Genomic DNA, 55,541 nt, shown 5'->3' on the forward strand with positions numbered 1-55,541 from the left:
CCCTTTGAAATCACTGCTTCTTGCGGAACGAGTCGAGCGAGACGACGGAGCCAGGTTTTTTCTCTTCGCCGTCGGCCGGTTTTGCGCCGGCGGCTTCATCGGGCTTTCCTGCCGCGTCGACGGGATAGGCGGTGATCTCACCGGACGGCAGTTCCTCGCCGTCGGCGAGCGGCACGTCGAATTCGAGCTCGAAATTGACCGAGGGATCATAGAAGCCGCGGATCGCATTGAACGGTATGACCAGCTTCTCCGGAACGTCGGAGAAGGAAAGGCCAATTTCGAAATGCGTTTCGGTGATCTTGAGATCCCAGAACTGATGCTGGATGACGATAGTCATCTGCTCGGGATATTTGGACTTCAGGTGCTGGGAGATGCGCACGCCGGCGGCGCCCGTGAGGAAGGTGATGAAGAAGTGGTGGTCGCCGGGCAGACGACCCGTTGTTGCTACCTCCGCCAAAACCTTGCGGATGACGCCGCGAAGTGCATCCTGCGCCAGAATGTCGTAGCGGATATGATCCTGCCCCATGCTTTTCCTGTCTTTCGTCGGTTCTGAAGTCTTTTTCACAAGGTTTATGGCACGTTCAGGCGCCTTGGGAAAGTCCGGAGCCGAGTCACGCATAGATCAGCATACATGATTTCAGTCTGAGGGAGAAGGTGAAGGCTTCTGTTGCCAGGTGCCTTCGGACCCCGCCTAGAGGTGCGAACCACTAGGACTTTGATTGAAGTGTCACACCGCGATTAAGCAGCGAGACGAGCTTCCGCATAGTTGTCGTTTGCAACTACAATTTTAGCCCGATAACGGCGGTACAATGCCGAGCAAAAAGTCGATCTTTACACCCTTGTCGATCCTATTTCGCCCCCATCAAAAGCCGGCCTTGATACCGCCGGTTTTTGGTGGAGGCGCCGGGTACCGCCCCCGGGTCCAATAGGTTTATTACACCGCTCATTTATTGCCATAGCCGGCCCGAGAGCCGGCAGGGCTGATATAGTGATTTCCTTCGACCAAGGAAAGAGCAAACGTCATAAAAGCTTTATGTCGGGCGGCAGAAAGAACGGGAAAATATCCGCCTGCGATTGGTTTCCTCAAAGCGAAGGCTTAAATTGGAGAAAACGGAATCAGCGCGACATGCAGCAATATCTCGATCTCCTCTCCCATGTGATGGAAAAAGGCTCCGACCGGGGCGACCGCACCGGCACCGGCACGCGTTCGGTCTTCGGCTACCAGATGCGCTTCGATCTCGAGGAAGGCTTTCCCGTCCTGACGACGAAGAAGCTGCATCTGCGCTCGATCATCCACGAGCTTTTATGGTTCCTGAAGGGCGAGACGAATATCCGCTATCTCAAGGAGAACGGCGTCTCGATCTGGGATGAGTGGGCCGACGAGAACGGCGATCTCGGGCCGGTCTACGGCGCCCAGTGGCGCTCCTGGCCGGCACCGGACGGTGGCCATATCGATCAGATCGCCAATCTCGTCAAAGGTATCGTCAACAATCCGAACTCACGCCGCCACATCGTCTCAGCCTGGAATCCGGCCGAGGTCGACCAGATGGCGCTGCCGCCCTGCCATTGCCTGTTTCAGTTCTACGTGGCCGACGGCAAACTCTCCTGCCAGTTGTACCAGCGCTCCGCCGATATTTTCCTTGGCGTGCCCTTCAACATCGCCTCCTATGCGCTTTTGACGATGATGGTGGCCCAGGTGACGGGACTCAAAGGGGGCGATTTCGTCCACACCCTCGGCGACGCGCATCTCTATCACAATCATTTCGACCAGGCGAAGCTGCAGCTGACACGTCGGCCAAAGCCGCTGCCCTTCATGCGGATCAATCCTGAAGTGAAGGATATCTTCGGGTTCAGGTTCGAGGATTTCGAGCTGATCGGCTATGAGGCCGATGCCAATATCAAGGCGCCGATCGCCGTCTGAGCCGGGACTTTTCATGGCCGAAATCCGCAGGACCATCATCGCCGCCGTCGCACGCAACGGGACCATCGGCCGGCAAGGCGACATGCCGTGGCGGCTATCGAGCGATCTCAAGCGCTTTAAGGCGCTGACGCTCGGCAAGCCTGTCGTGATGGGCCGCAAGACTTATGACTCGATCGGCAAGCCGCTGCCGGGGCGGCCGAACGTGGTCATTTCGCGACGAGCAGCGATCGAACACTCCGATGTCAGCATGGCCCATTCGCTGAATGAGGCGATGGACGCTGCCGACAGATTGGCGCTGCAAACCGGGGCCGGCGAAATCTGCATCATCGGCGGCGGGCAGATCTATGCTCAGGCCATCGATCTTGCCGATCGGCTGTGCATTACGCATGTCGAGGCCAATCTTGACGGCGACGCGTTTTTTCCGGCGATCGATCCGGGCGTCTGGCAGGCGGGGGAGGTAGTCGCCGTGCCCGCTGGCGAGAAGGACAGCTACCCCACGCGCTACGTCGTCTATGAACGCCGTCGCGCCTGAAAACGAACTATTTTCCAATTAAATTGACCAAGTTTCTCACGCTGCGTTGAAAGCCGGTGCGGCGATACCTATAACGGTCACCAACGCATCGGCCGGTCAGCCCCCACGGTCCCGAATGCGTGGAAGACTTAACGAACAACGAGGTTTTGATGCCCTGGAGCAATCAGAATGGCGGCGGCGGCCCTTGGGGCGGCGGCGGTAACAATCAGGGACCATGGGGCCAAGGGCCGAACCGCCCACGTGGCGGCAAGGGCGGACCGCCTGATCTGGAAGACATCATCCGGCGCGGTCAGGATCAGCTTCGCAATATCGTTCCCGGCGGTTTCAATGGTGGCGTGGCGGCGATCGTCGTGGCGATCGTTGCTGTTTTCTGGCTGATCCAGTGCGTCTACACTGTCCAGCCGGACGAACGCGGCGTCGAGCTGCGCTTCGGCAAGCCGAGAGAAGAGATTTCCATGCCCGGCCTGCATTTCCGCATCTGGCCGATGGACGCGGTCGAGATCGTGAAGGTGACCGAGCAGCAGCAGAATATCGGCGGACGCAACAACAGCAATTCGACGGCTGGACTGATGCTTTCCGGCGACCAGAACATCGTCAACGTGCAGTTCTCCGTGCTCTACACGATCAATGACCCGAAATCCTATCTTTTCCGTCTCGAAAATCCGGCTGAAACGCTGCAGCAGGTTTCAGAAAGCGCCATGCGCGAAATCGTCGGCCGGCGCCCGGCACAAGATGCCTTCCGTGACAATCGCGGACCGATCGAAACCGAAGTGCGCAATATCATCCAGGATACGATGGATCGCTATGGCGCCGGCATTGCGATCAACCGCGTGACGATCGAGGACGTCGCACCGCCGCGCGACGTGGCCGATGCCTTCGAGGAAGTGCAGCGTGCCGATCAGGACAAGCAGCGCCTCGTGGAGGAAGCGAACCAGTACGCCAACCAGAAGCTCGGCCAGGCCCGCGGTGACGCGGCCCGCATCCGCGAAGCCGCAGCGGCCTATAAGGACCGGATCGTCAAGGAGGCTGAAGGTGAAGCGCAACGCTTCGTTTCGATCTACGACGAATATTCCAAGGCTCCTGACGTGACGCGGGAGCGGCTGTTCCTGGAAACGATGGAACAGGTGCTGAAGGGTTCCAAGAAAGTGATCATAGACCAAAAGGCGGGCGCCGTGCCTTATCTGCCTCTCAATGAGGTCGGCAGGCCGACGCAGCAACAACAGCAGCAGGGAGGCTGAGACCCATGTCGAACAGACTTCCGGTAATTCTGATCCTCCTGGCGGTCGTGCTGGTCGGGATCTATTCCTCGGTCTTCGTGGTGAGTGCCCGCGAACAGGCCATCGTCGTTCGCTTCGGTGAAATCCAGTCGGTCAAGACTGACCCTGGCATCTATTTCAAGCTGCCTTTCGCTTTTGCCGATGCCGACAGGGTGCAATACGTGCCGAAGCAGGAACTGCGCTTCGATCTCGACAATATCCGTGTCCAGGTTTCCGGCGGCGCGTTTTATGAGGTAAATGCCTTCCTCATCTACCGTATCAACGACGCGCGCCGCTTCCGCGAAACCGTTTCGGGCGACAGGGAGGCGGCAGAGGCGCGGCTTCGTACCCGCCTCGATTCCGCTTTGCGCAGGGTCTACGGCGTGCGCAGCATCGAAGCCGCGCTCTCCCGGGAACGCGTGGCGATGATGCTCGAGGTTCGCAACGAACTGCAAGCCGATGCGGAGACGCTCGGAATCACGCTCGACGACGTGCGCATCAGCCGGACGGACCTCACTCAGGATGTTTCCGAGCGCACCTACAACCGCATGCGGGCCGAGCGACTGGCGGAGGCCGAACTGCTGCGGGCGCAGGGCACTGAGGAAGGCCAGCGCCGCCGCGCCATCGCCGACCGCCAGGTCGTTGAGCTGACTGCCGGCGCACAACGCGACTCCGAGATCCTGCGTGGCCAGGGCGATGCCGAACGCAACCGCGTCTTCGCCGAGGCATTCTCAAGGGACCCGGGTTTCTTCGAGTTTTACCGCTCGATGGCGGCCTATGCGGCGACGCTTTCGTCGCAGGACACAACGCTGGTTCTGTCGCCGGATTCGGAATTCTTCCGCTATTTCAACAACGCCGCCGGCGCCGCGCCGGCGAGCCCGGCTGCGTCGGCTCCCGCAACGCCCGGAACAACCGCTCCGGCGCCAGCCCAGCCGGCGAACTGAAAGCACCGGGATCTGTTTCCCTCCAAGATCGAGAAAGGGTCGGCCCAGCGCCGGCCCTTTCGATTTCAAGAGGTAAGGCCGGGCTTTTGTGATGGTCCGTCAGATTGCACGGGGATTTCGCGAAAAGGTGATTTCACCCTCCATCATTCCGCCTTATGCTGGTGCTGAATATGCGCATTTACGCCTTATGAGGAAGCTTGATGGCCCCGACGATTCGCTTGCCCTTCAGACGAACGCTCGCGCTTCTGGCCAGCGCCACCATCCTGGCGCAAGCCGGCGTGAGCGGGGTTGCTTTTGCGCAAACCACGCCTGAAACAGCAGCGCCCGGGGTTGCCGCGCCTGTTCCGGCTGCTCCCACGCCACCTGCATCTACCACGCCGCAGCAGACGCCGCCGGTTCAGACCGTCGTGCCGACCAACGGTCCGGCTTCCGTTGCCGATCTCGCAGAAGGGTTGCTCGATGCTGTGGTCAATATCTCGACCTCGCAGAATGTGAAGGATGACGAAGGGGTCGGCCCGGCGCCGCGTGCCCCTGACGGGTCACCATTCCAGGAATTCTTCAACGACTTCTTCAACAAACAGCAGGGCAACAAGGGCCCCAACCATAATGTCAGCTCGCTTGGATCCGGTTTCGTCATCGATCCGGCCGGCTATATCGTGACCAACAACCATGTGATCGAGGGCGCCGACGACATCGAGGTCAATTTCGCCAACGGCTCGAAGCTCAAGGCGAAGCTGATCGGCACGGATACGAAGACCGATCTTTCCGTGTTGAAGGTCGAGCCGAAGACACCGCTGAAATCGGTGAAATTCGGCGACTCCAGCGAGATGCGCATCGGCGACTGGGTCATGGCGATCGGCAATCCGTTCGGCTTCGGCGGTTCGGTGACGGTCGGCATCATTTCCGGGCGCGGCCGCAACATCAATGCCGGCCCCTACGACAACTTCATCCAGACGGATGCGGCGATCAACAAGGGCAATTCCGGGGGGCCGCTCTTCAACATGAAGGGTGAAGTGATCGGCATCAACACGGCGATCATCTCGCCGAGCGGCGGCTCGATCGGCATCGGCTTCTCGGTACCGTCCGAACTTGCTTCCGGCGTCGTCGAGCAGTTGCGCCAGTATGGCGAGACGCGGCGCGGCTGGCTCGGCGTGCGCATCCAGCCGGTGACCGACGACATCGCCGACAGTCTCGGGCTCGACACCGCCAAGGGCGCGCTGGTCGCCGGCGTCATCAAGGGCGGTCCCGTCGACGACGGTTCGATCAAGGCGGGCGACGTTATTCTGAAATTCGACGGCAAGGCGGTCAATGAAATGCGCGACCTGCCGCGCGTCGTGGCGGAAAGCACGGTCGGAAAAGAAGTCGACGTCGTGGTGCTGCGCGACGGCAAGGAGCAGACCGTCAAGGTGAAGCTCGGCCGGCTCGAAGACAGCGATCAGGCGGCATCCGGCGATGCAGCGCCGGATGGCGTGATCACCCCTGATCCCGACGAAAACGACGATATGGATCAGCCGGATACTGGCGATCAGGCAGCGCCCGCACCGGGCACACCGGCGCCGGACCAGCACCAACAGGGCCAGGTATCGCCGGATGCGGCCATGCCGAAGAACGTGCTCGGATTGTCGCTGTCGCTCCTCAGTCCCGAAACACGCAAGGCTTTCGGCATCGCCGAAAGCGTCGACGGCGTCGTCGTGACGGAGGTGGAGGCCGGCTCCGCCTCGGCCGAAAAGGGGTTGAAGCCAGGGGACGTTATCGTCGAGGTGGCACAGGAGTTCATGAAATCCCCGGATGCGGTCGCGGCCAAGGTGAAATCGCTGAAACAGGAAGGGCGCCGCAACGCCCAGCTGATGATCGCATCGGCAAACGGCGATCTGCGGTTCGTTGCGGTGCCGATGGAATAGGAGAACTGCAGCGGTGGCGACTAGGTGCCGCCTTCCTGTTCTCGCGCCTCTCCACCCGTATTCCAGTGACATTCCTCGGGCAAAGCCCTGAGGCCACAGGAATGCGGGAGGAGGGGCGCGTTTCGGCCTTCTTAGCCCATCACGAAATCGGTCTTCCGATAACCCTGGATATAAAGAAGTGCCGTAAGGTCGGCGTGATTGATGCGCATCTGCGCCTGAGCGGCGACAGTGGGCTTGGCGTGGAGGGCGACGCCGGAGCCGGCGAGCTGCAGCATGCCGAGATCATTGGCGCCGTCGCCGACGGCGATTGCCTCCTGTGGCGAAATGCCGAGGCTTGCTGAAATCTCGTTCAGCGCATCCACCTTTGCCTGCTTGCCGAGGATAGGTTCGGCGACGAAGCCGGAGAGAATGCCATCCTCGTCCAGCAGCGTATTGGCGCGGTTTTCGTCGAAGCCAAGAGTGGCGGCGATGCGGCTGGTAAAGACGGTGAAGCCGCCGGAGACGAGGGCGGTGTAATGACCTTTCGATTTCATGGTGGCGATCAGCTCCGGCCCTCCCGGCGTCAACGTGATGCGCTTGGCGATGACCTCGTCGACAACCGAGATCGGCAGTCCTTTCAAGAGGGCGACGCGCTCGCGCAGGGCGGGCTCAAAGGCGATCTCGCCATTCATGGCGCGGGCGGTGATGTCGGCGACCTTCTCCTTCAGGCCGACTTCTGCGGCGAGTTCGTCGATGCATTCCTGGCCGATCATCGTCGAATCCATGTCGGCGATCAGTAGCTTCTTGCGGCGGCTGTCCTGCTCCTGGATGACGAGGTCAATGGGGGCGCTCGCAATGACGGCGAGAAGATTGGCCTCGGCCGCTTGCGCATCCGCGCCGTCGCGCAGTGCGATGTCGCAGGCAACGCCGTCGGCCAGCCAGTAGAGGCCGGAAGCGGTTACTGCCTCGGCCGCTTGTTCGGCAATGCCGGGAGTAAGCACAGGATTTGACGGATTGGCAACAAGCGTGGCAACGAGGGCCATGATGAAAAACCTTCTGAGCGTAGAGAACGCGATCCTGATAACCGGGCCGACCGCCAGCGGCAAGTCCGCCCTTGCCGTGGAATTGGCCAAGCGCCATGACGGCGCGGTCGTCAATGCCGACAGCATGCAGGTCTACGATACGCTGCGGGTGCTGACCGCGCGTCCGTCGGAAGAGGAGATGCAAGGCGTGCCGCATCATCTCTACGGTCACGTGCCGGCGGGGGCCGGCTATTCCACAGGCGCCTGGCTGCGCGATGTCTCGGCGCTTTTGCCGGCCCTCAGGGCCGCCGGGCAGCTACCGGTTTTCGTCGGCGGCACCGGGCTTTACTTCAAGGCGCTGACCGGCGGTCTCTCCGAGATGCCTGATATACCGGAAGTACTGCGGGAAGACTTGCGCACGCGACTCGTGGAGGAGGGGCCGGATGCGCTTTACGTTGAGCTTTGCGAGGCCGATCCCGCCATGGCGGCAAGCCTCAACCGCCAGGACGGTCAGCGCATCGTCCGGGCGCTGGAGGTAATCAAAGCGACGGGACGCTCGATCGCCGATTTCCAGGTCCGGTCGGGGCCTGTGGTGATCGATGCCGACGAGGCCCGCAAGATAGTCGTTCTGCCGGACCGGGCGGTGCTGCATGCTCGCATCAATGGCCGTTTCGAAAAGATGCTGCAACAGGGTGCGGAAGACGAGGTGAAGGCGCTGCTTGCACTCGGCCTGCCGGCCGAGGCGCCCGTCATGAAGGCCATCGGTGTGTCGCAGATCGCGGCGATGCTGAAGGGCGAGATGACGCGCGATGAGGTGCTGGAGAAGGGGGCTGCGGCGACACGGCAATATGCCAAGCGGCAAATGACCTGGTTCCGCAATCAGATGGACGAAAGTTGGGAGCGATTGACGCTTTAGCATGAGGCGATATCGTCTGGCTCGTTGCCAATCAACTGCCTTTCAGGATCGCATCATGCCTGCCATTTCTACGTTCCATGGCCTCTCGGCCTTTCCGCCGACGCCTGCCGATCCCGATGGCCGGGTCGACCTTGAGGGGCTCTGCCGCTTGCTGGCCCCCCTGTGCGAGTCAGGTGTGGCCTCCATCGGCCTTCTCGGCAGCACCGGGATTTACGCCTATCTCACGCGCGAGGAGCGGCTGCGGGCCGTCAAAGCGGCGGTCGAATGCGTCAACGGCCGTGTTCCACTCCTCGTCGGCGCCGGCGCCCTGAGGACGGATCATGCCGTGGATCTCGCCAGGGACGCCGAGGCTGCCGGCGCGGATGCGCTTCTGCTTGCGCCTGTTTCCTACACGCCGATGACCCAGGAAGAGGCCTACCAGCACTTCCTCGCTGTGGCCAAGGCAACCAGACTGCCGCTCTGCATCTACAACAATCCCGGCACGACGCACTTCATCTTCAGCCGCGAGCTTCTGCAGCGCCTCTCCGATGTCGAGACGATCAAGGCGGTAAAAATGCCGCTGCCGGCAGACGGCGATTTGCTTGGGGAGCTTGCGACGTTGCGGGAAAAGACCGATCTCGCGATCGGCTACAGCGGCGATTGGGGTGCGGCGGAGGCACTGCTTGCAGGCGCAGACGCTTGGTACAGCGTTATCGGCGGGCTTCTTCCCCGCGTAGCGCTCGCGCTGACCAAGGCCGCGATCGCCGGCAATGACGGCGAGGCGCGCCGGCTCGATGGTCTTCTGCAGCCGCTCTGGGACGTGTTCAAGGCGTATGGAAGCATTCGCGTGGTCTATATGCTGGCCGAGCATCTCCTTGGCGTTCGGGCGGAACTTCCCCGGCCGCTCCTGCCGCTCGGGCCGGCGGATCGCCGGCGTGTGCTCGATGCTGCCCGGCCGTTGATCGCGCTGGAGCATCAATCCTTGTTGTAAAGGCTGCTCAGCGGCTTTTTCAGGATGCTTTCACGCAGAGACGGGCCGGGTTCCCGGCGGGTGATCTGCGGCTGGTCGGTCGGCGGCGCCGGCCGAGGAAAGACCGGCTCCTCGCGACGCAGTTCGCGGCGCAGCGCGTCCAGCCGCGGATCGATCGGGGCCGGTTCGGCCGGGTCCAGCCGCGGCGCCTGCGGCAGCAATTCGCGCCGGTAGGATTGGAGTGGCGCCGACGCCGGTGCCGACGGGGTAACGGGTTTGGCATCGAAAGCGTCGTCGGTTTCCTGCGCCTCGTCGAAATCTGGCATGGATGCCGCAACGCTCTGCTGAAAATTCGAAATGTCAGGCCCGACGGTCACCGCCCGCATGCGGGTGACGATCTTGCGCAAATCGACCGTATCGGGATCTTCCTCGCTATGCTTGCTGTTGGCGCTGGCGGCCTTCGGCAGGAGGTTCTCTTCAACACGGGAGAAGCGCATCCGCATCGGCACGCTGATCGCCTCACCGAAGGCGATCGCCTCGCCATTGCCGATCGAGGAGATGAAGCTCGTCGTCGAGATCGATGAATTCGGGATGGCTGAACGAATGATTTCCTGGTCACGGTCATTGGCAAGGCGCATGGCAAAGAGCGTCGAGCACTGTGACAGGATCGTCTGGTCGAGCTCGCCTGGCCGCTGGGTGATGATGCCCAGCGAGACACCGTATTTACGGCCCTCCTTGGCGATGCGGGCGATCGCCTGGCGCGTAGGAATGAAGCCGAGGTTCGGATCGGACGGGATGTAGCGGTGGGCTTCCTCGCAGACGACGAGCATATGGATGGCGCCGTCACTCCACAACGCCACTTCGAAAGCCATGCGGCAAAGCACTGAGGCGACCGAATTAACGACTTCGGAGGGAATGCCGGCAAGCTGGAAAGTGCAGATTGGTCTGTTATCTCCGGGGATGCGGAATATCTGCGCGATGGTATCGGTGATCGTGTCGCTGATCGTGTTGTTGGAGAACATGAAATGATAGCGCGGATCGTTGATCGCGGCGATGAGGCGCATCTTCAGCGACCGCAGGGAGGGCTTTTCCGCCCGGCCTTCCAGGCGGCCGATGCGCTCGTCGATCAGCGCCAGCAGATCGGCCATGCGGTAGGGAACGGGTGTATCGGCGGTGATCGAGCTCTTTTCCGTCGTGCGGCGCACCAGCGAGTTGTCGCTGCCGCGGAAGGCGCGTTTGGCCTCCGGCATGATGTCGCGCAGCATGTCGAGCTCTTCGGGCACGGGTGGGCGGCCGCGAAAGACGACTTCGGCAAATTCCTCCAGCCGCATCAGCCAGAAGGGCAGGTCGAGCGTATCCGTATCGATGGTGACGGCGTGCTTGGGAAAGGCGGCGGCGAATTCATTGTGCGGATCGAGGATCAGCACGCGCAGCTTCGGATCGGCCGCGATTGCCTTGTGCAAAAGTAGCGATACGGCGGTCGACTTGCCGACGCCGGTCGAGCCGACGACGGCGAAATGCTTGGAGAGCATTGACGGGATGTGGATCGCCGCATCGATGCTTTCATCCTGCGTCAGCTTGCCGATGATGGCGGTCGTCCCCGTTCCGGCATCGTAGATGCGCATAAGGTCGGCGGCGCGGATGCGATGGGCGATGGCGCCGAGATAGGGATAACGTGAGATGCCGGTCGAAAATTCCTCGCGCCCGTCCTCATCGACTCGGACTTCGCCGAGAAGCTCGGTCTCGATCCTGAACTTATTGTCCTCGCCTTCGCCCCAGGCATGGCTGCCGGTGTTCATTTGATAGACTAGGGCGACGACACGGTTGCGGCCGACGCTGATCGAAATCAGCCGGCCGACGGACCAGAGTTCTGTAAGATCGGTGCCGCCCTCAACGGCGACAGCGGCAATCGTGGCCCTGGAGCCGCTGCATGCAACGACGCGGCCGAGAAAGCGATTTCCCGGCGTATGGCCGTCGCGTCGATCGTGCTCGCTTGCCTTGCCAGACATGCGCAAGTCGTTGTTGAGCAAAGGCTACTCCCTGCGGTAGCGTTAAAGGATAAAGTCGATCCTTTAACAAATCCTTCATCCTATCGATTTTGGGAGGCGGGGGCCCAGGGCAGTTTTTTGTTGCGGCATGCGTTGACGCTGCGAAATTTTCTGTCTATCACTGCCGGCCATGAAAATCGCAACGGCTCTTATCGTGGTGGGAAGGCGCATGGGCAGGATGGTGTAACCATCCGGCGACAGCCACCCATGCGCTAGATGACAGGCTCCTCCGGGGCCTTTTTTTGTGCCCGAAATCGGGCTCCCGGCCACAAACGCAAATCCAGCATCAAACGGAACAGACACAGATGAGCACGGACAATCAGGCGGCAGGCAATCGGATGACGGGGGCGGAGATCGTTCTCAAGGCGCTGAAGGACAACGGCGTCGAACATATCTTCGGCTATCCCGGCGGCGCGGTTCTGCCGATCTATGACGAGATCTTCCAGCAGGACGAGATCAAGCACATTCTCGTCCGCCACGAGCAGGGGGCCGGCCATGCGGCCGAAGGCTACGCCCGCTCCACAGGCAAGGTCGGCGTCATGCTGGTGACCTCTGGTCCTGGCGCCACCAATGCGGTCACGCCGCTGCAGGATGCGCTGATGGATTCGATCCCGCTCGTCTGCCTGACCGGCCAGGTTCCGACTCCACTGATCGGCTCCGACGCCTTCCAGGAATGCGACACGGTCGGCATCACCCGGCCCTGCACCAAGCACAACTGGCTGGTCAAGGACGTCAACCAGCTCGCCGCCATCATTCATGAGGCCTTCCGCATCGCCCAGTCCGGCCGTCCAGGCCCCGTCGTCGTCGATATTCCGAAGGACGTGCAGTTTGCGACCGGCACCTACACGCCGCCCGCCGATTACGCGATCCAGAAGAGCTACCAGCCGAAGATCCAGGGCGACCTCAACCAGATCCATGCGGCGATCGAGATGATGGCGAATGCGCGCCGTCCGATCATCTATTCCGGCGGCGGCGTCGTCAATTCCGGTCCCGAGGCCTCCAAGCTGCTGCGCGAGCTGGTCGAGCTCACCGATTTCCCGATCACTTCGACGCTGATGGGCCTCGGCGCCTATCCGGCTTCGGGCAAAAACTGGCTGAAGATGCTCGGCATGCACGGCTCCTACGAAGCAAACATGGCGATGCATGATTGCGATGTCATGGTCTGCATCGGCGCCCGCTTCGACGACCGCATCACCGGCCGTCTCAACGCCTTCTCGCCGAATTCGAAGAAGATCCATATCGATATCGATCCGTCCTCGATCAACAAGAACGTCCGCGTCGACATCGGCATCCGCGGAGATGTCGGCCATGTCCTCGAAGACATGGTCCGCCTGTGGCGGGCGCTGCCGAAGAGGCCGGAGAAGGGCCGCCTCGAGGATTGGTGGAGCGATATCGCCCGCTGGCGGGCGCGCAATTCCTTTGCTTATACCAAGAGCAATGATGTGATCATGCCGCAATATGCGCTGGAGCGGCTCTATGCGCATACCAAGGACCGCGACACCTACATCACGACCGAAGTCGGCCAGCACCAGATGTGGGCGGCGCAGTTCTTCGGCTTCGAACAGCCGAACCGCTGGATGACCTCAGGAGGCCTCGGCACGATGGGCTACGGCCTGCCGGCGGCCCTCGGCGTGCAGATCGCCCATCCCGAAAGCCTCGTCATCGATATCGCCGGCGATGCCTCGATCCAGATGTGCATTCAGGAAATGTCGACGGCGATCCAGTACGACGCGCCGATCAAGATCTTCATCATGAACAACCAGTATATGGGCATGGTGCGACAGTGGCAGCAACTGCTGCACGGCAACCGCCTGTCGCACTCCTATACGGAAGCGATGCCCGATTTCGTCAAGCTTGCGGAAGCCTATGGCGCGGTCGGACTGCGCTGCGAAAAGCCGGACGAGCTCGACGACGCCATTATAGAGATGATCGAGGTCAAGAAGCCGGTCATCTTCGATTGCCGCGTCGCCAATCTCGCCAACTGCTTCCCGATGATCCCCTCGGGCAAGGCGCATAATGAAATGCTGCTGCCCGACGAAGCCACCGACGAAGCCGTCGCCAACGCGATCGACGCCAAGGGCCGTCAGCTCGTATAACGATAAGGTAGGAACCCAGGACCATGAACGCACATCTTCAGCCCACGGGCTCTGCCTATTTCATCTCTCCGGAAACGACCGCGGTTGAGAGCCACACGCTCTCGGTTCTCGTCGACAACGAGCCCGGCGTGCTTGCCCGCGTCATCGGCCTGTTCTCCGGTCGCGGCTACAATATCGAGAGCCTCACGGTTTCCGAGACGGAACACCAGGCGCATCTGTCCCGCATCACCATCGTCACCCGCGGCACGCCGCATGTGCTGGAGCAGATCAAGGCGCAGCTCGAACGCATCGTGCCCGTGCACCGCGTCGTCGATCTGACGGTGCGGGCCCGCGAACTCGGACAGGACCGGCCGATCGAGCGGGAAGTTGCGTTGGTCAAGGTGATCGGCGAGGGCGAAACGCGCGCCGAGACGCTGCGGCTTGCCGATGCCTTCCACGCCAAGGTGGTGGACGCGACGATCGATCACTTCATTCTGGAGATAACCGGCAAGTCCTCCAAGATCGACCAGTTCATCGCGATCATGAAGCCGCTCGGCCTGATCGAAGTATGCCGTACCGGCATTGCTGCGATGAACCGTGGTGCGCAGGGGATGTGAGCCTGCTACCGCTGTTAGGTCCGTGCCGATTAGCTGCCCCTCACCCCTAAACCTTCTCCCGTAAACGGGGCGAGGGGACGTGCGAAACGCAACGTCGAGGTGGATGAAGCCGACTCGGCATATCCCCTTCGCCCCGCACGCGGGGAGAAGGTGCCGGCAGCCGGATGAGGGGTTTTTTAGCTGCCAGCCGCTGTAGATCACAGCATCTCCAGCGGCTTTTTCCCGGCTGGCGGCGGGAAGGCAGCGTCGAGCGCTTCCCAATCCTCGTCGGTGATATCGAGCGACACACAGTCGCGGTTTTCGCGAACACGTTCGGCATTCGAGGTCTTCGGGATGGCGATGACGCCGTCGCGTTTCAGCAGGAAGGCGAGCGCCAGTTGGGCGGGTGTCGCCTGGTAGGCCTTGGCGATGTGGATCAGTTCCGGATGATGGAGGATGTGGCCCTGCTCGATCGGCGAATAGGCCATGACGGGAATGCCGCGGCTTCGGCACCATGGCAGGAGGTCGAATTCGATGCCGCGGCGAGAGAGATTGTAGAGCACCTGGTTGGCGGCGACATTGACGCCATCCGGCACGCCAAGCAGTTCCTCCATGTCGTCGGTATCGAAGTTGGAGACGCCCCAGGCGCCGATCTTGCCGGACGCCTTCAGCATCTCGAAGGCGGCGACGGTCTCGGCGAGCGGATAGTTGCCGCGCCAATGCAGGAGATAGAGATCGATGCGGTCCGTGCCGAGGCGTTCGAGGCTGTGTTCGCAAGCCTCGATCGTGCCTTTCAGGCTGGCATTCCAAGGATAGACCTTGCTGACGATGAAGACCTCGTCGCGCCGTCCCCTGACCGCCTGGCCGACGATTTCCTCGGCGCCACCATCGCCATACATTTCGGCGGTATCGATCAGCGTCATGCCGAGATCGATACCGGCTCTGAGGCTTTCGATCTCGGCCTTGGCATGGCCGGCATCCTCGCCCATGGCCCAGGTTCCCTGGCCGAGCACCGGCACTTCCGCGCCGTTCGGGATTGTGATCGATGGGATAGGGTCGTCCTGCATGGTCTTGATCCTGGTCAGGAGATTGGGCTGCGCCGCTATCTTTCAAGTAATCCTGTCACCATGACAATGATGTATTGGTATCGGTGATTTAGGACAGTTATGCTGACCTAAATAAAGCGGGCTGCTGGAAAAGCCGGCTTCGGGAGGTTTCATGCCACTGGATACGTTTCTCGCTCTCGTTCTCTTCGCCTTTACGACGTCGATCACGCCGGGGCCGAACAATATGATGCTTTTCGCTTCGGGCGTGAATTTCGGCTTCCGCAGGACTGTCCCGCATATGTTCGGCATCGGCGCCGGCTTCTTCTCGCTACTCATTGCCGTTGGTCTCGGGCTCGGCGCGCTGCTGCACACGATGCCCATGCTCTATACCGCGCTGAAATTCGCCGGCGGCGCCTATCTCCTCTGGATCGCCTGGAAAATCGCTTCGTCGCGTTCGCTCAGCGAAGGCAAGAGCGGTGCGGCGCCAATGTCCTTTGTCTCGGCGGCGGCTTTCCAGTGGATCAATCCGAAAGCCTGGGTAATGGCGGTCACCGCAATGGCGACCTATACGAATCCGGAGCTTTATCTCGTCAGCGTGTTGATCGTCGGCCTGGCTTTCGCGGTGGTGAACGTGCCGAGCGTCTCGAGCTGGGCAGGCTTCGGCTCGGCGCTCAGGGAATGGCTTTCCGATCCGGTGCGGCTGAAGTGGTTCAATATCAGCATGGCCGTGCTTCTGGTGGCGAGCCTCTGGCCGATGCTAAAATAGAGCGATCGACGGTTTCGTCAGCATCAGCCAGAAAATGCCGAAGACGGCCGAGAAAGCCGGAAAGCCGAAAACGAACCAGATGCGGTAGAGGCTGTAATAGTGGGGCGGCAGGGCGCTTCCCGAGCTTGCCGCGGCGCGGGCGAGGTCGCGCAGTCGGATCTGGATCCAGACGACCGGCAGCCAGAACAGACCGGTGACGACATAAAGCAGCAGTGACAGCGCAATCCAGCCCTCCGACAGGTCCCAACCGATCGACCGCGCCAGGAGATAGCCACTCAGCGGTTGGAGAAGAGCGGCGGTCGCCGTGAAGACGGTGTCGGCAATGACGACGGTCGCGGCGACATGGGCGATCAGCGCGGGCTCGCGTGTGCGGTGCGCCATCACCATGAAAAAGGCGATGCCGGCGCCGGTGCCGAAGAGCACGGTTGCGCCGATCACATGGGCAAGCAGCAGCCATTGCTCGAGCATCAGCGTTCATCCAGGGTGGCAAGCGCCGTGAGCGTCAGCAGGATCGACGGCAGTACCTTGACAAGCGGACCGAGCGGATCGAGCCAGAGCGCCGGTTCGAGAAGTGTGCCGCCGGTGAGATAGGCCAACGAGACGGCCAGCATGCCGAGGAGGGCGCGTTTGGCGAGCGGGCGGATAAGGACGGCGGCGCCGAGCGCGATATCGATGAGACAGGTGACAAGCGTCAGCATCGCCGCTGCCGCTTCGGGCATGAAGGGCGGGAAATGCGCGGATGCCTTCTGCACCGCCAGCAGCGGGATCAGGCCGGAGAGCAGCCAAAAGGCCGACAGGCCCGAAATGACGAGCGGCTTCAGCAGATAGAGCCTGGCGAACCAGAGATCCTGTACGCCGGAGGGATTGGCAGCGAGCGTTGCCGCGGCTGATGTCGCGGCAAGGCCGCTCTCCGCCTTCGCGCTTTTTAAGCCTTCCGACATGACGGTCATTGCCGTCGAGCGCAACGGCGAGCGCCAGCCGAGCAGGCCGGAGAGGTCGGCGAGCCATGTCACGGGCTGCGCCAGCCAAGGCGCAAGCGAAAACACGCGGGCGGGCGGCAGGCCCAGCCATTGCCGATGAAGGCGCACGAGATCGGCGAGCGTCAGCACCTCGTCGGCGGCAAGAACGATATCCCCGCGCAGATCGCCTGAAACCGCCCGCGACGCGGCTTCCGCCACGTCGTCCACCGACAGGGTTTCGACCCCGCTTTCGGCGTGGATGAGCGGCAGCGCCAAGGGGAAGGCGGCAAGCGCCCGGATGAGCGACGAGCCGCCATGGGCATTGCGGCCGAGAACGAGGGCAGGGCGCAGGATGAGCTGAGGCAGGCCGCTTGCCGCCAGCGCCTCGTCGGCGCGTCGCTTGGTGGCGAGGAAAGGCAGATCGCTGGCGGCGCCCGCCGTCCTTGCCGATATCTGGATGATCAAAGGCTGAGAGCGTTTCGCTGCGGCATAGAGCGCCAGCATCGCATCTTCCTGTGTGGCCGCCAGATCATCCGACAGGCCGTCCTGCAGCGCGCCGGCGCAATTGACGACGGCATGCTGGTCGTTCAGGAGCTTCTCCCAGTCCTCGGCCTTCGTCATGCGGGATAGATCGGCCCGCCGCCAATTTATCGCAGGCTGCTTCAAACGCGCCCGCGCGGGATCGCGGCCGAGCCCGGTCACGGCATGCCCATCGGCCGCGAGCCGGGCCGCGACGACGGAGCCTATGAAGCCGGTTGCGCCGAGAATCAGGATGTTCATGGCTGGAGATTAGCGGAAAAGTTTGAGGGGGATAGGAGGGGTTGGCGGGTGCGTAGGGTGTGATAGAAAAGGGGATGTTTGCGTTGCTTCCCACGGGCGATACTTTGAGAAGGGCGGGGCCTTGCAACGATTCCCCTTCTCCCCAGCGGGGAGAAGATGCCGGCAGGCAGATGAGGGGGCGAGCGGCGAAGCCGCGGGTGCGCGAAGCGTAAGCGAAGCGCAATGACGGGTCGCCGTATGGCCCCCTCATCCGACCCTTCGGGCCACCTTCTCCCCGTGGGGTAGAAGGGGTGCCCGGGCCGCCGCCGAGAGAAGAAGCGGACACTACCTATCTGTCGTTTGGGAGAACATCGCATTGCACGACCATGATCACGACGACCATCACAACTACGACCATCACCACGACAACCGCTACTCCGACATGCAGGCGCGCGTCAAAGCGCTGGAGACGCTGCTAACGGAGAAGGGGTTGATCGATCCGGGGGCAATCGATGCGATCGTCGAGACTTATGAGAGGAAGGTGGGGCCGCGCAACGGTGCGCGTGTCGTCGCGAAAGCATGGAGCAATCCCGAATTCGCGGACTGGCTGAAACGCGATGCGACGGCGGCGATTGCGAGCCTTGGGTTTACCGGCCGGCAGGGCGAGCATATGCGCGCCGTCTTCAATACGCCCGACACTCATAACCTGATCGTCTGCACGCTCTGCTCCTGTTATCCCTGGTCGGTGCTCGGCCTGCCCCCGGTCTGGTACAAGGCTCCGGCCTATCGCTCGCGCGCCGTAATCGATCCGCGCGGCGTACTGGCCGAATTTGGGCTGGTGCTGCCTGCGCAGAAAAAGGTCCGCGTCTGGGATTCGACGGCGGAGCTGCGTTATCTCGTAATCCCCGAGCGGCCGGCGGGCACGGAAGGGTTGGATGAGACCTCATTGGCCGATCTCGTCAGCCGCGATGCGATGATCGGGACGGCGATCGCGGGCAGCTCGAAAATTTCAGCTGCCGGCAGTCCGGAGGCTCTGCCATGAACGGACCCCACGATCTCGGCGGGCAGATGGGTTTCGGGCCTATCGCCCCTGAAAAGGATGAGCCCTCTTTCCATGCCGACTGGGAGAAGCGGGCTCTCGGCATCACGCTTTCCTGCGGCGCTTTCGGCGCCTGGACGATCGATGAGAGCCGGCATGCCCGCGAAAATATTCCGCCGGCCGATTATCTTGCCGCCAGCTATTACGAAATCTGGATCCGCGGCGTCGAAACGCTGCTCGAACGGCACGGTTTTGCGACGCGCGAGGAGTTGCTGTCTGGGCGCAAGCTGCAGGAGGGCGCGACGCCGAAACGGGTGCTGAAGGCCGAGATGGTACAGGCGGTTCTCGCGAAAGGCGGGCCATGCGATCGTCCTGTCGAGGCGGCGCCGATATTTGCGGTCGGCGAGACAGTGCGGACGAGGAATTTCAATCCGGCCACCCATACGCGCTTGCCGCGTTATGCCAGGGCCAAGACCGGCATCGTCGAAGCGGTGCAGGGTTCCTTCGTCTTTCCCGATGACAATGCGCATGGCAAGGGCGAGAACCCGCAATGGCTCTATACCGTCATCTTTGATGGCACGGAGCTCTGGGGTGAGGGTGCCGACCCGTCGCTGACGGTCTCGATCGATGCATGGGAGAGCTATCTTGAGCGTGTGTGAAATACCCTCTCAGCTCTCGCAATCGCCGGGTTTACCGAAGTCGCCGGAGGGTGATCCTGTTTTCCCTGAACCTTGGGCGGCTGAAGCCTTCGCCATAACCGTGCATCTGCATGAGAAGGGGCTGTTTTCCTGGACCGAGTGGGCCGAAACCCTTTCGCGGGAATTGCATCAGCCAGGCCGAGCCGAGGACGGCAGCGATTATTTCGACTGCTGGGTGGCGGCGCTCTCGGACCTGCTGGTCAGTCGCGGCGTGGCGGATGCATCCCTACTCCTCGACCTGCAGAAGAGCTGGCAGCGGGCGGCCGAAGCGACGCCGCATGGCAAGCCGATCGAGCTTGCCAACGATCCGCTGCGCTAAACGTCATGACGGGAACTGCCGATAGCACTCCTCGGCCACCGCGCGCAGCGCTTCGCGCGAGATTTCGCCGGTGACGGCATAACCGAGTTCGCCGTCGATCCAGTAGAAGGTTTCGAGATTGCCCGATGAGGCGAAGCGGAAGCTCGTCGTGCGGTTTTCCCTGTTGCGGCCGACCATGACGGTCAGGCGCTCGCCGGCCTGGTTCTCGTACATGAACATCGCGCCCGGCCGGCCGTCGACCGGCAGCAGGCGGCCGCCGACCAGCTTGAAGCCGAGGGGCTGCAGGTTCGGGATCTTGAGGTTCTCGATCGCCAGGCGCTTGCCGAGCCAGGTGGCGAGATGGGCTTCCTCGTCGGCGAAGACCTCGACGGGATGACGGACCTCGGCGGCATAGACGGTAAAGGCGGTCTCGGCCTGTTTCGGGAAGGTTTCTGAGCCGGTAAGCTGCAGCTCCGGCTTTTCTAGAAGAGCCGGGCCATAATGCCCGCTGACGGCGCCGAGCGCAAAGACGAGGAGGGCCGCGGCGGCGAGTGCCCAGCGCTTCCGCGCGGGCGCCACCGCGCGTGAGGGCGCAACGAGCAGAGGATCAGTGTCCCTGGCCTTCTCGTACCCGGCAAAGAGGGAACGGATGCCTGCGTTCTGCGCCTGCCATTCGGCGATCATCGCCGCGTCGTCCGGGTTGTCCGCGAGGTAGGTCTCGATGCGGGCGCGCGAGCTTTGCGGCAACTGGCCGTCGGCATAGGCGTGGAGATCGGCTTCGGTGACGATCGGGTTGGTCTCGTTCATTTCGGTCTCCGAAGCGTAATGACGTTATCGGCCTTCAGATGCTCGGCGACGCGCCGGCGGGCGCGCGACAGGCGCGACATGACGGTGCCGATCGGGATATCGAGAGCGGCGGCGACCTCGCTGTAGCTATAGCCCTCGATGACGACGAGCATCAGCACGGCGCGGTGCTCCTCCGAAAGGCTGTTCAGCGCATCGTTGAGCCGGGCGCGCTCCAGCGGATCGGCCGGCGGTTCAGGCGCTGCCATATCCTCCGCAGCATTGAGCTCGACCAGGCCGTCGCGCGCCTTGCCGCGCCGGCCGTTGCGATAGAGATTGGTCATGATGGTCAGGACCCAGCCGCGCAGGTTGAGGCCGCGCCATTGGCCGCGGCGCGCCAGGACCTTCTCGACACAGTCCTGGAGCAGGTCCTCGCCATCGGCATCCGAGCGCGTCAGGCTGCGCGAATAGCGCCTGAGCGAGGGCAGGAGGGCCAGGATCTGGCCCTCGAACGTTTCGGGTGCGGGTATCTTCACGCCGGTTCCCTTGGCGTCAAGGTTTTGCGAGGTCCCAGTTGCCGCCGACACCGTCGCCGGTGATGTCGCCGGCCTTCTTGTCCTTGACCCAGTAATAAAGCGGCATGCCGTCCTTGGCCCATTGCTTCTTACCATCCTTGCGTTCAATGATCGAATATGCACCATCGGCCTTGGCATCGGAAGCGGCCATCAGCGGCGGCCAGTTCTTGGCGCAATCGCCGTTGCAGTTGGAAACGCCCTTGGCGTCTTTCTTGAAGGTGTAGAGGGTCATGCCATTTTCGCCGGCAAGCACCTTGCCCTTGGCGGTTTCGACTTCCTTGACGGGAGGGGCTGCGAAAGCAGCTGTCGCGGCAAGCGCGGCTGCCGCCGCGACGGACAGGAATTTCACGGATGTCATGATGTCTCTCCTCAGGTTGGGCACGCAATGCTGCGATACCTGATATGAGACACGGGGCGAGGCGGTTTTATTCCCGGCTGAGCGAAAGTTTTTCGCGGGCTCAGGGTGAGGCTGGAGAGAGGCCGCGGAGAGCACGATACAAGCGAGGGACGATCTGCTCGGCGAAGGTGGACATCTTCGCTGTCGCTGCCGGTCATTTACATCATGACGCTTTGCGGATATCCTGTATCCTTAATTTGGTTCGCAGAACCAGCCATTATGAGTTGCTGAATGATCCTGAAAAGCCAGGTTGAGTGGGCGCTGCATTGCTGCGCCATTCTCGCGGGCCTGCCCGAGGGCAGGTATCTCTCCACCAAGGCGCTCGCCGAGCTTCACGGTCTGCCGAAGGAATATCTCTCCAAGGCGCTGCAAAGCCTTTCGCAGGCCTCCCTGGTCGATACCACGCTCGGCCCGAGCGGGGGCTACAGGCTTGCGAGATCCCCATCCGAGATCAACTTCCTTGATATTGTCGAGGCGGTGGAGGGAAAGGCGCGCAGCTTCACCTGCACGAATATCCGCGAGAACAATCCGTGCCGGCCGGCAGGCTATTGCGACAGCAAGCCTTGCGCGGTTGCGCGCGTCATGTGGGAAGCCGACGAGGCTTGGCGAAATACGTTGAGAGCCGTCCGGCTCTCCGATCTTGTCGGCACCTTATCCGAGGAGGTGCCGGCGGACATCTGGCAAAGCACGTTCCAATGGGTGCTCCAGCGCGCCGGCTGATCATGCCCTGAAGATAGTTCTGATGGTGTTCAGGATGGCATGCGCGTTGCGGACCTGTTCCGGAGGCAGGCCAGCGCTGTCGCGGAAGCGTTCGGCGCGGCCGGCGAGGGCTTCGGCGATTTCTTCGGCCAAACCGGGGCGTTGGGTGAGCAGCGGCGCGAAGGCTTCCTGGTCGATTTCATAGACCGTCGCCGGGGTCAGGGCCTCCAAGGCGCAGACTTCCTGCATGCCGGCGAGCAATCCTGTCTCGCCGAAAAAATCGCCCGGTGCGAAGCGCCCGCGCTCTTCGCCTTCGCGCCGCGCCACGATGATGCCGGCGCGCACCATCATCAGCGAGGGCAGCATTTCGCGCTCCCGCACGATCACATCGCCCTGGCGGAACTGCCGGACAGTCGTGGTTTCGGCGAGTTTCTGCTTTTCATCTGACGTCAGTGTCGCAAAGACCGGAATGGCTTCGATCAGCGCAAGCGGCGTGACGCTCGGCGGCCTGGCGTTTTCTTCGGTCGGCAGATCGGCGGTCAGCACCTGGGCCGCGGGCGGAACGGCGAGAAGCAGGCCGGCGGATTTGCAATGACGATAGACGAGATCTAGGACTTCATTTCGCGCCGTCACGCGCTGGCTTGGGCTCGTCACCCGAAACAGCAGCTCGACCTCGAGTGCGGTGGCATCCAGCCCTTTCAAAGCGACGACCGGCGCAGGCTCCCGCACGATCGAATTGCAGCTCGTGAGCGCGGCGATCATGATCTGCCGGATCGATGCCGGCATCCGGGTCGGGGCGATGCGGACGGTGAGGATCAGCAGATGGGTCTCGTCCGGCCGGCTGACATTGGTCAGGCCGAGTTTCGCCAGGAAGCTGTTGGGCAGGACGACGACATTGTTGGCGCCGGTCAGGATGTGTGTCGCGCGCCAGTTGCTTTCGACGATGCGCCCTTCCGTGCCGTCGCTCAAGAGAATCCAGTCGCCGATGACATAGGGCCGGCCGAGCGTCAGCGCGATGCCGGAAAAGACGTCGGCAAGCGTGTTCTGAAGCGCCAGGCCGAGAATGATGGCGACCACGCCTGATGTCGCGACGAGGGTGCCGATCGGCACGCCGAAGACGTAGGCGAGGATCGAGAGCGCGATGCCGATATAGACGATGCCGACGACGAGATCCTGGAGCAGGCGGGCCTCACGCGGGCTGCCCTCCAGCACCAAATAGAGCCTGATGAAGCCGATGACTGCCCATGCCAGATGGACCCACCAGAGCGATTTCGCCAGGATGACGAGTAGGGCTCGCGGGTCCTCGGATTGATACCCCCCGAAATGATGCGGTTCGATGCCGCTGCCGACGAGGATCAGCGTCATCACCGCAAAGAAGAGGATCTGCACCACCAGCCGCGTCGTCGGCCGCTGACTGGAGAGGAAATACCAGACAATGATGCCGGCAAAACCGACCACGATCAGGGACATCAGCGGCCTACCGAAGAGCACGTCGTAGATCATCTCTTTCTGTCTCCGGAAGGGGCGCCGGCACATGATTCAGCGTGTCGGCCACCCGCGAAAGCGGCCGGCTCTCCGCGGGTGGCCGTCAGGCGAATACTCACTTTTTCAGCGGGAAAGTCAGTTCTTTCTGATCGGTGTCGACGACGAAGACGGCGAGCAGGCGGGCGGGCTCGGTCTCGCTGCCATTGGCGCTGACGCCATGGCGGTCGCCCGGCATTTCCGAGAAGCTTTCCCCGGCCTGATAGACCTTGACCGGGCCGTCATTGACCTGGCTGCGGATCGATCCTTCTAGCACGGTGGCGTAGATGAAGGCCGAGTCCGGGTGGGTATGGCCCTCGGAGAGGCCGCCCGGCCCATATTCAACCAGCACGCCCTTGATGCTCTTGCCCGGCACGTCCGGCAGTTCGTGCTCATAGACGAGCGTCACCTTCGCGGATTTGCTGCTGTCGTCGGCGGCAGCGCCGGTGGCTGTGAGAAAGGCGAGGGCCGCGGCGAGCATTGATGTCCTGATCATGGGAATCTCCTGTGTTGCTGGGATGGAGAGGACGCGCCCAAGCGACCGCGTCCTGAGGCAAGTCAATCACTTCGACTGGCTGATTTTGCGAACCACTCTTCGAAGGTGATCGTACCGAGCCGCGGATTGTCGTTGGAGACGAGCGACTGATCGTTCAGCCTGGCGCCGAAATATCTTGCCTCTGCATCGGCTTCGACAGTCCTCGGGTCCTTCATCGCTTTCAGATAGCGGGCGACGAGATCGCTGAGGCGAGCGCGTTCGGGACCCGAGATCTCGATTGTCTTGTTGGCGGGGGCGGAGAGCGCCACGTCGGCCATGGCGTCGGCAACGTCATCGGAGGCGATCGGCTGCACATAGGCCGGCGACAGGCGGACCGTCTGGCCGACGGTGCCGGACTGGGCGATGCCGTTCAGGAATTCCATGAACTGCGTCGAATGCACGATGGTATAGGGAATACCCGAGGTCCTGATCAGCTTTTCCTGAGCGAGCTTACCGCGGAAATAGCCGCTTTCCTGCAGGCGCTCAGTGCCGACGACCGACAGCGCGACATGATGCTTGACGCCAGCGACCTTTTCGGCGGCGAGAAGATTGCGTCCCGAGGTCTCGAAGAATTCGAGCACGGCCTTGTCCTCGAAGGAAGGTGAATTGGCAAGATCGAGCACGACCTGAGCGCCCGCAAGCGCTTCCGCCAAGCCTTCTCCGGTGATCGTGTTGACGCCTGAGTTCGGCGAGGCGGCAATCACCTCATGGCCGCGCTTACGCAGGCGCTCGACGGTTTTCGAACCGACGAGACCGGTTCCGCCAATGACAACGATTTTCATAACGGATCTCCTTTCGCTGCCGGGGTGCGGCAGCGTCAAAATGAAGCTTCTAATGAATTGCGAGGGTTAGTTCAGGCCTGCCTTATCGAGGCCGTAGGCCTTGTCGGCCGTGCCGGGCACAGTCTTGAAGCCGACATTGACGCGGTTCCAGGCATTGATTGCCATGACCACGAAGGTCAGGTCGGAGATTTCCTTTTCGGAAAGCTGGCCGCGAACCCGCTCATAGATCTCGTCGGGAACGCCGCCCTCCGGCAGTTTCGTCAGGGCTTCGGTCCAGGCCAGCGCGGCGCGCTCGCGGGGAATGAACAGGTTCGATTCCCGCCAAATAGCGACGTGATAGATCCTGAGCTCACTCTCGCCGAGGATTTTAGCCTGCTTCACATGCATGTCGAGGCAGAAGCCGCATCCGTTCATCTGCGAAGCGCGGATCTCGACCAGGGCCTGCAGCTTCTCGTCGATCACGCTGCTGCGGAGCGCCATGCTGAATTCCATGAACTTCTTGAAGAGCTCGGGTGACTGCTGGGCGTAGTTCAATCGCTGGGTCATGTCTTTCTCCTCTAATTAAGGATATTTAATGTCCTTATGGATAAATGATATCCTTAATTGCTGGACTGTAAAGTCATTCTCGCTTAGTCTGGCAGCATAAAGCCTATGCGCAAAAGTATGAGGAGGAGGGGATGGATATCGTTTCGGCATTACGGACCTTTCAGCGCGTCGTGGAGACGGGCTCGTTTTCAGCCGCGGCGCATGATCTCAATGTGACCCAGCCCGCTGTCTCCCGGCAGGTTGCGGCACTCGAGGGCCATTTCAACACGCGCCTGCTGCATCGCACGACGAGCGGCCTGTCGCTGACGGCGGAGGGGGAGAGGATGCTGCCGATGGCGCTCCGGATTCTCGAGGCGGTGGAAGAGCTCGGCGATGCCGCCGGATCGGATGGAGCGATCGCTTCGGGCAAGGTCAGGCTCAGCGTTCCGGCACCGCTCGGCCTCTATCTCAGCGAGCGGTTGGGCGATCTTCTCGCCGCTCATCCCAAACTCTCGGTCGAACTGCTTTTCAGGGAGCAGAGCTCCGATATGATCGAGGAGCGCCTCGATCTCGAAGTGCGCCTTGGCCCGGTCGCCGAAAGCAGCCTCGTCTGCCGGCGGATCGGCTGGACGATGGCCTTCCTCGTCGCGTCTCCCGCCTATCTCTCGCGCAGGGCGGCTCCACGCGCCCCGAAGGACATCAAGGATCATGAATGCCTGTGCTACGCGAGGGCAGGCGAGGCCAATACATGGTCCTTTTCGAACGGCTCGGAAGATATATCGGTCAGGATCTCGCCGCGGCTGACCGCCTGCAACGCCGTCGCCATTCACAGAGCCGCCCTTGCCGGCGCGGGACTGGCGGTGCTCTCCCACATTATCGCCTTGTCCGATATCGCCGCCGGCCGGTTGATCCAGGTGATGAAGGATTTCCAGCCGAGCCGGCTGCCGGTCACCGTCGTCTATCCCTCGCGACGCAACATGCCGCTGCGCGTCAAGACCGTTCTGGATTTTCTGATGGATGCGATGGGGCAGGACCCGTCCATGTGTGCAGGCGCCGCGGACCGGGCCTGGAACGGATGAGCGCCGGGATCTGCCGTCGTCGGCCATGCCGCGTCAGTTTCCGCCTTGCCTAAGTCAGGCGAATCCTGCCAAGTCGTCTGATCATGCAATTTGCGCCGCAACAAGACGAAGCCCTGAAGGCTGTTTCGAAATGGCTGAACGAAGGGCGCTCGCCGCTCTTTCGCCTGTTCGGCTACGCCGGAACGGGCAAGACGACGCTTGCCCGGCATTTTGCCGAGAATGTCGATGGCGATGTCCTGTTTGCCGCTTTTACCGGCAAAGCCGCGCAGGTGCTGCGTTCGCGCGGCGCCTCCAACGCCAAGACCATTCATTCGTTGATCTACCGCCCGCGCGGCGAGGAAGCGGTGGAGGACGAGGAAACCGGCAAGACCTCGATTGCGCCAATGTTTGCGATCAACCGGCAAAGCCCGGTGGCGAAAGCGGCGCTGATCATCGTCGACGAATGCTCGATGGTGGACGAGGCGCTCGGCAGGGACCTGATGAGCTTCGGCACGCCGATCCTGGTGCTCGGCGATCCCGGCCAGCTGCCGCCGGTTTCGGGCGGCGGCTACTTCACCAACCAGGAGCCGGATTATCTCCTCACCGATATCCACCGGCAGGCGCGCGACAATCCGATCATCAAGCTCGCCATGCAGGTGCGCGAAGGCAACGAGATCATGTATGGCGACTACGGCACGGCCAAGGTGATCTCGAAGAACGAGGTGACGCAGCAGCTCGTGCTCGATGCCGATCAGGTGCTGGTCGGCACCAACAGGACGCGGCGGCGCTATAATCAGCGCCTGCGCGAACTGAAGGGTTTCAGCGCCGATTATCCGCAGACCGGCGACAAGCTGGTCTGTCTTCGGAACGATCCGGCCAAGGGCCTGCTCAACGGCTCGCTGTGGCAGGTGATGACTTCGTCCAAGGAAACGACGAAGCCCGGCATCAATCTCCTCGTCCGCCCGGAGGATGACGACATGGATCGCGGGGCGGCCAAGATCAAGCTGCTCAAGCAGGCCTTCGAGGATGTCGAAGGCGAGATCCCCTGGAACACCCGCAAGCGCTACGACGAGTTCGACTATGGTTATGCCCTGACCGTCCACAAGGCGCAGGGCTCGCAATGGAACGACGTCGTGCTCTTCGACGAGAGCTGGGCCTTTCGCGACACGCGGGAACGCTGGCTCTACACCGCGATCACACGCGCGGCGGAGACGCTGACGATCGTTCGCTGATCCCGATCGGGGCCGGCCCCTCATCTGCGTTCATCGCTGCGAACCGGACAGTTATGGTTTAAAGGGGAAGGAGACAGTGGCGCTCGTCAGGGGAATTAAGCCTGCACGATGCCCAGCAGCACGGCCTTGGCGATCGCCTGAAAGCGGTTGTTGGCGCGGAATTTCAGGATGATTCCGGCCTCGAGATCCCTGGTCTCATCATGCTTCAGATCGAGTGCCCGGGCGATGCGCTGGGTGGAATAGCCCTCTGCCATCAGTTCCAGGCAACGCAGTTCCTGCGCGGTCAGGCTGGAACTGTCCTGATTGTCGTTGAGCGGCTGCGTCTCCATGCCGTCGTCGAAATCCAGGAGATCGCCGACCTGCTGGAGCTGGCGGTGCAGCGTCGACATTTCGGCCGTCAACTCGCGCTTGCGCACCTGCAAGACCTCGCGGAACATCGCCTCGGCCGATTCCTGCGAATCGGCGTTGCGAAGCTCGTCCATCAGTTCCTGGATGACTGCAATCGGCATGCCTGTCTCGCGGCAGACGGTGATGACGGCCATGCGCATCACGTCGTCCTGGCCATAAACGCGCATCAGGCCGATGCGATTGGCCGAGATCAATCCCTTTTCTTCGTAGAAATGCAGTGTCCTGTGCGTAACGCCGAATGCGTTGGCCATATCTGCGATAGGCACCGGACCTTCCGGCAGATCCGGCGGCAGCGCGGCCAAAGGCAGGAACCGGTATTTCGACCGGGCCTCCGAAGCGACACCGGCGGCAGCAAACAGGCGTTTGGAACCGTCTGGCATGAACCCTCCTAGGGCATCTTGTTGCACCTCATGCGGTTTTGCCAGTTGCTTCCCGGTCGCGGCGAGTGGGGTTTCCTCTGAGCGTCTTCTATGGGAAAGAAGCAGTACGCGGCCTACGTTTACGCGACACAATGTCCACGTTATGCGTGAACGATCTTTTTTATAAGTGCTAAAAATAATCTCTTTTAAATGGGATAGCAACGCGACGGGGCGCTCTACAGGTTTTGCGCGAAGGTTCCAGCAAAACACGCGCTGCGCCCGCCGCATCTTCGCAGCCGGCGGGAACCGCTATTCCTGGTACGCCCCTCACTGTTGTAATGCCGATCCATCAATATCGGCGTCGCATTCATCTGCGATTCTCGTTGGCCATCGCCGGGCACTTGGCTTAAAAAGCGTGGCCTCCCGTTTCCGAGACCGATGGATAATCCGCCATGCCAGCCAAGCTCTCCGTGAACCTCAACGCCATCGCCATGCTGCGCAACCGGCGCGATCTGCCCTGGCCGAGCGTCGAAGCCCTCGGGCGCATAGCCCTTGCATCAGGCGCCAGCGGTCTGACGGTGCATCCGCGCCCCGACCAGCGCCATATAAGATTTTCCGACTTACCCGTCATCCGCAACCTGATCGACGACGAATTCCCGAAGGCCGAGTTCAACATCGAGGGTTATCCCACAGAGGAATTCCTCGAACTCTGCGCCGGCGCTGCACCCGAGCAGGTGACGCTGGTGCCCGACGACCCGTCGCAGGCGACCTCCGATCACGGCTGGGACTTCCGCAAACACCAGGCGTTCCTCACCGATGTCGTGGCGCGGCTGAAGAAGATGGGATGCCGGGTCTCGCTCTTTGCCGACGGCGATGGCGATGCGGAAGCGGTCAAGATCGCCAAGGCGCTCGGCGCCGACCGGATCGAACTTTACACCGGACCGTATGGCGGTTGCTACGATGCGCCCGAACGGGCGGCTCCCATCCTCGAAGCGCTGGGAAAGACTGCAGACGCGGCACTGGCGATCGGCCTTGCCGTCAATGCCGGGCATGATCTGACGGTCGCAAACCTGCCTGATCTGGTGAAGCGCATTCCTGATCTTGCCGAAGTTTCCATCGGCCATGGGCTGACCGCCGATGCGCTGGAATATGGCATGGCGGAAACGGTGCGGCGGTTTTGCAGGGCTTGTGGGCAGAAGGTTTGACGATGGCGTCCAGCGACGACACGGCGGTATCAACTGGTTTTGCCGTCGCATCGGTAGCGCCCTGGGGTTACCGCCTCTGTCCTGCCGGACATATCCCCCACAAGTGGGGAGATCGGCTGGGCGAGATGGCTTCTCCAAACCACTACCCTATAGCTGCCGCGCTACGGTAGCGAGGGAGCGATGGTCTAGCCTCCTGCCACTCTCCCCACTTGTGGGGGAGATGCCGAAGGGCAGAGGGGGTGTCACACGGCACTCCCTCCTCCTCGGTCATTCGTGTCCTCAGGGCTTTACCGCGCGATGTTACAGGAATTCACGCACGGCGCGTCCGCGCCGTGCGTAATTCATTCGACGTGAAGCTTTCTCACTCGCGCTGCATCCTTGCGACGTTGCGCAGGGATGCATATCGGCTCAATGCCCCCCGGCGCTGCCAGCCGCCGTCAGTGCAGCCTTATGCGCCACGAAGAAATCCTTCAGCGGCAGCGGCTGTCTACCCGTTAGTTTGGTGAAGTCTCCGGTCACGATCTCGAATTTGCCGGCGCGGATGTTGGCGTCGGCGGAGACCAGCATGTCGGCGATGAAGCCGGGGAGGCCGGCGCCGCGGATGCCCTGGCCGAGCTGTTCGTCCGTGACGTCGACCACATCGAGCGGCTTGCCGGCGGCTTCGGAGACGGTGGCGGCGACCTGCCGATTGGTCAGCAGTTCAGTGCCGGTCAGCGTGTAGGTGGCGCTTTCGGCGGTGCCGGAGGCAAGGGCTGCGGCGATCGCCAGAGCGCAGTCGTCGCGCGATATCGTCGAGATTTTGCCATCGCCCGTGGCGCTGAACCATTTGCCGCCCTGTAGATTGTGGGGCATGCCATGCAGATAGTTGTCGTGATACCAGGCGTCGCGGATGATTGTGTAGGCGAGGCCGCTCGCCTTGATAGCATTTTCGGTGCCGAGATGGTCGGGCGCGAAAGTGACGAGCGAATCGTCGGGGGCCGGCATCGAGGTGTAGGCAATGTGCTTGACTCCTGCCTTGGCGGCGGCAGCGACGGCGGCCTTGTGCTGGGCCAGACGCTTGCCTGGGGTGTCGAGCGCGTCGGTGCTGATGATCAGCAGCCGGTCGACGCCGGCGAAAGCCTTTTCCAACCCTGCCGCGTCATCGAAATCGGCCTTGCGGGTGACGACGCCCTTATTTGCGAGCTCGGCGAGCTTCTCGGGGCTGCGCGTTGCCGCGACGATGTTGCCGGGGGCAACCCTGTAGGTTTCAATGAGGTGGTGGATGACACGCTGGCCGAGCTGTCCGGCGGCGCCGGTGACCAGGATGGTTTCGCTCATGGGTCGTTCCTTTTGCGTTGGGCGAGGTAGTCTCAAAAAGAGACTAACTCTAGAATAGGAATTGACTTCGCGGTGTAAAGGAGGCAGTTTTTCGGCTCTACGTTACCAAAAGGGAACCAGCAGATGAGCGGCGCGGTCCTCAGTCTGAAGAACAAAATGGCGGGGGCGCGGCGCGAGATCGACCTTGCCGACCTCGATTTTTCCAATTGCCCGGTTCGGGACATGATGCAGCAGATCGGCGGCAAATGGTCGACGCTGCTGCTCGAGGTGCTGGCGGCCGAGCCCCGTCGGTTCGGCGAACTCAGGCGGATGCTGCCCGACATCTCGCAGCGTATGCTGACGCAGACGCTGCGCGATCTGCAGAGGGATGGTTACATCGCCCGCGAGGTCTTCCCGACCAAGCCGCCGAGCGTCGAATATTCTATGACCGATCTCGGCCGCTCGCTCTATCAGCCGCTGTCGCAGCTTCTGAACTGGGCGGAAGCGAATCACGATGCCGTTCGCGCCGCCCGTTCGCGTTTCGATTCCGCAGAGAGCTAAGCTTTGCCGCGGCGGCCTTCCGTCAGGAACAGCAGGAAGGCGAGTGCCGGGAAGGCGAAACCGATCCAAGCCGTCATCGTCCAACCGCCGGTCGCATAGGCCCAGCCGCCGAGCGCCGAGCCGAGCGCGCCGCCGGCAAAGAAGGTGGCCATGAAGAGGCCGTTCAGCCGGCTGCGATGTTCCGGGTTCAGTCCGTAGATGGCGCGCTGGCCGCAGACGAGATTGGTCGTTACCCCGAAATCGAGCATGATCGCCGCCACCGTCAGAAGGATCAGGGCGGTGAGCGAGCCGTCGCCTGCGAAATGACTGATCACGAAGGAAACCATGCCGAGCAGCATGGCGATCGTCGTGGCGATCTTCGTCATGCCGCGGTCGGCAAGCCGGCCGGCGATCGGCGAGGCGATGGCGCCGGCCGCACCTGCCAGCGCGAAGAGGGCAATGCCATTCTGCGTCAGGCCGAAGGCCGGGCTCGCGAGCAGCAAGGGCGTCGTCGTCCAGAACAGGCTGAAGGCGCCGAACATGCCGGCCTGATAGAGGGCGCGGCGCTGCAGCACGCGCGAGGTCATCGCCAGATGGGCCATGGAGGCGAGCAACTCGCCATAACGCAGCTTCGTCTTCGGAAGGCGCACTGGCAGGTTGGCGCGCAGGACGATGGCGAGCGCGATCATCAGCCCGGCGGTGAGGTAATAGACGACGTGCCAGGAGGAAGCTTCGGCGACGAAACTTGCGAAGGGCCGCGCCAGCATGATGCCGGCGAGCAGGCCGCTCATGACATTGCCGACGACCTGGCCGCGTGTGGCATCCGGCGCCATGTTTGCGGCAAAGGGTACGAGTACCTGGACGGCGACCGAGGCGAGGCCAATGGAGAGCGAAGCGGTGAGGAACATCGCAGGCGTCGTCGACAGTGCGGCGCCAATCAGTGCCGCGGCAGAGACTGATATCAGCAGCAGCACCAGGCGGCGGTTTTCCGTGAGATCGCCAAGCGGCACGATCAGCAGCAGGCCGAGTCCGTAGCCGATCTGCGTCAGCGTGACGATCAGGCCGGTGGCGGCGGGCGTGAAACCGAGATCGGCGCTGATCGGGCCGGCAAGCGGCTGGCCGTAATAGAGATTGGCGGCCACCAGCCCGCAGGCGGCGGCGAAAAGGAAGGTGAGCCAGGGTGACAGCGTTCGTGGAATGGCCTTCTCAGGCGTCGTGGCTGAAATGCTCATCGGAAACTCCGGTATCCAAGGATTTGCGAGGATTGAATGCAAAAATGCTGGCTGCGGCCACCCGATCCTTGATCGGATGCCGTTATTTTCGATCGTCTCGGGCCCGACCTCAGGTCACGAGCTTCATCGACGCTTCAGCCGCGGCGAGCATCTCCTGCCTGCCGCGTCCTGTTTTGCCGATGACGCGCAAGCCCTTGGTGAAGCAAAGAAAGGCGAGGGCGGCGGCATCGGGGTCCACGGTCTGCGGAATGGTGCCGTCGGCCTGGCCGAGGCGGATGAGATCGGCCATCAGCTTCTCGTCGGCGGCAAAGGCGGTCGCGACGTTGGCGGCGGCTTCCTCGTCGAGCAGGGAGAAATCGTTGGCACCGCCGACGACGAGGCAGCCTTTGCGGCCGGCATCGCCATAGGAGAGCTCGGTATAATACATCACCATCTGGAAGACTTTTTCGCGGCCCGTCTGCACAGACGCGATCATCGCTTCCAGACGCCGGCGGCCGAGCTGGCGGTAGCGCGCAAAGGCGGCAAGAAAGACGCCGCGCTTATCCTTGAACGCCTTGTAGATGCTGCCCGAAGCGAGATCCATCGCCTCGGTCAGATCGCTGATCGAGGTGGCGTGGTAGCCGCGTTCGGAAAAGACCCGCAGGGCGGCATCCAGAGCGGCGTCCATATCGAACTCGCGCGGACGGCCACGACTGCGAGCTTTTCCATCTGAGGTGAGGTTGTCAACGGTCATGATCCCTAATTAGGGAATGATTGTTTCCAAATCAAGCGAAATTTTTGCGACGCAACATTCGGGGCCGACATCAGAGGGTAAGAACCCAGTTCTGGCCGTTCGCCTCAGGGCCGAACATGCGATGTCTCTCCTCGGAGACAAGTCGGAAGCCTGCTTTGACGTAGATGGCGCGGGCGGTTTCCAGCATGTCGTTGGTCCAGAGGGAAAGCTCGCGATAGCCCTTCTGCCTGGCGAAACGGATGCATTCGTCGGCCAGCAGCTTGCCGAGCCCAAGACCGCGGGCCGATTTGTCGACATAGAGCAGGCGTAGCTTGGCGACGCCGTCGCCGCCATTGGTGACGAGGACGGAGCCGACATTGATGCCGCCGCGTTCGGCGATCCAGCAATATTCGAGCGCTGGATCGAAATTGGCGAGGAATTTTCCGGCGACCTCGGCGACCAGCGCCTCGAAGCGCAGATCCCAGCCATATTCCTCGGCGTAAAAGCGGCCCTGGCTCTGAACGATCCAGCCAATATCACCGGCGCGGTGGGAGCGGAGGATGGCCGGCGCCGGTTTGACGGCCGGATCGAGCAGAGCGCGGATCGTGCCCATAGCCGAGACGACAGCCTGCGGTTCGCCGTCGGCCAGCGTGTCGAAACGGGCTGCAATCTGCGCATTGGCGCGCCGGCCGAGTTTCTCGAACTGCTCTCGTCCCTGATCGGTGACAGTGATGACCTGGCTGCGTAGATCGGCCGGGTCGGGGCTGGTCTCGATCAGCCCCTCGTCGCGGAAACGCTTGAGGATGCGGCTGAGATAGGCCGGGTCGAGATGCAGGTCGCGCACGAGGCCGGCGGCGCTCACGCCGTCATGCGAGCCGATCTCAAACAGGATGCGGGCATCGGTCAGCGTAAACGGCGAGTCGAGATAGGCCTTGTTCAAGAGGCCGAGGAAGTTCGTGTAGAAGCGATTGAATTCGCGGGCGGTTTCGATGAGCGGGATATTGGACATGGCGAAGGTCTCCAGGTGGAGACACCGCGGTTGCCGACAAGACCCGCGACTTCTCTTTCGACATGCTCTGGCATCCCCGAGCATCTGCCGTCAGTCGATAGGCAGCAGATCCTCGGCACAAGGCCGAGATGACGCCGGGTGAGATGAGGCGCGTCAACAACTGACAAAAGTCTCCGTATGAAGACTTTTGTCACGCATTTAGTGGACTGAGTCAACTAAATTGTCGCTGCGGTTCAGGCGGCTTCTTCTTCCGTTTTTTCCTCAGCCCCAAAAGCGAACTCGACTGCCGCGCGCGCATGGATCGTCGTCGTGTCGAAGCCCGGCAGCGGCAGGCGGTCAGGATCGAGGATCAGGCAGATCTCGGTGCAGCCGAGGATGATGCTATCGGCACCTCTTTCCATGGCGCGGTCGATGATCGCGATCAGCTTTTCGCGTGAACTATTGCGCACCCTGCCGGCGCAGAGCTCGTTGAAGATGATGTCGTGCACGGTGGTGCGGTCGGCAGCATCCGGCACCATAATGTCGAGACCGAGGCTCTTCATGCGGTCGGCGTAAAAACCGTGCTCCATCGTGTAGCGGGTGGCGAGCAGCAGCGGGCGTTTGCGGCCGGCGGCATGCAGCGATTTCGCCGTCTCGTCGATAATATGGATCAGCGGCACGGAGATCTTCTTCGCAACCTCGTCAGCGATCAAATGCATGGTGTTGGTGCAGATGAGGACGCAGCCGGCGCCGCCTACCTGCAGGCGCAGAGCCACATCGGCGAGGCGGCGGGCGGCCATGTCCCAGTCGCCGGCCTTCTGAAGCGCGACGATTTCCTCGAAATTGACCGAATGCAGGATGAGCTCCGCCGAAGCGAGGCCGCCTTTGCGGGCGCGCACCATCTCGTTGATGAGACGATAATAGACCGCCGAACTTTCGAAACTCATGCCGCCGATCAGGCCGATCGTTTCCATCACTTTACGCTCCCAGGCTTCAACTTCGAAAATCATGCCGCAATCTCGGCGCGGCGTGTTTGCGTTATTTGTCCTTCACGCTTAATGTGTGCTATAAAATTGCGCGATTTTGAAGAATCGCGCAAAACGAAGGCGCAAGGTTGACTTCACACACATGCTGGACGATCGCGACAGACGTATTCTAGACATGCTGCAGACGGATGCAGGCATATCTGTCACCGACCTCGCGGAGCGCGTGGCGCTTTCCGTCTCGGCTTGTTCGCGGCGCATTCAACGGCTGGAGGAGACCGGCTATATCGCCAGGCGCATCGTCGTGCTCGACCGCGAAAGGATGGGCGTGCCGACCACGGTCTTCGCGCTGGTCAAGACGGCGCATCATTCGGACGAATGGACGGAGAGTTTTCGCAGAATCATCAGAGATATTCCCGAGATCGTCGAGGCGCACCGGTTGACCGGCAATCACGATTACATCCTCAAGATCGTGCTGCCGCGCGTCGAGCATTACGATGTCATCTATAAGCAGATCGTCCGTAGGCTGGAACTTTTCGACGTGTCGGCTTCGATTTCGATGGAAAAGTTGAAGCATGGGATGGCGATACCCGTGGGTTACGCTCGGTGAACAGCGGTATGCTGAAAAGCAGGGTTGGGTCGCCCGAGGAGCCGTTACCCTGACTGCCATCGATAGGAATTGATTTTTCTCGATACGGAACATTTTTCGATGTATTATGTTCACCTTTGGTTCAGGAGGAGGGGAGGATATTTCCTCCTCTTGAAGGAGGAGGAGAACAATCATGAGAAAGCTGACTGTCGTTACGTTATGCTTGATCATGGGTGCCCCCGGCATCACGCCGGCACAGGCGTTTCCGGCTATCAATCCACCCAGGATCGAAGCGCAGCAGCAAATCGAGCATGTGCGATGGCGCGGCCACGGCGGCCACTGGGGTGGCGGCTATTACGGAGGCGGCTATCACGGCCATCATCACCATGGATCGGATTGGGGCTGGGCCTTAGGCGGTCTGGCCGTCGGCACCATCATCGGCGGCGCCTTGGCGCAGCCCTATTACGGCTCGTACTACGGTTCACCCTACGGCTATTACGGCTCGCCCTACCGCTATTACGGCTCGCCCTACGGCTATTACGGCTCGCCGTACCGCTATGGCGGCTATTATGGCCGGCCCTATCGGGCCTATGCATATGGAGGGGGCAGCAGTCACGTGAGCTGGTGCTACGCCCGGTATCGTTCGTACCGGGCGTATGACAATACCTACCAGCCCTATTATGGCCCCCGACGTCAGTGCGTCGGTCCCTATTGATTGGCACTGACGCCGTCTGCATTATGAACTGTTTTCAGGCCGCCCAACTTCTTCCGATCCGTTGGGCGGCCTTCTTCGACTGCGATCGGCGCAGGGGAGACATGCCGAAACGGCGATTGCAACCTTTGCGGCGAAGGCCACATTGGCTCTCAGCGAAATGACGCAGAAGGGCAGGTCATGGGCGATCATCATGTGGTTGTTGTCGGCGGCGGTTTCGGCGGACTGCAGCTCGTCAACGGGTTGAAGGGCGCAGGGGTGAGGATCACGCTCGTCGACCGGCGCAACCATCATCTCTTCCAGCCGCTGCTCTATCAGGTGGCGACGACCATTCTCTCCACCTCGGAAATCGCCTGGCCGATCCGCCGCCTCTATGCCGACCGGCCCGACGTGACCGTGCTGCTCGGCGAAGTCGCCGATGTCGACAGCGGCGCGAAGACGGTTTCGTTACGCAACGGCATGACTCTCGGATACGACACGCTGGTGCTGGCGACCGGCGCGACACATGCCTATTTCGGTCATGACGAATGGGAGCCGGTAGCGCCCGGCCTGAAGACCCTGGAGGACGCGACGACGATCCGCCGGCGTGTGCTGCTTGCGTTCGAGAAGGCGGAGTTGGAGGCCGATCCGCTCGTGCGCGACGCGCTGCTCACCTTCGCCATTGTCGGCGCTGGGCCGACCGGCGTCGAGCTTGCCGGCATCATAGCCGAACTCGCGCATTTCACGCTGCCGAACGAATTCCGCAACATCGATACGCGCAAGACCCGTGTCGTGCTGGTCGAGGCCGGCCCGCGGGTGCTGCCGACCTTCGCCCAGGAGCTTTCGGCCTATGCCCAGAAGGCGCTGGAGAAACTGGGGGTCGAGGTCCTCCTCGGCAAGCCGGTGACGGAGTGCGGCGCCGACGGCGTGCAGATCGGCGAGACCTTCATCCCGAGCCGGACGATCGTCTGGGCCGCCGGCGTCACAGCTTCGCCGGCAGCTCGCTGGCTCGGCGTGCCGGCCGACCGGGCAGGGCGTGTGGTCGTCGAAGAGGATCTGAGCGCGCCCGGCCTGCCCGATGTCTTCGTCATCGGCGACACCGCCTTGGTGATGCGCGAGGACGGCAAGCCGGTGCCGGGTATCGCACCCGCAGCAAAGCAGCAGGGCGCTTATGTCGCCAAGGTCATCCGCGCGCGTCTTTCGGGCAAGCCGGCGCCGGCGCCCTTCCGTTACCGGCACCAGGGGAGTCTCGCGACGATCGGCCAGAGTGCGGCGATCATCGATTTCGGCCGGATCAAGCTGAAAGGCTGGATTGCTTGGTGGATTTGGGGCCTCGCCCATATCTACTTCCTGATCGGCACCCGCTCGCGCTTCGCTGTCGCCTGGAGCTGGCTGTGGATCTATCTCAGCGGTCAGCACAGCGCCCGGCTGATCACGCAGCGGGAGACGATGCGAGAGGAGGCGTAGGTTTTCTTCTTTTCGTCAGCTGAAGGACGGCGGGAGAGGGCGCGCCGTGTGGCACCCCCCTCTGCCCTGCCGGGCATCTCCCCACAGGTGGGGAGATCGGCTGGGCGTGATTGTTCCCCAAACAACTACCGCATCGTTATTCGATACAGCAGAGAGGGACCGACGATCCAACCGCTTGTCGATCTCCACCCTTGTGGGGGAGATGCCCGGCAGGGCAGAGGGGGGCGCCTCACGGCACGCCGACACAGCAAACCACCCGGCGCACCCGCAGCGTAAATGCAATACACCCAAGCTTGACATATCTCTGCACCCAGCCTTAGCATCCCGCCCGCGTCTTTCCACCACCTGGGTGTCGCATCCAGCCGTAACAACGGACAGAGGTTCCAATGCGCCGAGCCACTTCTCACGAAAATCACATCCGGATTTCTGAGAAATTGGTGGTTCATGCGCACTTTGAATCTGGGCATCCTCGCCCATGTGGATGCAGGCAAGACTAGCCTTACCGAAAGACTGCTTTTCCACGCTGGCGTCATCGACAAGCTCGGTAGCGTCGATAGCGGCGATACGCAGACGGACAATCTCGAACTCGAGCGGCAACGCGGCATCACGATCAGAGCCGCGGTGGTGTCGTTTAAGATCGGCGACAGGACCGTCAATCTGATCGATACGCCAGGCCATCCCGATTTCATCGCCGAAGTCGAGCGCGTGCTGGGATTGCTGGATGCCGCGGTCGTCGTCGTCTCGGCGGTCGAAGGCGTGCAGGCGCAGACGCGCGTGCTGGTGCGGGCGCTGCGGCGGCTCGGCGTTCCCTTCATCTTCTTCGTCAACAAGGTAGATCGCCTTGGCGCCCGCCATCAAGAGGTGCTGGAGGCGCTTGCCGCGCAGCTCTCGGTCCGGCCGGTCGCCATGTCTTCGGTCATTAATGCCGGCACCAAGCTCGCCTCGGTCGAGGCGTTGGCAATAGGTCGTGAGCCGCTTTTTTCCGCGCTTTGCGAGGCGCTCGGGGAAAACGACGAGGCATTGCTCGATGACTATGTGCTCGCTCCCGATCGGCTGACCGAGGAAAGGCTCGGGACGTCCCTGGCAGATCAGGTGGCGCGGGGCCTGATACATCCCGTCTTCGCAGGCGCTGCGATGACCGGCGCCGGCATCTCAGCCCTGGCATCGGCCATCCCAACGATCTTGCCCGGGCGACGCCCCGACCCGGATGGTCCGGTCGCCGGAAAGATCTTCAAGATCGAGCGCGGTTGGGGCGGCGAAAAGCTCGCTTATCTCTACTTGAGCTCCGGCACGGTGCGGCTGCGGCAATATCTGGATCTGCCGAAAGGCCCGGAGAGAGTGACCGCGATCCGGCTCTTCGAGGAAGGCCGTAGCCACGGCGTCGAGAGCTTCCGCGCCGGGCAGATCGCATGTGTCAGCGGCCTAATCGGCGGTCGGATCGGCGATGCGTTAGGCGACGATCCGGGCGCCGGCGGAAGGGCTCACTTCGCGCCACCGACGCTCGAAACCCGCGTCCTTGCCCGCCGGCCATCTGAGAAGGCGGCGCTGTGGCTGGCGCTGAACCAGATGGCCGAACAGGATCCCCTGATCAATCTGCGCCGGAACGAAGACACCGACGAGGTCTTCGTATCGCTCTATGGTGAGGTACAGAAAGAGGTTGTCCAGTCGACCATGCTGGCGGATTACGGCATCGAGGCCAGCTTCGAGGAAAGCACAGTCATTCTGGTCGAGAGGCCTGTGGGAATTGGGACCGGTCTGCAGGCTCTTTTCAAGGAGCCCAATCCGTTTCTCGCCACCGTTGGCCTGCGGGTCGAGCCGCGTTCTCCGGGGGCGGGCAACAGCTTTGCGCTCGAAGTGGATGTCGGCCAGATGCCCGCCGCCTTTTACCGGGCGGTCGAGGAAACCGTGTTCGAAACGCTGAAGCAGGGTATATCAGGCTGGCAGGTCGTCGATTGCCACGTGGCGATGACGGCGGCCCGGCACAGCTCGCCGGCAAGCACTGCCGCAGATTTCCGGCAGCTGACGCCCTGGGTGCTGGCAACGGCGCTTTCGAACGCGCAGACGGTGCTTTGCGAACCGGTCGACCGCTTTCATCTCGAAACGCCGGCTGAGAGCTTGAGCGCCGTGCTCACCCTGCTTGCGAGATCAGCCGCGACAACGTCGGGTTCGGTGATCGCCGAGGGCGTTGCGCGGTCCGAAGGCACCATGACGTCTCAGATGGTAAGAAGCGTCCAGCAGCAGTTGCCGGGGTTGACGGGCGGGACGGGGGTGATGGAAACCGCTTTCGATCACTATGCGCCGACCGCTGGCCCGCCGCGCTTGCGCCGGCGCTCGGGGCCTGATCCATTCAACCCTGTCGAATATCTGTTGCGCCTGCGCGGGAATGTCTAAGTCGCGCTCGATTGGGGAACATGGCCCTTCCCCGCCTATTATTATCTCAGAGTCCGGAGGCTTCCATGCCCGATATCAATACGTTTCTCACCTTTTATGTTGCCGTTCTGGCCATTCAGCTGTCGCCGGGGCCGGACATGATGCTTGTCATCGGGCGAGGTGTCGGGCAGGGCCGGCGCACCGCTCTTCTGAACGCGGTCGGCATCACGCTCCTTGCCGGGGCGATCCAGATCTTGTTGCTGATACTGGGCGTAGCCTCGCTGCTTCAAGCCTCGCCGCTTGCTTTCGACATTCTGCGCTGGGCGGGAGCCGTCTATCTGGTCTGGCTGGGCGTCAAGCTGCTTTGCGGAGCGGGGCGGCATGGCGACGGCGCACGGGCTGCGGCGCAGTCCGGGTCGACCGCGGCGGCGCTTCGCGAGGGCACGATCAACAATCTGACCAATCCGAAGGCGCTCGTCTTTCTCTTCGCCTTCCTTCCGCAATTCGTGAACCCTGAGAGTTCCTGGCCGGTGGCGGTGCAGCTTCTTGTTCTCGGGGCGGTGACCAAGCTTTCGAACTTCGTCATCCTCGGCGCCGTCGCATTCGGCGCGGGTGCGTTCGGCGGCTGGCTCTCGCGCCGGCCGATGCTGATCGTTTGGCAGGAGCGGTTCGCCGGTATCGTTATGATCCTCCTCGGTCTTCGCCTTGCCTTTTCAGGGGATGCCCGCCCCGTCCGATAACTGCCATCTTCCATAAAGACAGCCGTCGAAGTCGAGCTTTCCACGACTTCGGCGGCTGCGGCATTTCACATCAGGGCGGCTGCCTGAGCAGCCGCCTTCCATTATCCTCAGGCCGCCAGCGAGGCGATGTCGATGACGAAGCGGTAGCGGACGTCGCTTTTCAGGACGCGTTCATAGGCTTCGTTGACCTGGTCGATGTTGATCTTCTCGATCTCGGAGACGATGTTGTGCTTGCCGCAGAAATCGAGCATTTCCTGGGTTTCCTTGATCGAGCCGATCATCGAACCGGAGATGCTCTTGCGGCCGGGAATGATCGAGAAGGCGTGCACAGGGATCGGCTTTTCGGGCGCGCCGACGACGACGAAGGAGCCGTCCACCTTCAGAAGGCCGAGATAGGCGTTCCAGTCGATCTCGGCGCTTACAGTGCAGATGATCAGGTCGAAGGTACCGGCGAGCTTGGTGAAGGTTTCCGGGTCGTTGGTGGCGTAATATTCCTTGGCGCCGAGCTTCAGACCGTCTTCCTTCTTGGAAAGGGTCTGGGAGAGAACGGTGATGTCGGCGCCCATCGCCGAACCCAGCTTGACGCCCATGTGACCGAGGCCGCCCATGCCGACGATCGCGACCTTCTTGCCGGGGCCGGCGTTCCAGTGGCGCAGCGGTGAGTAGAGGGTGATGCCGGCGCAGAGCAGCGGTGCGGAGGCGTCGAGCGGAAGGTTGTCCGGGATGGACATGACGTAGCCTTCCTTGACGACGATCGAGTCGGAATAGCCGCCCTGGGTGCGCGTCTTGCCGTCGGCTTCGAAGTCATTGTAGGTGCCGCTGAGACCAGGCATGTACTGTTCGCGGTCGAGGTCGCGCTCGGCGCAGCCGATGCAGGAATCGACGAAGCAGCCGACGCCGACTCGGTCGCCGACCTTGAACTTGGTGACGGCGGAGCCGACGGCCGAGACGATGCCGGCGATCTCATGGCCCGGTACGATCGGATAGACGGCGTTCTTCCACTCGTTGCGGACGGTGTGGATATCAGAATGGCAGATGCCGGCGAACTTGATGTCGATGACGACGTCGTCGGGTCTGGGGTCGCGGCGCTCGAAGGTAAAAGGGGTCAGCGGTTTGGAAGCATCGGTCGCGGCATAGCCTCTTGCGATAGGCATGGGAACCATCCTTTTTCGGTTGTGGGGTGGGGTTGAGCGGGATGGCGCACTATTGCCCGGAACGCGGCGAGGGCGTTAGAGTGATCCTCTCAGCTTTTTGCACGATCCTGCAAAAGTGGGGTGCCTGCCTGTTTGAGAAATGGTCCAGGCACTCTAGATAAGGGCAATGCCGATGGCGTCGAATAGTTGACAGAAAGAGTTGCCGCATGACCTTGCCTTTCAGCCCCTATCAGGAGATCGTCGACCTCGCGATGCGCTTTGCGCCCTGCGACGGCGAGTTCTCGACCGCTATCGGCAATCTTCATATCAGCCGCAGGTCGAAGCCCAGCGATCCCTTGCACAGCAGCTACCGACCCTGCTTCGCCTTCGTGCTGCAGGGGGCCAAAAGCCTGCAGCTCGGCACGGAAATGATCAGCTACGGCACCGGCGATTATCTCTTGACCTCGCTCGATCTGCCGGTCGCCTGGCGGGTTACGGAGGCAAGTCCCGAGGTGCCGCATCTCTGTCTCGGGATGGCGATTGATTCCGAAAAGCTGCTGGAGCTGCTCAGCCGCATCGATGTTCCGCGCCCGGCCTCCCATACCGACGGGCAGCGCGGAATGGTGGTGAGCGTCGCGCCGCCGGAACTCATGGATGCCGCCGTCCGCCTGCTGCGCTTGCTCGATCGTCCAGACGACATTCCCGCCATGGCGCCGCTGATCGAGCAGGAAATTCTCTACCGGGTGCTGACCGGGCCGCATGGAGCCCGGCTGATCAACATCGCCACGGCAGACAGCCACAGCAACCGGATTGCGCGCGCCGTCGCATGGCTGAAGGAGAATTTCGCGCGGCCGCTGCGCATCGAGGATCTGGCCGAACGCGTCAATATGAGCGTGTCGTCCTTCCATCACCACTTCAAGTCGGTGACGGCGATGACACCGGTGCAGTATCAAAAGCAACTTCGCCTGCACGAGGCGCGCCGGCTAATGCTTATCGAGCGGCTCGACGCTGGCACGGCCGGCCATCGCGTCGGCTATCAAAGTCCCTCGCAATTCAGCCGCGAATACAGCCGCCTCTACGGCGCTTCGCCGGCCCGCGATATCGACGGCGTGCGCGAAATGGTGGCAGCGGAATAGACGCCGGCGGCTGCAAAGCGCGGTATTAAAGGATGCTTGACGTTTCCCGGCTAGGCTGGCGCCATCAATCAAGCAGGCACCGCCGTTCGCATGACGCAAGCACCGTTTCTTTCCATCGTCGCGCCTTGTCACAACGAGGAAGAGGGCCTGCGTGAATTCTGCCGCCGTGCGGCCGCTGCTGCTCGGAGCGTCGCCGGCGATGCATTCGAGATTATCCTCGTCGATGACGGCTCGTCCGACGGCACCTGGGAGATCATTTCGGATCTCGCGGCAAAAGTTCCGCAGGTGCTCGGCGTTCGCCTCCTGCGCAACCACGGCCACCAGCTGGCGTCGACGGCGGGCCTCTCCGCTTCGCGGGGCGAGCGCGTTCTCCTGATCGACGCCGATCTTCAGGATCCGCCCGAGCTGCTTTTGATGATGATGCCGATCATGGAGCGCGGCGCCGACGTCGTCTACGGCCAGCGCACGCGCCGCGAAGGCGAAACCTGGTTCAAGCTCGCGACTGCTTCGCTGTTCTATCGCGCGCTTTCCAGGCTCGCTTCCGTGACCATTCCGCGCGACACCGGTGATTTCCGGCTGATGCGCCGGCGCGTCGTCGATATCCTGCTGGCGATGCCGGAGCGCGATCGCTTTATTCGCGGCATGGTGAGCTGGATCGGCGGCCGGCAGGTGGCTCTGCCTTATGAGCGGGACGCGCGTTTTGCCGGCTCGACGAAATATCCGCTGCGCAAGATGATCAATTTCGCGCTGGATGCGATCACCAGCTTTTCGACGACGCCGCTACGCATCGCCACATGGCTCGGCATGATCAGCGCCGGCATCGCGATGGCGCTGCTCGTCTATACTTTCGTTCGCTGGCTGCAGGGCGAGACGGTCACCGGCTGGTCGTCCATCATGGCCGCCGTGAGCGCGTTCAGCGCCATCCAGCTGATCTGCATCGGCATCATCGGCGAATATCTCGGCCGTCTCGTGCAGGAGAGCAAGAAGCGGCCGATGTTCATGATCGAAACGATCCTGCGGGGCAGCGAACACGCCGAGCTGCCGACGGTCTTTTCGGAGATGGGAGCCGGCGACAAGCGCGCCGCCCTGGATGCGGCCTTCGGATTCGAAGAGTTGGCATCGTCGCAAAAGAGTAATCGGATCGGATAATGGACCAGATTTCCACATCTGCTGTAGCCGCAGCCGGTTTTGATGAATTGGCAGCCCGGCAGGATTCCACCATTGCGATCGCCGTTTTCGTAGCGTTTGTCGCCATCCTGGTCGTGTTGTTCCGCTTTCCGCCAGTTCTTGATTACGCCAATCACTATGCCCGTATCTGGCTTCTATCCGGAGGCATCGGCGAGCAGCCGTTTCCCGAGATCTATGCGGTCGATTGGAACCGCACCTTCACCAATGTCGGCATCGATCTTCTGGCGATCTGGATAGGGCCTCTTGTCGGCGCGGACAGGCTGGCGCGCGCCTTGCTTTTCCTGGCGATCGTGCTGCCGCCGCTTGGCGCGATCGCGCTGCACCGAACGCTTTTCGGCAGCCGGTCCTACTGGCAGATCGCCATGCTGTCGCTTGGTTGGTGCGCCACCGTGATTGGTGGCTTCATCAATTTCCAGATCGGTCTCGGCATGGCCTTGTTCTTCGCATGCGCCGATCTTCGGCTGCAGCGCCGCAACTTCGCCCTGCTGTTTGCCTGGCGGCTTGCCGCCGCGCTGCTGCTGACGGTGATGCACATCTTCTCGCTCGGCTTCTATATGGCGATCATCTGCGGCCTCGAATTTTCCTGGCGTTTCGACATCTTGCGATCGAAGTCCCGCCTGGTGAGGCTCGCCAGTCGGTTAACACAGGCGCTGGGCGCCTGCGTTTTGCCGCCGATCGCACTCTATCTCCGTTCGCCAGCTTTGCCCAACGCCGGTGATAACGGCCTTGCCCTTGCCTGGAATGACAGCGTCGTCCTGATTGTCATGAATGTGCTCTCCGCGATCACCACATACATTCCGGTGGTAGACGTGGTGATGGTTCTGCCATTGATCCTCATCTGCACACGTGCTTCACGCGCGGGCGATATCCGCGTGCATGCGGGGCTTGCCGTGGCCGCCAGCGGACTGCTGCTGCTCTCTTGTGTTTCGCCTCGCCATATGCTCGGAACCGGATGGATCAGTTGGCGCTTTCCGATCATGACGGCGCTCGTCGCCATGGCGATGGTGTGTCCTTTCGCCAGTCTGACGCGCCGCAAGGCGCTGTTGCTGGCGCTTGTCGTCAATCTCGCGGTTTTCGGCCGGTCGGGCTGGATCGGTTGGAACTGGTGGCTTGCACAAAAGGACGTCGCTGCCGTAGAGACCGTACTCAAAAAGGTGCCGGTCGGCGCGGCCGTTCTGCCCCTGGGGCATGACCCCAGGATGGTGAGCGGCCTTGCGCACTCCAGCCGGTATTTTTTCTTCAGAGAGGAGACTTTCTGGCACCTGCCGACGCTTGCCACGCCTTTCGCGCATGCGTTCGTGCCGACGCTCTTCACCGCGAACGGCAAGCAGCCGCTATCGGTTCTGACACCATGGTCTGAGATCGCGGTCCCCGAAGGCAATCTGCTGTCGATCGGCGTGCTTTCGTGCCCGGCGATGATGCAGGTCTATGAAAACTTCACACCCTATCTGTCGGACTGGCGCGGACGTTTCGATTTCATCCTCGTCGCCAATGCCGATATTCCAGACCGCTATGTCGGCACCGAGATGCCGGCTGGTCTGACGCTGATTGAGGATGCCGGTTTCGCCAAGCTCTACGCGATCGACAAGGCGGCGCCGGCAGAACCGCTTTCGATTCCCGACGGCTGCGCGGCGGCTCTATGACCCGCTGCCTCCCCTGAGATCGAGCGCAAGCTCTCGCGCTTGCCTGGCCGTGTCTTCGTCGCAGATCAGCACGTTGCCGAGGCCGGACAGCAATACGGCCGCGATCGCCTGCGCCTTGTTCAGGCCGCCTGACGCGAAGACGACATTGGGAATGGCGCGCAGGGCTTCCAGCTCGGGAGCAATCGCGCACCTGTTTATCGCATGGTCGATCGGCTGCCCCTTCTTATCGACGAACTGGCCGAGCACGTCACCACAGGCACCGGCTGCGAGCAATTCCTCAATGTCGATGTTGCGTGGCAAGCCGTAGCGCATCAGCAGCGAACGCTCGGTCATGTCGCCGATGCTGAGCACGATGACGTCATTGGTCTCGATCTGTCGAAAGGCCGATTCAAAAACATCCTGCCGGATGATTGCCGTCCGCGATTCCGGGCTGCCGGCATAGATCGGTGCAGCAAGATAGGAGCATTCCGCATTGAGCTGGCGGGCAAGGTCGCTTGCAATGTCAAAGGTATTGATTTCGATGCCGTGCGTCAGCCCGCCCATGACCGAATTGACGCAGATATCAGGCCGTCTGAGCGAAGGCATATGCCGCACCATTTCGCGGAGGGTCGCTCCCCACCCGACGCCAACGCCGCGGATATTGCCGGCGTTCAGCAACTGGACGAGATAATCGGCGGCCGCCTGGCCGAGCAGGACGGGAATGAGCTCCTCGTCCTCCGGTGTCGGTACGATGATCGCGCGATTTAGAGAGAATTCCGCCGCCAGCTGCTGCTCCAGGGCGACGCAGGAGGTCAGCCGGGAATTGAGGGTGATCGTCACAAGGCCGGATCGGCGTGCCTCGGCGATGATCTTGTTGACGCGAAGCCTGTTGGTCGAAAGCGCTTCTGCGATTTCGCCCTGCGTGCGTCCCTCCATGTAATAGAGCCAGACCACGCGCACCTGCATCTGCTCGTCCGAGAGCGCTACGGGCGCGGAAGAAGCACTTCGGTTCTGTGACATGCGATAATCTGCGCCTCCGCTTCGACGCCATGGATCTCAAATCCCGGGAGCTTGTCAATCACAGGCGCCGTCGTCAGCCGCTTCACCCGTTAGTCGGTTCTCCGGCCGGTCGACTTGTTGAATGGATGCAAACCTTTCATGCCTACATGACACGAAATGCGGTCGTTTTCCCGCAGATGTCGATCGGTAGGCACGCTCGCGACGATGCGCTTCCGGCTGTCGTCGATGCGCAGATGCACGTTGTTCTCATCGCCGACGGTTTCGATCAATTCGACATGGGCATCGAACCGGAGCTCATGCGCCGATCCGGCGCCGAGGTTGATCGAACCGGGTCTGATGCCGATGAGATCCGTACCCCTGGGCAGGGCGATTTCGCAGGGGCCGAGTTCATCCAGTTCGATCAGGTTCATCGGCGGAGAACCGATGAAGCCGGCGACGAAGACGGTTTCGGGACGGCGATACACCTCGATCGGTGTCCCGATCTGCTCAATTCGGCCGCCGTTCATGACGACAAGCCTGTCGGCGAGCGTCATCGCCTCGAGCTGGTCGTGCGTCACATAGAGGCTGGTCGTCTTGAGCTGCCGCTGCAACCTCCGAATTTCGACGCGCATTTGCACGCGAAGCTTCGCATCCAGATTGGACAAGGGTTCGTCGAAGAGGAAGGCGGCGGGATCGCGGACAATAGCGCGGCCCATGGCGACGCGTTGGCGCTGTCCGCCTGAGAGCTGACGGGGGCGTCGCTTGAGAAATTCGCCAATTTCCAGAATGTCGGCGGCGTCAGCGATCCGCCGGTCGATCTCGTGGCGAGGAACGCGGCGGTTCTTGAGTCCGTATTCGAGATTCTGCCGAACGGTCATGTGAGGATAGAGCGCGTAGTTCTGGAAGACCATCGCGATGTTGCGGTCGGCCGGATCGACATGGCCAACGTCGTTGCCTGATATCCTAAGGTGCCCGGAGCTTATGGCTTCGAGGCCCGCAATCATCCGCAGCAAGGTCGATTTTCCGCATCCTGATGGGCCGACCAGCACAATCATTTCGCCGTCCGCGACAGTCAGATTGATGCCTTTCACCGCGGGAACCGGTCCGTAGTTCTTCTTCAGGTCGATCAGTTCGATAGCCGCCATGGCATCCTTCCTCCGAGGTCGTCATACATTTGTAACATGCTATTGACATTTGTAACAAGTGACCCCAACCTTGTTTTATCGCCGCTCTGGGAGGGGTTGACCGACGCTCCACGCACCGGTCGGCGAACAAAGGCAATGGAGAGGAAAACGAAATGACGGCAATGTCTTTGATAGGATCCCGTTTCGGACGGACAATCCGGTCATTCGCGGCGGGCGCTGCATTGGTGGCGCTCGGGTTGACGAATGCAGGCCACGCCAGCGCCGCCGATCGCGTCAAGATCGAATGGTGGAATGCGGCAGGCGGCCGCCTGGCCGAAATCACCACCCAGCTGATTAAGGACTTCAACGCCTCGCAGGACAAATACGAGGTCGTCGGCATCGGCAAAGGCAATTACGAGGAAACCATGGCGGCGATGGTGGCCGCCTACCGCGTCCATCAGCAGCCGGTGCTGATCCAGGCCGCCGAGCGCGGGTTCCTCACCATGTACAATTCCGGCGCCATCATTCCGGTGCCGCAGCTGATGGAGAAGGAAGGCTACAAGGTCGACTGGAATGATTTCGTCGCGCCGGTCGCCGGCTTCTATCTGGTCGACGGCAAGCCGGCGGCGATGCCCTTCAACAGCTCAACGCCGATCTTCTGGTACAATGCCGATCACTTCAAGGCAGCCGGCTTCGACAAGCCGGGCGAGACCTGGCAGGAGCTCGACAAGCAACTGCGCGCTATCAAGGAGAAAGGTGTCTCGAAGTGCCAGATGGCGCTTGCGAACGACTTCTACTGGAGCCTGATCGAGAACTACGCGGCGATCCAGGACCAGCCTTACGGTACCAAGGCGAATGGCTTCGGCGGCCTCGACACCGAATTCATCTTCAACAAGAGCCCATTGGTGGTCGGTCAGGTGACACGCCTCAAGACGTGGATGGACGCCGGCATCCTGCAGATCGCCGGGCAGGGGCTCTCGCCAGACCAGCTGTTCACCTCTGGAACCTGCTCGACTTATGTGGCCTCCACCGCGGCGCACGCCGCCGTCGAGAGCGGAGCGAAATTCAATTGGAGCGCAACGTTCCTGCCGCATGAGGAAGGCATCGAGCCGAAAAACAGCACCATTGGCGGCGGGGCCCTCTGGGTTCTCAAAGGCAAGTCGGAAGAAGAATATGCCGGCGCGGCGGCCTTCCTGAACTTCGTCGCCTCACCGAAGACGCAGGTCTGGTGGAGCAAGCAGACAGGCTATGTCCCGGTGACGAACACAGCCTATGAGCAGGCCAAGTCCGAGGGCTACTTCAAGGACCACCCGACCCGCGAGATCGCCATTCTCCAGCTCACGCGCGGTACCCCGACAGACAATTCGCGCGGCTTCCGCTTCGGCAATCATAACCAGTCGATGGCGCTTCTGGTGGAAGAGATCCAGGGCGTTTGGACCGGCCAGAAGACCCCGCAGCAGGCACTGGATGCGGCGGCGGCGCGCGGAAACCAGATCCTTCGCCAGTATGAGCAGCTTCATGCAGCAAAGTAGAACCTTGGGAAAGATGGAAGGCGCCGCGCGGCGCCTTCGCATCCCCGATCTTCTGTCGACGGGCCGCTCGGTCGCGCAGCCGTCGGAGGCCGGGTTGAAGTCCGCCCACTTCAACAGACCGTGGCTTGCCTTCGGCCTTGTCGCGCCGCAGCTGCTGATCCTGCTGTTCTTCTTTTTCATTCCCTCTTACAAGGCGCTGTCGCTGGCCTTCGTTCAGGTCGATCCCTTCGGCGGCACCGAGATTTTCGTCGGACTGACAAATTTCTACAATCTCTTCGCCAGCCCGGAATATCGCGGCAGCGCGCTGTTCACGCTCTGGTTCACCGTTGCACAGAACTGCGCGACGCTTCTGCTTGCCGGTCTCTTTGCTTTCGCGACCGATTTCGTGATCAGAGGCAGGGGGATTTATAAGAGCATCATCCTGCTTCCCTATGCGATCGCGCCTGTCATATCGGGCGTGATCTGGGCCTTCCTGTTCAATCCGGCGGTTGGGCCGATCGCGCAGCTTCTGCACGGGTTCGGCTTCGAATGGGATCCGAACCGGCGGCCTTTCGATGCGCAGCTGCTGGTGACCATCGCTTCTGTCTGGAAGAATGTCTGCTACGACTACATCTTTCTCGTCGCCGCATTGCTTGCCGTGCCTGTCTCGCTTCTGGAAGCGGCAAAGCTCGACGGCGCAAGACCCGTCCGGCGCTTCTTCACGATTTCACTTCCGCTGATCTCGCCGACGATCTTCTTCCTCGTGGTGATGAACTTCGTCTACGGCCTGTTTGAAACCTTCGGCATTATCGACGCGGTCACCCGCGGCGGCCCGGCCGGGGCGACGAACAGCCTGGTCTACAAGGTGTATCAGGATGGTTTCGTGCAGCTAGACCTCGGCTCGTCGGCCGCGCAATCCGTGCTTTTGATGCTGATCGCCATCCTCTTCACCATCGTTCAATTCCGCGCGCTCGAGCGCAAGGTCAATTACCAGGTGTAGCCATGCCCGAACGCCATCTCGGTCTTTCGATCTTCTGCCACGCCATATTGCTGATCGGCGCGGTTTTTGTCTGCCTGCCGCTCTACTTCGCCTTCGTCGCCGGCTCGCTGACCTTGCAGGAGGTTCAGCAGGCGCCGTTCCCGGTGGTGCCGGGCTCGCATTTCTTCGAAAACCTGGCCGCCGCCTGGCAACAGGGCGAGTTCTCCCAACTGTTCCTGAATTCGATCATCGTCACCGCCGGCATCGTCGTCGGCAAGCTGGCGATCTCGCTGATCGCCGCGTTCGGCGTCACCTATTTCCGCTTCCCGTTCCGCATGACGGCGTTCTGGCTGATCTTCGTGTCGCTGATGCTTCCGGTCGAGGTCCGCATCATTCCGACCTATGAAGCGGTCGCAGATGCGGCCGGGCCGATCCGCTGGCTGGCTGGCACGATCGGCCTGTCCGGTATCGTCGAAAACCTGACCGGATACAGCATCGAAGCCTCGTTGAAATGGAACATGGTCAACAGCTATGCTGGCCTGATCCTGCCGCTGATCGCCTCCGCCTCGGCGACCTTCCTGTTCCGGCAGTTTTTCCTGACCGTTCCCGACGAACTTTGCGAGGCGGCCAAGCTCGACGGCGCCGGCCCTCTGAAGTTCTTCAAGGATATCCTGCTGCCGCTGTCGAGCGCCAATATCGCTGCGCTATCGATCATCCTGTTTCTCTATGGCTGGAACCAGTATTTGTGGCCGCTGCTCTTCACCACCGACAAGGAGATGGGAACGGCCGTCCTCGGGCTGAAGCAGCTCGTCCCGGTCTCCGACTCCGCGCCCGCCTGGAACATTGCGATGAGCGCTGCGCTGCTCGTCATGCTGCCGCCGGCGGCTGTCATTCTCTTCATGCAACGCTGGTTCACAAAGGGACTGGTGGACTCCGGAAAGTAACACGCGACATCTCAAGGATATTCAGACGATGGTGCATATCATCGGCCACCGTGGCGGCCGCAATCTCTGGCCCGAGAACAGTCTCTCGGGCTTCCGCAAACTCGCGCAGATGCCTGTCGACGGCGTGGAGTTCGACATCCACCTGACGCGTTCGGGCGAAATGCTCGTCATTCACGACCCGACGCTGGAGCGCACAACGGATGCGCGCGGGCCGGTCGCCGATCTCGGCTCGGGAAAACATCGTGAAATCAGCCTCAAGGACAGTGACGGGGAAGCGATCCCCACCCTGGAAGAGGTCCTCGCCGTCTTCAAGAATACGCCCCTCGAGCTTCACATCGAACTGAAGACCCACGCCGATGGGACGCCTTACGAGGGGCTCGCCGCCAAGGCATTCGCCGCCGTCGAGCGGCTTGGTCTTATGGAGCGCTCGATCCTGACGAGTTTTCATCCCGACGTGCTCGCAGATATTCGCAAGGTCGCCCCTGGTATTCGCACCTTGTCGTCCTTCGACGCCAAGTCTGCCGAGCGTCTCGGGCTTGCGAGCGGCCTCAGCCTGATGATGCAATATTCGGATATCATCGCCGTCGAAAAGTCGCTGCTTCAGGCGAAGTGGGAGGAGATCACCAGGCTCGTGCCGCTCGACCGGCTCGGGGCCTGGGTTCCGAACGAAATGAGCGATCTCGAATATTGGCTTGCCAAACCGATCAGACAGATAACCACGGACCGTCCGGACCTCGCCTTGCAGGCGCGGGGGTGAGGCATGCTCAATAGCCGCATCGATTATCCCGGCATGTCAGGCACCATGGACAGCGTCGATCTCGTGATCTTCGATTGCGACGGCGTGCTGATCGACAGCGAACCGATTGCCAGCCGTACCCTGGCGGAAACGCTCCAAAGCGCAGGCATTGCGATCACCGCAGCGCAGGCTCATGTCAAGTTCACCGGCAATTCGGAAAGCATCATCGCCGAGATGTGCCGGCACGAATACGGGATCATCGATATCGCTACGTTGTTCGAAAAGTGGCATCTTCATCTATTCGAGGAATTCGCGCGCTCGCTGACGCCCATTGCCGGCATTGCCGAGGTCGTCAACAGTCTCGACCGCCCTAAATGCGTCGCATCGAACAGCACGATGCGGCGGCTGCACAACAGCTTGGGCAAACTCGATCTCTGGAGCGCCTTCGGGGAAGGCGTCTTCAGCGCCGAATTCGTCTCCCGGCCGAAGCCGGCGCCCGATCTGCTGCTGCATTGCGCCGAGCGTTTCCGGGCCCGGCCGGCCAGATGCATCATGATCGACGACAGCGTTCATGGTGTGGCAGCAGCAATCGCCGCAGGCATGACGGCCATCGGATTCGTCGATCCGGCCGATCCGAGGCCGGGCCGCCGCGCCGTGCTTGATGCCGCCGGAGCCGCCGCCGTTGCGACTGGGGCGGGGGAACTCCCCGCCATTCTGGAAAAAGTCGGAGGGAGGCTGTGATGGCGCCCCGGGCGGAGGGCGCGTTCAGCGCCAGCCTCCTTGCCATGTCGCCGTGACCGCGTAATGTCCCTGGAGGCGGGGATTTTCCAGACAACAGACATTGAAAATCGACTGCAGCTGCTAATCAACCCGATCCTTGCCGATCCGAAACGAGAGATCATGAGCGACACATCTCATACCGCAGAAGCCGGCGCCAAATATGTCATCGGCGTCGATGTCGGCACCGGCAGCGCCCGGGCCGGCCTGTTCGATATGGCCGGCAGCATGCTTGCCTCCGCCAAGCGGAATATCAGCCTGTTTCATGAAGCCGGTTCCATCGTCGAACAATCGAGCAGCGAAATCTGGAGCGCCGTTTGCGAGGCTGTGCGAGAGGCCGTCGCCGCAGCCGGCGTCGATCCGGCTTCAGTGGTCGGGCTCGGTTTCGACGCCACCTGCTCGCTCGTCGTCCTCGGCGAAGGCGGCAAGCCGCTTCCCGTCGGGCCTTCGGAAGATCCGGAACGCGATATTATCGTCTGGATGGACCATCGTGCCGTCCCGCAGGCGGAGCGCATCAATGCGTTTGGCCATGACGTGCTGCGTTATGTCGGCGGCCGTATTTCGCCCGAAATGGAAACACCCAAACTTCTCTGGCTGAAAGAAAACCGCCCCCAGGTTTTCGATGCTGCCTGGCAGTTTTTCGATCTTGCGGATTTCCTCACCTGGCGGGCAACCGGCGATCTGTCGCGCTCGACCTGCACGGTCACCTGCAAATGGACCTATCTCGCTCATGAGAAGCGGTGGGACAGCGGTTATTTCCATCAGATCGGTCTCGGCGTGCTGGCGGAGGAAGGGTTTGCCCGCATCGGCAAAGTCATTGTCGAGCCCGGTTCGGCGCTCGGCCAGGGGCTGAGCGCGGCTGCGGCGGAGGAACTCGGGCTGACGCCCGGAACTGCCGTGGCAGCCGGGCTGATCGATGCTCATGCGGGCGGTGTCGGAACCGTCGGCGCCGATCCGCGAGCCAACCTTGCCTATGTCTTCGGGACCTCTTCCTGCACGATGACATCGACGACAGAACCGTCTTTCGTGCCCGGTGTCTGGGGGCCCTATTATTCGGCGATGGTGCCTGGCCTCTGGCTGAACGAGGGAGGCCAGAGCGCCGCCGGTGCGGCGATCGACCATCTCCTCTCCTTCCATCCCGCGGCCAGCGAGGCGAGGGAGCTTTCGAAGAGCGCCGGCGTTGCGCTGCCGGTCCTGCTTGCCGACATGGCCACCCGCAAGGCGGGCCGTTCTTCCGACGCCGTCAGGCTGGCGGCCGGGCTGCATGTCGTTCCCGAATTTCTCGGCAACCGCGCGCCCTTTGCCGATCCGCATGCCCGGGCTGTTATCGCCGGTCTCGGCATGGAGCGGGATCTCGGCGGCCTGGTCTCGCTCTACGTCGCAGGGCTTTGCGGCATCGGCTACGGCCTCAGGCAGATCATCGAAACACAGGCCGAGGCGGGCGTCACCGTCGACAACATCGTCATCAGCGGCGGCGCCGGCCAGCACGATTTCGTCCGCCAAGTGCTCGCCGATGCGAGCGGCAAGCCAGTGGTGGCGACGAAGGCCGAGGAGCCGGTATTGCTGGGAGCGGCCATTCTCGGCGCTGTCGCCGGCCGGCAATTTGCCGATGTTGGCGAGGCAATGAGCGAGCTCACCAAGGTGGAAAAGCGTTTTCAGCCGTCAGAGGGCGAGATTTCAGATCTTCACCGCAAGCGTTACGAAGCGTTCAAGGAGCTTCAGACTTTGGCGCGCAAGCTTCGCAGCGATGGCTGACAGCGCTGCGCGACAAATGCCGCGAACTAGTTATTGATGGCGATGATCGCCCAATGGCTTTCCTCGCAGGCGTTGTCGTCGCAGACTGCACCCATCCAGACAGCGCCATTTGCAAGCATGACTCCTTCGCTGCTGACGAAGAGATCCTCATATTGCTGGCGGCCGACAGCGCGACGGGTCTCCGGCGTCACCAGATCGTCGAAATTCTGGATGAAATCCTCGGCGTTTTCGACATCATAGGTTTCG

At 61.9% G+C, this 55,541-nt stretch carries 55 protein-coding genes and 1 other RNA gene (1 of these 56 cut by a window edge); 32 read left to right on the top strand and 24 right to left on the bottom strand.

The genetic code is table 11. The features are described 5' to 3' along the window. Positions 1–10: 10 nt before the first annotated feature. Both CO660_RS06105 and ssrA read right to left on the bottom strand, forming a co-directional pair. Positions 11–526: an SspB family protein gene (locus CO660_RS06105; protein ID WP_064803733.1), complete on the bottom strand. Its 516-nt coding sequence runs from the start codon at positions 524–526 to the stop codon at positions 11–13. Between the two features lie 127 nt (positions 527–653). After that, positions 654–1,015, bottom strand: a transfer-messenger RNA (tmRNA) gene (gene ssrA / locus CO660_RS06110). Positions 1,016–1,126: 111 nt separating this feature from the next. On the opposite strand from ssrA, the gene CO660_RS06115 reads away from it, so the two are divergent. From CO660_RS06115 to CO660_RS06135, 5 genes are all read left to right on the top strand, one after another. Beyond that, on the top strand, positions 1,127–1,921 hold the full coding sequence (locus CO660_RS06115) for a thymidylate synthase (RefSeq protein ID WP_097597991.1): 795 nt from the start codon (positions 1,127–1,129) through the stop codon (positions 1,919–1,921). Positions 1,922–1,934: 13 nt separating this feature from the next. Next, complete coding sequence (locus CO660_RS06120; protein ID WP_097597992.1) at positions 1,935–2,453, top strand: dihydrofolate reductase; 519 nt, start codon at positions 1,935–1,937, stop codon at positions 2,451–2,453. A 149-nt stretch (positions 2,454–2,602) separates the two neighbouring features. Next, entirely contained in the window at positions 2,603–3,691 is a 1,089-nt protein-coding gene (gene hflK / locus CO660_RS06125) for an FtsH protease activity modulator HflK (RefSeq protein ID WP_011426043.1), read from the top strand. A 5-nt stretch (positions 3,692–3,696) separates the two neighbouring features. Continuing rightward, positions 3,697–4,653 (top strand): protease modulator HflC, encoded by a 957-nt coding sequence (locus CO660_RS06130; RefSeq protein WP_085778739.1) that lies wholly within the window; start codon positions 3,697–3,699, stop codon positions 4,651–4,653. A 200-nt stretch (positions 4,654–4,853) separates the two neighbouring features. Next, on the top strand, positions 4,854–6,554 hold the full coding sequence (locus tag CO660_RS06135; RefSeq protein WP_097597993.1) for a DegQ family serine endoprotease: 1,701 nt from the start codon (positions 4,854–4,856) through the stop codon (positions 6,552–6,554). 131 nt (positions 6,555–6,685) lie between these two features. On the opposite strand, the gene serB is transcribed toward CO660_RS06135, so the two are convergent. Further along, positions 6,686–7,576, bottom strand: coding sequence for a phosphoserine phosphatase SerB (gene serB / locus CO660_RS06140; RefSeq protein ID WP_097597994.1), 891 nt, complete (start codon positions 7,574–7,576; stop codon positions 6,686–6,688). Between serB and miaA the strand changes: the two genes are divergently transcribed. Next, complete coding sequence (gene miaA, locus CO660_RS06145) at positions 7,575–8,471, top strand: tRNA (adenosine(37)-N6)-dimethylallyltransferase MiaA (RefSeq protein ID WP_176536236.1); 897 nt, start codon at positions 7,575–7,577, stop codon at positions 8,469–8,471. The genes serB and miaA overlap by 2 nt on opposite strands. Before the next feature lie 55 nt (positions 8,472–8,526). Further along, on the top strand, positions 8,527–9,441 hold the full coding sequence (locus tag CO660_RS06150) for a dihydrodipicolinate synthase family protein (RefSeq protein ID WP_097597995.1): 915 nt from the start codon (positions 8,527–8,529) through the stop codon (positions 9,439–9,441). On the opposite strand, the gene CO660_RS06155 is transcribed toward CO660_RS06150, so the two are convergent. Further along, positions 9,426–11,450 (bottom strand): DUF87 domain-containing protein, encoded by a 2,025-nt coding sequence (locus tag CO660_RS06155; protein WP_097597996.1) that lies wholly within the window; start codon positions 11,448–11,450, stop codon positions 9,426–9,428. The genes CO660_RS06150 and CO660_RS06155 overlap by 16 nt on opposite strands. Before the next feature lie 323 nt (positions 11,451–11,773). Here CO660_RS06155 and CO660_RS06160 point away from each other — a divergent pair, with 323 nt between their 5' ends. Further along, the gene (locus CO660_RS06160) at positions 11,774–13,564 is read left to right on the top strand and encodes an acetolactate synthase 3 large subunit (RefSeq protein WP_097597997.1); all 1,791 of its coding nucleotides are present in this window, start codon (positions 11,774–11,776) and stop codon (positions 13,562–13,564) included. A gap of 23 nt (positions 13,565–13,587) precedes the next feature. After that, positions 13,588–14,160: an acetolactate synthase small subunit gene (gene ilvN, locus CO660_RS06165; protein ID WP_011426035.1), complete on the top strand. Its 573-nt coding sequence runs from the start codon at positions 13,588–13,590 to the stop codon at positions 14,158–14,160. A 197-nt stretch (positions 14,161–14,357) separates the two neighbouring features. Here ilvN and CO660_RS06170 read toward each other — a convergent pair whose 3' ends face one another. After that, on the bottom strand, positions 14,358–15,206 hold the full coding sequence (locus tag CO660_RS06170) for an aldo/keto reductase (protein ID WP_097597998.1): 849 nt from the start codon (positions 15,204–15,206) through the stop codon (positions 14,358–14,360). A gap of 151 nt (positions 15,207–15,357) precedes the next feature. Here CO660_RS06170 and CO660_RS06175 point away from each other — a divergent pair, with 151 nt between their 5' ends. Next, positions 15,358–15,951, top strand: a complete 594-nt coding sequence (locus CO660_RS06175; protein ID WP_097597999.1) for a LysE family translocator — start codon at positions 15,358–15,360, stop codon at positions 15,949–15,951. On the opposite strand, the gene CO660_RS06180 is transcribed toward CO660_RS06175, so the two are convergent. Both CO660_RS06180 and CO660_RS06185 read right to left on the bottom strand, forming a co-directional pair. Continuing rightward, complete coding sequence (locus CO660_RS06180) at positions 15,943–16,419, bottom strand: DUF2269 domain-containing protein (RefSeq protein WP_097598000.1); 477 nt, start codon at positions 16,417–16,419, stop codon at positions 15,943–15,945. The genes CO660_RS06175 and CO660_RS06180 overlap by 9 nt on opposite strands. Continuing rightward, on the bottom strand, positions 16,419–17,690 hold the full coding sequence (locus CO660_RS06185) for an SDR family oxidoreductase (RefSeq protein ID WP_097598001.1): 1,272 nt from the start codon (positions 17,688–17,690) through the stop codon (positions 16,419–16,421). Before CO660_RS06185 ends, CO660_RS06180 begins: the two co-directional genes overlap by 1 nt. Positions 17,691–18,045: 355 nt before the next feature. Between CO660_RS06185 and nthA the strand changes: the two genes are divergently transcribed. From nthA to CO660_RS06200, 3 genes are read left to right on the top strand one after another with little or no spacing between them, the layout of a single operon-like run. Then, positions 18,046–18,711 carry a nitrile hydratase subunit alpha gene (gene nthA, locus CO660_RS06190; RefSeq protein WP_097598002.1) on the top strand — a complete coding sequence of 222 codons (666 nt, stop codon included), beginning with the start codon at positions 18,046–18,048 and terminating at the stop codon, positions 18,709–18,711. Continuing rightward, the gene (gene nthB / locus CO660_RS06195) at positions 18,708–19,367 is read left to right on the top strand and encodes a nitrile hydratase subunit beta (RefSeq protein ID WP_097598003.1); all 660 of its coding nucleotides are present in this window, start codon (positions 18,708–18,710) and stop codon (positions 19,365–19,367) included. Before nthA ends, nthB begins: the two co-directional genes overlap by 4 nt. Continuing rightward, on the top strand, positions 19,354–19,725 hold the full coding sequence (locus tag CO660_RS06200; protein WP_097598004.1) for a nitrile hydratase accessory protein: 372 nt from the start codon (positions 19,354–19,356) through the stop codon (positions 19,723–19,725). The genes nthB and CO660_RS06200 overlap by 14 nt, the downstream gene beginning before the upstream one ends. A gap of 3 nt (positions 19,726–19,728) precedes the next feature. Here CO660_RS06200 and CO660_RS06205 read toward each other — a convergent pair whose 3' ends face one another. Genes CO660_RS06205 through CO660_RS06215 form a run of 3 tightly spaced genes read right to left on the bottom strand, consistent with a single transcriptional unit; the run spans position 19,729 to position 21,420 of the window. Further along, positions 19,729–20,511 (bottom strand): anti-sigma factor, encoded by a 783-nt coding sequence (locus CO660_RS06205; protein ID WP_097598005.1) that lies wholly within the window; start codon positions 20,509–20,511, stop codon positions 19,729–19,731. Continuing rightward, on the bottom strand, positions 20,508–21,023 hold the full coding sequence (locus tag CO660_RS06210; protein ID WP_085778724.1) for an RNA polymerase sigma factor: 516 nt from the start codon (positions 21,021–21,023) through the stop codon (positions 20,508–20,510). Before CO660_RS06210 ends, CO660_RS06205 begins: the two co-directional genes overlap by 4 nt. A gap of 16 nt (positions 21,024–21,039) precedes the next feature. After that, positions 21,040–21,420, bottom strand: coding sequence for a hypothetical protein (locus tag CO660_RS06215; RefSeq protein WP_085778723.1), 381 nt, complete (start codon positions 21,418–21,420; stop codon positions 21,040–21,042). Positions 21,421–21,690: 270 nt separating this feature from the next. Between CO660_RS06215 and CO660_RS06220 the strand changes: the two genes are divergently transcribed. Beyond that, positions 21,691–22,179 (top strand): Rrf2 family transcriptional regulator, encoded by a 489-nt coding sequence (locus CO660_RS06220; RefSeq protein WP_097598006.1) that lies wholly within the window; start codon positions 21,691–21,693, stop codon positions 22,177–22,179. Here the strand turns inward: CO660_RS06220 and CO660_RS06225 are convergent, their stop codons facing one another. The 4 genes from CO660_RS06225 to CO660_RS06240 form a co-directional block, all read right to left on the bottom strand. Next, complete coding sequence (locus tag CO660_RS06225) at positions 22,180–23,661, bottom strand: cyclic nucleotide-binding domain-containing protein (RefSeq protein ID WP_097598007.1); 1,482 nt, start codon at positions 23,659–23,661, stop codon at positions 22,180–22,182. Between the two features lie 97 nt (positions 23,662–23,758). Continuing rightward, positions 23,759–24,175, bottom strand: coding sequence for a cupin domain-containing protein (locus tag CO660_RS06230; RefSeq protein ID WP_097598008.1), 417 nt, complete (start codon positions 24,173–24,175; stop codon positions 23,759–23,761). Between the two features lie 62 nt (positions 24,176–24,237). Then, positions 24,238–24,996, bottom strand: coding sequence for an SDR family oxidoreductase (locus CO660_RS06235; protein WP_097598009.1), 759 nt, complete (start codon positions 24,994–24,996; stop codon positions 24,238–24,240). A gap of 66 nt (positions 24,997–25,062) precedes the next feature. Continuing rightward, positions 25,063–25,542, bottom strand: coding sequence for a carboxymuconolactone decarboxylase family protein (locus CO660_RS06240; protein WP_097598010.1), 480 nt, complete (start codon positions 25,540–25,542; stop codon positions 25,063–25,065). 131 nt (positions 25,543–25,673) lie between these two features. Here CO660_RS06240 and CO660_RS06245 point away from each other — a divergent pair, with 131 nt between their 5' ends. Beyond that, complete coding sequence (locus tag CO660_RS06245) at positions 25,674–26,600, top strand: LysR family transcriptional regulator (RefSeq protein WP_097598011.1); 927 nt, start codon at positions 25,674–25,676, stop codon at positions 26,598–26,600. A gap of 83 nt (positions 26,601–26,683) precedes the next feature. Then, complete coding sequence (locus tag CO660_RS06250; RefSeq protein ID WP_097598012.1) at positions 26,684–27,811, top strand: ATP-dependent RecD-like DNA helicase; 1,128 nt, start codon at positions 26,684–26,686, stop codon at positions 27,809–27,811. A gap of 95 nt (positions 27,812–27,906) precedes the next feature. On the opposite strand, the gene CO660_RS06255 is transcribed toward CO660_RS06250, so the two are convergent. Next, positions 27,907–28,599: a MerR family transcriptional regulator gene (locus tag CO660_RS06255; protein WP_085778715.1), complete on the bottom strand. Its 693-nt coding sequence runs from the start codon at positions 28,597–28,599 to the stop codon at positions 27,907–27,909. Between the two features lie 431 nt (positions 28,600–29,030). Here CO660_RS06255 and CO660_RS06260 point away from each other — a divergent pair, with 431 nt between their 5' ends. Next, entirely contained in the window at positions 29,031–29,783 is a 753-nt protein-coding gene (locus tag CO660_RS06260) for a pyridoxine 5'-phosphate synthase (protein ID WP_097598013.1), read from the top strand. Positions 29,784–30,191: 408 nt separating this feature from the next. Here the strand turns inward: CO660_RS06260 and CO660_RS06265 are convergent, their stop codons facing one another. Then, entirely contained in the window at positions 30,192–31,100 is a 909-nt protein-coding gene (locus CO660_RS06265; RefSeq protein ID WP_097598014.1) for an SDR family oxidoreductase, read from the bottom strand. A gap of 123 nt (positions 31,101–31,223) precedes the next feature. On the opposite strand from CO660_RS06265, the gene CO660_RS06270 reads away from it, so the two are divergent. After that, positions 31,224–31,640 (top strand): helix-turn-helix domain-containing protein, encoded by a 417-nt coding sequence (locus tag CO660_RS06270; protein ID WP_085778712.1) that lies wholly within the window; start codon positions 31,224–31,226, stop codon positions 31,638–31,640. Here CO660_RS06270 and CO660_RS06275 read toward each other — a convergent pair. From CO660_RS06275 to CO660_RS06290, 4 genes are all read right to left on the bottom strand, one after another. After that, positions 31,637–32,851: an MFS transporter gene (locus CO660_RS06275; RefSeq protein ID WP_097598015.1), complete on the bottom strand. Its 1,215-nt coding sequence runs from the start codon at positions 32,849–32,851 to the stop codon at positions 31,637–31,639. The genes CO660_RS06270 and CO660_RS06275 overlap by 4 nt on opposite strands. Positions 32,852–32,960: 109 nt before the next feature. Beyond that, positions 32,961–33,584 (bottom strand): TetR/AcrR family transcriptional regulator, encoded by a 624-nt coding sequence (locus CO660_RS06280; RefSeq protein WP_097598016.1) that lies wholly within the window; start codon positions 33,582–33,584, stop codon positions 32,961–32,963. Between the two features lie 70 nt (positions 33,585–33,654). Continuing rightward, positions 33,655–34,572: a helix-turn-helix domain-containing GNAT family N-acetyltransferase gene (locus CO660_RS06285; RefSeq protein ID WP_097598017.1), complete on the bottom strand. Its 918-nt coding sequence runs from the start codon at positions 34,570–34,572 to the stop codon at positions 33,655–33,657. 233 nt (positions 34,573–34,805) lie between these two features. Then, entirely contained in the window at positions 34,806–35,525 is a 720-nt protein-coding gene (locus CO660_RS06290; RefSeq protein ID WP_097598122.1) for an aspartate/glutamate racemase family protein, read from the bottom strand. A gap of 154 nt (positions 35,526–35,679) precedes the next feature. Here CO660_RS06290 and CO660_RS06295 point away from each other — a divergent pair, with 154 nt between their 5' ends. From CO660_RS06295 to CO660_RS06315, 5 genes are all read left to right on the top strand, one after another. Further along, entirely contained in the window at positions 35,680–36,144 is a 465-nt protein-coding gene (locus CO660_RS06295) for an Lrp/AsnC family transcriptional regulator (RefSeq protein WP_097598018.1), read from the top strand. Positions 36,145–36,316: 172 nt separating this feature from the next. Then, positions 36,317–36,838 (top strand): BA14K family protein, encoded by a 522-nt coding sequence (locus CO660_RS06300; RefSeq protein ID WP_097598019.1) that lies wholly within the window; start codon positions 36,317–36,319, stop codon positions 36,836–36,838. A 177-nt stretch (positions 36,839–37,015) separates the two neighbouring features. Beyond that, positions 37,016–38,281: an NAD(P)/FAD-dependent oxidoreductase gene (locus CO660_RS06305; protein WP_097598020.1), complete on the top strand. Its 1,266-nt coding sequence runs from the start codon at positions 37,016–37,018 to the stop codon at positions 38,279–38,281. A gap of 444 nt (positions 38,282–38,725) precedes the next feature. Further along, entirely contained in the window at positions 38,726–40,672 is a 1,947-nt protein-coding gene (locus CO660_RS06310) for a TetM/TetW/TetO/TetS family tetracycline resistance ribosomal protection protein (protein WP_097598021.1), read from the top strand. 65 nt (positions 40,673–40,737) lie between these two features. Next, entirely contained in the window at positions 40,738–41,391 is a 654-nt protein-coding gene (locus CO660_RS06315; RefSeq protein ID WP_097598022.1) for a LysE family translocator, read from the top strand. Between the two features lie 107 nt (positions 41,392–41,498). Here CO660_RS06315 and CO660_RS06320 read toward each other — a convergent pair whose 3' ends face one another. Then, on the bottom strand, positions 41,499–42,545 hold the full coding sequence (locus CO660_RS06320; protein WP_097598123.1) for an NAD(P)-dependent alcohol dehydrogenase: 1,047 nt from the start codon (positions 42,543–42,545) through the stop codon (positions 41,499–41,501). Between the two features lie 206 nt (positions 42,546–42,751). Here CO660_RS06320 and CO660_RS06325 point away from each other — a divergent pair, with 206 nt between their 5' ends. From CO660_RS06325 to CO660_RS06335, 3 genes are all read left to right on the top strand, one after another. After that, positions 42,752–43,660 carry an AraC family transcriptional regulator gene (locus tag CO660_RS06325; protein WP_097598023.1) on the top strand — a complete coding sequence of 303 codons (909 nt, stop codon included), beginning with the start codon at positions 42,752–42,754 and terminating at the stop codon, positions 43,658–43,660. A gap of 90 nt (positions 43,661–43,750) precedes the next feature. Then, positions 43,751–44,809 carry a glycosyltransferase family 2 protein gene (locus CO660_RS06330; RefSeq protein WP_097598024.1) on the top strand — a complete coding sequence of 353 codons (1,059 nt, stop codon included), beginning with the start codon at positions 43,751–43,753 and terminating at the stop codon, positions 44,807–44,809. Beyond that, positions 44,809–46,491, top strand: a complete 1,683-nt coding sequence (locus tag CO660_RS06335; protein ID WP_097598025.1) for a hypothetical protein — start codon at positions 44,809–44,811, stop codon at positions 46,489–46,491. The genes CO660_RS06330 and CO660_RS06335 overlap by 1 nt, the downstream gene beginning before the upstream one ends. On the opposite strand, the gene CO660_RS06340 is transcribed toward CO660_RS06335, so the two are convergent. Then, positions 46,486–47,490, bottom strand: coding sequence for a sugar-binding transcriptional regulator (locus CO660_RS06340; RefSeq protein ID WP_097598026.1), 1,005 nt, complete (start codon positions 47,488–47,490; stop codon positions 46,486–46,488). The two genes, CO660_RS06335 and CO660_RS06340, sit on opposite strands and share 6 nt — an antisense overlap. Positions 47,491–47,579: 89 nt before the next feature. Continuing rightward, positions 47,580–48,614, bottom strand: coding sequence for a sn-glycerol-3-phosphate import ATP-binding protein UgpC (locus tag CO660_RS06345; RefSeq protein WP_097598027.1), 1,035 nt, complete (start codon positions 48,612–48,614; stop codon positions 47,580–47,582). Positions 48,615–48,766: 152 nt separating this feature from the next. Here CO660_RS06345 and CO660_RS06350 point away from each other — a divergent pair, with 152 nt between their 5' ends. The 6 genes from CO660_RS06350 to CO660_RS06375 all read left to right on the top strand — a co-directional run bounded on the left by CO660_RS06350 (position 48,767) and on the right by CO660_RS06375 (position 55,295). Continuing rightward, entirely contained in the window at positions 48,767–50,125 is a 1,359-nt protein-coding gene (locus tag CO660_RS06350; RefSeq protein ID WP_097598028.1) for an extracellular solute-binding protein, read from the top strand. Positions 50,126–50,138: 13 nt separating this feature from the next. Continuing rightward, the gene (locus CO660_RS06355; protein ID WP_176536242.1) at positions 50,139–51,104 is read left to right on the top strand and encodes an ABC transporter permease subunit; all 966 of its coding nucleotides are present in this window, start codon (positions 50,139–50,141) and stop codon (positions 51,102–51,104) included. Positions 51,105–51,106: 2 nt separating this feature from the next. Next, entirely contained in the window at positions 51,107–52,027 is a 921-nt protein-coding gene (locus CO660_RS06360) for an ABC transporter permease subunit (protein ID WP_097598029.1), read from the top strand. A gap of 28 nt (positions 52,028–52,055) precedes the next feature. Then, positions 52,056–52,784, top strand: coding sequence for a glycerophosphodiester phosphodiesterase family protein (locus CO660_RS06365; protein ID WP_097598030.1), 729 nt, complete (start codon positions 52,056–52,058; stop codon positions 52,782–52,784). 3 nt (positions 52,785–52,787) lie between these two features. Then, entirely contained in the window at positions 52,788–53,504 is a 717-nt protein-coding gene (locus CO660_RS06370) for an HAD family hydrolase (protein WP_097598031.1), read from the top strand. Positions 53,505–53,663: 159 nt separating this feature from the next. Next, the gene (locus CO660_RS06375; protein ID WP_097598125.1) at positions 53,664–55,295 is read left to right on the top strand and encodes an FGGY-family carbohydrate kinase; all 1,632 of its coding nucleotides are present in this window, start codon (positions 53,664–53,666) and stop codon (positions 55,293–55,295) included. A gap of 26 nt (positions 55,296–55,321) precedes the next feature. Here CO660_RS06375 and CO660_RS06380 read toward each other — a convergent pair whose 3' ends face one another. After that, positions 55,322–55,541: the end of a hypothetical protein gene (locus CO660_RS06380; protein ID WP_097598032.1), read on the bottom strand. 239 nt of this gene lie beyond the right edge of the window; the window shows 220 of its 459 coding nt (coding positions 240–459); the start codon falls outside the window, past its right edge; its stop codon occupies positions 55,322–55,324.

Source organism: Rhizobium sp. L9, from assembly GCF_002531885.1.
Taxonomy (GTDB): domain Bacteria; phylum Pseudomonadota; class Alphaproteobacteria; order Rhizobiales; family Rhizobiaceae; genus Rhizobium.

Excerpts from the sequence above, each read along its gene's own strand:
- CO660_RS06370 (WP_097598031.1), top strand. The coding sequence starts at position 52,788 with ATGCTCAATAGCCGCATCGATTATCCCGGCATGTCAGGCACCATGGAC.
- CO660_RS06300 (WP_097598019.1), top strand. The coding sequence starts at position 36,317 with ATGAGAAAGCTGACTGTCGTTACGTTATGCTTGATCATGGGTGCCCCC.
- CO660_RS06285 (WP_097598017.1), bottom strand. The coding sequence starts at position 34,572 with ATGTCCAATATCCCGCTCATCGAAACCGCCCGCGAATTCAATCGCTTC.
- CO660_RS06335 (WP_097598025.1), top strand. The coding sequence starts at position 44,809 with ATGGACCAGATTTCCACATCTGCTGTAGCCGCAGCCGGTTTTGATGAA.
- CO660_RS06270 (WP_085778712.1), top strand. The coding sequence starts at position 31,224 with ATGAGCGGCGCGGTCCTCAGTCTGAAGAACAAAATGGCGGGGGCGCGG.
- CO660_RS06375 (WP_097598125.1), top strand. The coding sequence starts at position 53,664 with ATGAGCGACACATCTCATACCGCAGAAGCCGGCGCCAAATATGTCATC.
- CO660_RS06130 (WP_085778739.1), top strand. The coding sequence starts at position 3,697 with ATGTCGAACAGACTTCCGGTAATTCTGATCCTCCTGGCGGTCGTGCTG.
- CO660_RS06185 (WP_097598001.1), bottom strand. The coding sequence starts at position 17,690 with ATGAACATCCTGATTCTCGGCGCAACCGGCTTCATAGGCTCCGTCGTC.
- CO660_RS06215 (WP_085778723.1), bottom strand. The coding sequence starts at position 21,420 with ATGACATCCGTGAAATTCCTGTCCGTCGCGGCGGCAGCCGCGCTTGCC.
- CO660_RS06255 (WP_085778715.1), bottom strand. The coding sequence starts at position 28,599 with ATGCCAGACGGTTCCAAACGCCTGTTTGCTGCCGCCGGTGTCGCTTCG.
- CO660_RS06230 (WP_097598008.1), bottom strand. The coding sequence starts at position 24,175 with ATGATCAGGACATCAATGCTCGCCGCGGCCCTCGCCTTTCTCACAGCC.
- CO660_RS06205 (WP_097598005.1), bottom strand. The coding sequence starts at position 20,511 with ATGAACGAGACCAACCCGATCGTCACCGAAGCCGATCTCCACGCCTAT.
- CO660_RS06260 (WP_097598013.1), top strand. The coding sequence starts at position 29,031 with ATGCCAGCCAAGCTCTCCGTGAACCTCAACGCCATCGCCATGCTGCGC.
- CO660_RS06280 (WP_097598016.1), bottom strand. The coding sequence starts at position 33,584 with ATGACCGTTGACAACCTCACCTCAGATGGAAAAGCTCGCAGTCGTGGC.
- CO660_RS06345 (WP_097598027.1), bottom strand. The coding sequence starts at position 48,614 with ATGGCGGCTATCGAACTGATCGACCTGAAGAAGAACTACGGACCGGTT.
- CO660_RS06360 (WP_097598029.1), top strand. The coding sequence starts at position 51,107 with ATGCCCGAACGCCATCTCGGTCTTTCGATCTTCTGCCACGCCATATTG.
- CO660_RS06325 (WP_097598023.1), top strand. The coding sequence starts at position 42,752 with ATGACCTTGCCTTTCAGCCCCTATCAGGAGATCGTCGACCTCGCGATG.
- nthB (WP_097598003.1), top strand. The coding sequence starts at position 18,708 with ATGAACGGACCCCACGATCTCGGCGGGCAGATGGGTTTCGGGCCTATC.
- CO660_RS06365 (WP_097598030.1), top strand. The coding sequence starts at position 52,056 with ATGGTGCATATCATCGGCCACCGTGGCGGCCGCAATCTCTGGCCCGAG.
- CO660_RS06225 (WP_097598007.1), bottom strand. The coding sequence starts at position 23,661 with ATGATCTACGACGTGCTCTTCGGTAGGCCGCTGATGTCCCTGATCGTG.
- CO660_RS06265 (WP_097598014.1), bottom strand. The coding sequence starts at position 31,100 with ATGAGCGAAACCATCCTGGTCACCGGCGCCGCCGGACAGCTCGGCCAG.
- hflK (WP_011426043.1), top strand. The coding sequence starts at position 2,603 with ATGCCCTGGAGCAATCAGAATGGCGGCGGCGGCCCTTGGGGCGGCGGC.
- CO660_RS06355 (WP_176536242.1), top strand. The coding sequence starts at position 50,139 with ATGGAAGGCGCCGCGCGGCGCCTTCGCATCCCCGATCTTCTGTCGACG.
- CO660_RS06240 (WP_097598010.1), bottom strand. The coding sequence starts at position 25,542 with ATGACCCAGCGATTGAACTACGCCCAGCAGTCACCCGAGCTCTTCAAG.
- CO660_RS06315 (WP_097598022.1), top strand. The coding sequence starts at position 40,738 with ATGCCCGATATCAATACGTTTCTCACCTTTTATGTTGCCGTTCTGGCC.
- CO660_RS06320 (WP_097598123.1), bottom strand. The coding sequence starts at position 42,545 with ATGCCTATCGCAAGAGGCTATGCCGCGACCGATGCTTCCAAACCGCTG.
- CO660_RS06175 (WP_097597999.1), top strand. The coding sequence starts at position 15,358 with ATGCCACTGGATACGTTTCTCGCTCTCGTTCTCTTCGCCTTTACGACG.
- CO660_RS06245 (WP_097598011.1), top strand. The coding sequence starts at position 25,674 with ATGGATATCGTTTCGGCATTACGGACCTTTCAGCGCGTCGTGGAGACG.
- CO660_RS06220 (WP_097598006.1), top strand. The coding sequence starts at position 21,691 with ATGATCCTGAAAAGCCAGGTTGAGTGGGCGCTGCATTGCTGCGCCATT.
- serB (WP_097597994.1), bottom strand. The coding sequence starts at position 7,576 with ATGGCCCTCGTTGCCACGCTTGTTGCCAATCCGTCAAATCCTGTGCTT.
- CO660_RS06340 (WP_097598026.1), bottom strand. The coding sequence starts at position 47,490 with ATGTCACAGAACCGAAGTGCTTCTTCCGCGCCCGTAGCGCTCTCGGAC.
- CO660_RS06120 (WP_097597992.1), top strand. The coding sequence starts at position 1,935 with ATGGCCGAAATCCGCAGGACCATCATCGCCGCCGTCGCACGCAACGGG.
- CO660_RS06135 (WP_097597993.1), top strand. The coding sequence starts at position 4,854 with ATGGCCCCGACGATTCGCTTGCCCTTCAGACGAACGCTCGCGCTTCTG.
- CO660_RS06350 (WP_097598028.1), top strand. The coding sequence starts at position 48,767 with ATGACGGCAATGTCTTTGATAGGATCCCGTTTCGGACGGACAATCCGG.
- CO660_RS06160 (WP_097597997.1), top strand. The coding sequence starts at position 11,774 with ATGAGCACGGACAATCAGGCGGCAGGCAATCGGATGACGGGGGCGGAG.
- CO660_RS06170 (WP_097597998.1), bottom strand. The coding sequence starts at position 15,206 with ATGCAGGACGACCCTATCCCATCGATCACAATCCCGAACGGCGCGGAA.
- CO660_RS06250 (WP_097598012.1), top strand. The coding sequence starts at position 26,684 with ATGCAATTTGCGCCGCAACAAGACGAAGCCCTGAAGGCTGTTTCGAAA.
- CO660_RS06305 (WP_097598020.1), top strand. The coding sequence starts at position 37,016 with ATGGGCGATCATCATGTGGTTGTTGTCGGCGGCGGTTTCGGCGGACTG.
- CO660_RS06275 (WP_097598015.1), bottom strand. The coding sequence starts at position 32,851 with ATGAGCATTTCAGCCACGACGCCTGAGAAGGCCATTCCACGAACGCTG.
- ilvN (WP_011426035.1), top strand. The coding sequence starts at position 13,588 with ATGAACGCACATCTTCAGCCCACGGGCTCTGCCTATTTCATCTCTCCG.
- CO660_RS06115 (WP_097597991.1), top strand. The coding sequence starts at position 1,127 with ATGCAGCAATATCTCGATCTCCTCTCCCATGTGATGGAAAAAGGCTCC.
- CO660_RS06330 (WP_097598024.1), top strand. The coding sequence starts at position 43,751 with ATGACGCAAGCACCGTTTCTTTCCATCGTCGCGCCTTGTCACAACGAG.
- CO660_RS06105 (WP_064803733.1), bottom strand. The coding sequence starts at position 526 with ATGGGGCAGGATCATATCCGCTACGACATTCTGGCGCAGGATGCACTT.
- CO660_RS06290 (WP_097598122.1), bottom strand. The coding sequence starts at position 35,525 with ATGGAAACGATCGGCCTGATCGGCGGCATGAGTTTCGAAAGTTCGGCG.
- miaA (WP_176536236.1), top strand. The coding sequence starts at position 7,575 with ATGATGAAAAACCTTCTGAGCGTAGAGAACGCGATCCTGATAACCGGG.
- CO660_RS06180 (WP_097598000.1), bottom strand. The coding sequence starts at position 16,419 with ATGCTCGAGCAATGGCTGCTGCTTGCCCATGTGATCGGCGCAACCGTG.
- CO660_RS06295 (WP_097598018.1), top strand. The coding sequence starts at position 35,680 with ATGCTGGACGATCGCGACAGACGTATTCTAGACATGCTGCAGACGGAT.
- CO660_RS06310 (WP_097598021.1), top strand. The coding sequence starts at position 38,726 with ATGCGCACTTTGAATCTGGGCATCCTCGCCCATGTGGATGCAGGCAAG.
- CO660_RS06150 (WP_097597995.1), top strand. The coding sequence starts at position 8,527 with ATGCCTGCCATTTCTACGTTCCATGGCCTCTCGGCCTTTCCGCCGACG.
- CO660_RS06235 (WP_097598009.1), bottom strand. The coding sequence starts at position 24,996 with ATGAAAATCGTTGTCATTGGCGGAACCGGTCTCGTCGGTTCGAAAACC.